Annotated in this window: 46 protein-coding genes (1 of these 46 only partly in view); 15 read left to right on the forward strand and 31 right to left on the reverse strand. The window is 33.4% G+C overall.

All coding sequences use genetic code 11. The features are described from left to right. A protein-coding gene (gene hemB / locus H6589_01360; protein ID MCB9173235.1) for a porphobilinogen synthase crosses the window boundary here: on the reverse strand, window positions 1-876 show its 5' portion. Its footprint begins 114 nt before the window's first position; the window shows 876 of its 990 coding nt (coding positions 1-876); the start codon lies at window positions 874-876; the stop codon falls past the left edge of the window. Window positions 877-976: 100 nt separating this feature from the next. Here hemB and H6589_01365 point away from each other — a divergent pair, with 100 nt between their 5' ends. After that, window positions 977-1,375: a DUF393 domain-containing protein gene (locus tag H6589_01365; protein ID MCB9173236.1), complete on the forward strand. Its 399-nt coding sequence runs from the start codon at window positions 977-979 to the stop codon at window positions 1,373-1,375. A 19-nt stretch (window positions 1,376-1,394) separates the two neighbouring features. Then, window positions 1,395-1,946, forward strand: coding sequence for a 3'-5' exonuclease (locus H6589_01370; protein ID MCB9173237.1), 552 nt, complete (start codon window positions 1,395-1,397; stop codon window positions 1,944-1,946). Window positions 1,947-1,995: 49 nt separating this feature from the next. Here H6589_01370 and H6589_01375 read toward each other — a convergent pair whose 3' ends face one another. The 4 genes from H6589_01375 to H6589_01390 all read right to left on the reverse strand — a co-directional run bounded on the left by H6589_01375 (window position 1,996) and on the right by H6589_01390 (window position 8,639). Further along, complete coding sequence (locus H6589_01375; protein ID MCB9173238.1) at window positions 1,996-3,474, reverse strand: T9SS type A sorting domain-containing protein; 1,479 nt, start codon at window positions 3,472-3,474, stop codon at window positions 1,996-1,998. A gap of 120 nt (window positions 3,475-3,594) precedes the next feature. Then, entirely contained in the window at window positions 3,595-4,863 is a 1,269-nt protein-coding gene (locus H6589_01380) for a dihydroorotase (protein MCB9173239.1), read from the reverse strand. A 166-nt stretch (window positions 4,864-5,029) separates the two neighbouring features. Beyond that, entirely contained in the window at window positions 5,030-7,060 is a 2,031-nt protein-coding gene (locus H6589_01385; GenBank protein MCB9173240.1) for a BatA domain-containing protein, read from the reverse strand. Window positions 7,061-7,142: 82 nt separating this feature from the next. Continuing rightward, a complete protein-coding gene (locus tag H6589_01390) occupies window positions 7,143-8,639 on the reverse strand; it encodes a hypothetical protein (protein ID MCB9173241.1) in 1,497 nt (498 codons plus the stop codon). A gap of 96 nt (window positions 8,640-8,735) precedes the next feature. Between H6589_01390 and accC the strand changes: the two genes are divergently transcribed. The 5 genes from accC (at window position 8,736) to H6589_01415 (ending at window position 13,547) form a co-directional block, all read left to right on the forward strand. Continuing rightward, entirely contained in the window at window positions 8,736-10,214 is a 1,479-nt protein-coding gene (gene accC, locus H6589_01395) for an acetyl-CoA carboxylase biotin carboxylase subunit (GenBank protein MCB9173242.1), read from the forward strand. A gap of 83 nt (window positions 10,215-10,297) precedes the next feature. After that, window positions 10,298-11,074, forward strand: a complete 777-nt coding sequence (locus H6589_01400) for a 2-(1,2-epoxy-1,2-dihydrophenyl)acetyl-CoA isomerase (protein MCB9173243.1) — start codon at window positions 10,298-10,300, stop codon at window positions 11,072-11,074. Between the two features lie 286 nt (window positions 11,075-11,360). Beyond that, complete coding sequence (locus H6589_01405; GenBank protein MCB9173244.1) at window positions 11,361-12,575, forward strand: NAD(P)-binding domain-containing protein; 1,215 nt, start codon at window positions 11,361-11,363, stop codon at window positions 12,573-12,575. Continuing rightward, window positions 12,575-12,973 (forward strand): hydroxyphenylacetyl-CoA thioesterase PaaI, encoded by a 399-nt coding sequence (gene paaI, locus H6589_01410; GenBank protein MCB9173245.1) that lies wholly within the window; start codon window positions 12,575-12,577, stop codon window positions 12,971-12,973. The genes H6589_01405 and paaI overlap by 1 nt, the downstream gene beginning before the upstream one ends. A gap of 19 nt (window positions 12,974-12,992) precedes the next feature. Next, the gene (locus H6589_01415; GenBank protein MCB9173246.1) at window positions 12,993-13,547 is read left to right on the forward strand and encodes a hypothetical protein; all 555 of its coding nucleotides are present in this window, start codon (window positions 12,993-12,995) and stop codon (window positions 13,545-13,547) included. 400 nt (window positions 13,548-13,947) lie between these two features. On the opposite strand, the gene lysA is transcribed toward H6589_01415, so the two are convergent. Together lysA and H6589_01425 are read right to left on the reverse strand one after the other, a co-directional pair. Then, on the reverse strand, window positions 13,948-15,096 hold the full coding sequence (gene lysA / locus H6589_01420; protein MCB9173247.1) for a diaminopimelate decarboxylase: 1,149 nt from the start codon (window positions 15,094-15,096) through the stop codon (window positions 13,948-13,950). A gap of 123 nt (window positions 15,097-15,219) precedes the next feature. After that, window positions 15,220-16,536: an aspartate kinase gene (locus tag H6589_01425; GenBank protein MCB9173248.1), complete on the reverse strand. Its 1,317-nt coding sequence runs from the start codon at window positions 16,534-16,536 to the stop codon at window positions 15,220-15,222. A gap of 247 nt (window positions 16,537-16,783) precedes the next feature. On the opposite strand from H6589_01425, the gene gldF reads away from it, so the two are divergent. From gldF to H6589_01445, 4 genes are all read left to right on the forward strand, one after another. Next, window positions 16,784-17,515 carry a gliding motility-associated ABC transporter permease subunit GldF gene (gene gldF, locus H6589_01430; protein MCB9173249.1) on the forward strand — a complete coding sequence of 244 codons (732 nt, stop codon included), beginning with the start codon at window positions 16,784-16,786 and terminating at the stop codon, window positions 17,513-17,515. Then, window positions 17,509-19,248 (forward strand): gliding motility-associated ABC transporter substrate-binding protein GldG, encoded by a 1,740-nt coding sequence (gldG, locus tag H6589_01435; protein MCB9173250.1) that lies wholly within the window; start codon window positions 17,509-17,511, stop codon window positions 19,246-19,248. Before gldF ends, gldG begins: the two co-directional genes overlap by 7 nt. A gap of 5 nt (window positions 19,249-19,253) precedes the next feature. Next, window positions 19,254-20,267 carry a DUF4340 domain-containing protein gene (locus H6589_01440; GenBank protein MCB9173251.1) on the forward strand — a complete coding sequence of 338 codons (1,014 nt, stop codon included), beginning with the start codon at window positions 19,254-19,256 and terminating at the stop codon, window positions 20,265-20,267. Between the two features lie 151 nt (window positions 20,268-20,418). Beyond that, entirely contained in the window at window positions 20,419-25,527 is a 5,109-nt protein-coding gene (locus H6589_01445; GenBank protein ID MCB9173252.1) for a PKD domain-containing protein, read from the forward strand. A 72-nt stretch (window positions 25,528-25,599) separates the two neighbouring features. Here the strand turns inward: H6589_01445 and H6589_01450 are convergent, their stop codons facing one another. From H6589_01450 to H6589_01465, 4 genes are all read right to left on the reverse strand, one after another. Next, window positions 25,600-26,241, reverse strand: a complete 642-nt coding sequence (locus tag H6589_01450; protein ID MCB9173253.1) for an outer membrane lipoprotein carrier protein LolA — start codon at window positions 26,239-26,241, stop codon at window positions 25,600-25,602. Between the two features lie 18 nt (window positions 26,242-26,259). Beyond that, a complete protein-coding gene (locus H6589_01455; GenBank protein ID MCB9173254.1) occupies window positions 26,260-28,746 on the reverse strand; it encodes a DNA translocase FtsK in 2,487 nt (828 codons plus the stop codon). Between the two features lie 117 nt (window positions 28,747-28,863). Next, window positions 28,864-29,556 (reverse strand): hypothetical protein, encoded by a 693-nt coding sequence (locus H6589_01460; protein ID MCB9173255.1) that lies wholly within the window; start codon window positions 29,554-29,556, stop codon window positions 28,864-28,866. Between the two features lie 97 nt (window positions 29,557-29,653). After that, the gene (locus H6589_01465) at window positions 29,654-31,054 is read right to left on the reverse strand and encodes an arginine decarboxylase (protein MCB9173256.1); all 1,401 of its coding nucleotides are present in this window, start codon (window positions 31,052-31,054) and stop codon (window positions 29,654-29,656) included. A gap of 81 nt (window positions 31,055-31,135) precedes the next feature. On the opposite strand from H6589_01465, the gene H6589_01470 reads away from it, so the two are divergent. The 3 genes from H6589_01470 to H6589_01480 all read left to right on the forward strand — a co-directional run bounded on the left by H6589_01470 (window position 31,136) and on the right by H6589_01480 (window position 34,403). Continuing rightward, window positions 31,136-32,098 carry an arginase gene (locus H6589_01470; protein ID MCB9173257.1) on the forward strand — a complete coding sequence of 321 codons (963 nt, stop codon included), beginning with the start codon at window positions 31,136-31,138 and terminating at the stop codon, window positions 32,096-32,098. A gap of 44 nt (window positions 32,099-32,142) precedes the next feature. Next, window positions 32,143-32,517, forward strand: coding sequence for a GxxExxY protein (locus H6589_01475; GenBank protein ID MCB9173258.1), 375 nt, complete (start codon window positions 32,143-32,145; stop codon window positions 32,515-32,517). Between the two features lie 110 nt (window positions 32,518-32,627). Continuing rightward, a complete protein-coding gene (locus H6589_01480; GenBank protein ID MCB9173259.1) occupies window positions 32,628-34,403 on the forward strand; it encodes an arginine--tRNA ligase in 1,776 nt (591 codons plus the stop codon). 7 nt (window positions 34,404-34,410) lie between these two features. Here the strand turns inward: H6589_01480 and H6589_01485 are convergent, their stop codons facing one another. The 5 genes from H6589_01485 to H6589_01505 form a co-directional block, all read right to left on the reverse strand. Beyond that, the gene (locus H6589_01485; protein MCB9173260.1) at window positions 34,411-35,070 is read right to left on the reverse strand and encodes a hypothetical protein; all 660 of its coding nucleotides are present in this window, start codon (window positions 35,068-35,070) and stop codon (window positions 34,411-34,413) included. A gap of 37 nt (window positions 35,071-35,107) precedes the next feature. Then, window positions 35,108-36,952, reverse strand: coding sequence for a PLP-dependent transferase (locus H6589_01490; GenBank protein ID MCB9173261.1), 1,845 nt, complete (start codon window positions 36,950-36,952; stop codon window positions 35,108-35,110). A gap of 82 nt (window positions 36,953-37,034) precedes the next feature. Further along, window positions 37,035-37,463, reverse strand: coding sequence for a hypothetical protein (locus tag H6589_01495; protein ID MCB9173262.1), 429 nt, complete (start codon window positions 37,461-37,463; stop codon window positions 37,035-37,037). A gap of 79 nt (window positions 37,464-37,542) precedes the next feature. Beyond that, on the reverse strand, window positions 37,543-39,813 hold the full coding sequence (locus H6589_01500) for an FAD-dependent oxidoreductase (GenBank protein ID MCB9173263.1): 2,271 nt from the start codon (window positions 39,811-39,813) through the stop codon (window positions 37,543-37,545). Window positions 39,814-40,048: 235 nt separating this feature from the next. Continuing rightward, entirely contained in the window at window positions 40,049-40,990 is a 942-nt protein-coding gene (locus H6589_01505; protein MCB9173264.1) for a dehydrogenase, read from the reverse strand. A gap of 223 nt (window positions 40,991-41,213) precedes the next feature. Here H6589_01505 and H6589_01510 point away from each other — a divergent pair, with 223 nt between their 5' ends. After that, window positions 41,214-42,050, forward strand: a complete 837-nt coding sequence (locus H6589_01510) for a prolyl oligopeptidase family serine peptidase (GenBank protein MCB9173265.1) — start codon at window positions 41,214-41,216, stop codon at window positions 42,048-42,050. A 2-nt stretch (window positions 42,051-42,052) separates the two neighbouring features. Here the strand turns inward: H6589_01510 and H6589_01515 are convergent, their stop codons facing one another. The 15 genes from H6589_01515 to H6589_01585 form a co-directional block, all read right to left on the reverse strand. Further along, on the reverse strand, window positions 42,053-42,490 hold the full coding sequence (locus tag H6589_01515) for a c-type cytochrome (protein MCB9173266.1): 438 nt from the start codon (window positions 42,488-42,490) through the stop codon (window positions 42,053-42,055). A 1-nt stretch (window position 42,491) separates the two neighbouring features. Beyond that, the gene (locus tag H6589_01520) at window positions 42,492-43,460 is read right to left on the reverse strand and encodes an HmuY family protein (protein MCB9173267.1); all 969 of its coding nucleotides are present in this window, start codon (window positions 43,458-43,460) and stop codon (window positions 42,492-42,494) included. Continuing rightward, a complete protein-coding gene (locus H6589_01525) occupies window positions 43,460-45,682 on the reverse strand; it encodes a TonB-dependent receptor (protein ID MCB9173268.1) in 2,223 nt (740 codons plus the stop codon). Before H6589_01525 ends, H6589_01520 begins: the two co-directional genes overlap by 1 nt. 7 nt (window positions 45,683-45,689) lie before the next feature. Then, a complete protein-coding gene (locus H6589_01530; protein MCB9173269.1) occupies window positions 45,690-46,955 on the reverse strand; it encodes a T9SS type A sorting domain-containing protein in 1,266 nt (421 codons plus the stop codon). Between the two features lie 150 nt (window positions 46,956-47,105). Continuing rightward, window positions 47,106-48,758: a c-type cytochrome gene (locus tag H6589_01535; protein MCB9173270.1), complete on the reverse strand. Its 1,653-nt coding sequence runs from the start codon at window positions 48,756-48,758 to the stop codon at window positions 47,106-47,108. Between the two features lie 159 nt (window positions 48,759-48,917). After that, a complete protein-coding gene (locus tag H6589_01540; protein MCB9173271.1) occupies window positions 48,918-49,163 on the reverse strand; it encodes a hypothetical protein in 246 nt (81 codons plus the stop codon). A 1-nt stretch (window position 49,164) separates the two neighbouring features. Then, a complete protein-coding gene (locus tag H6589_01545) occupies window positions 49,165-49,749 on the reverse strand; it encodes a cytochrome c oxidase subunit 3 (GenBank protein ID MCB9173272.1) in 585 nt (194 codons plus the stop codon). Between the two features lie 4 nt (window positions 49,750-49,753). Next, the gene (locus H6589_01550) at window positions 49,754-51,517 is read right to left on the reverse strand and encodes a VWA domain-containing protein (protein MCB9173273.1); all 1,764 of its coding nucleotides are present in this window, start codon (window positions 51,515-51,517) and stop codon (window positions 49,754-49,756) included. A gap of 2 nt (window positions 51,518-51,519) precedes the next feature. Further along, entirely contained in the window at window positions 51,520-52,167 is a 648-nt protein-coding gene (gene can / locus H6589_01555) for a carbonate dehydratase (GenBank protein MCB9173274.1), read from the reverse strand. Window positions 52,168-52,178: 11 nt separating this feature from the next. After that, window positions 52,179-53,744, reverse strand: coding sequence for a SulP family inorganic anion transporter (locus H6589_01560; protein MCB9173275.1), 1,566 nt, complete (start codon window positions 53,742-53,744; stop codon window positions 52,179-52,181). A gap of 74 nt (window positions 53,745-53,818) precedes the next feature. Continuing rightward, entirely contained in the window at window positions 53,819-54,127 is a 309-nt protein-coding gene (locus tag H6589_01565; protein ID MCB9173276.1) for a hypothetical protein, read from the reverse strand. 56 nt (window positions 54,128-54,183) lie between these two features. Continuing rightward, a complete protein-coding gene (locus H6589_01570) occupies window positions 54,184-54,957 on the reverse strand; it encodes a CbbQ/NirQ/NorQ/GpvN family protein (GenBank protein ID MCB9173277.1) in 774 nt (257 codons plus the stop codon). A 60-nt stretch (window positions 54,958-55,017) separates the two neighbouring features. Beyond that, window positions 55,018-56,355 (reverse strand): cbb3-type cytochrome c oxidase subunit I, encoded by a 1,338-nt coding sequence (locus H6589_01575; GenBank protein ID MCB9173278.1) that lies wholly within the window; start codon window positions 56,353-56,355, stop codon window positions 55,018-55,020. Window positions 56,356-56,381: 26 nt separating this feature from the next. Continuing rightward, window positions 56,382-56,825: a cytochrome c gene (locus tag H6589_01580; GenBank protein MCB9173279.1), complete on the reverse strand. Its 444-nt coding sequence runs from the start codon at window positions 56,823-56,825 to the stop codon at window positions 56,382-56,384. A gap of 151 nt (window positions 56,826-56,976) precedes the next feature. Beyond that, on the reverse strand, window positions 56,977-57,573 hold the full coding sequence (locus tag H6589_01585; protein MCB9173280.1) for a Crp/Fnr family transcriptional regulator: 597 nt from the start codon (window positions 57,571-57,573) through the stop codon (window positions 56,977-56,979). Window positions 57,574-57,671 lie beyond the last annotated feature (98 nt).

Raw genomic sequence — 57,671 nt, forward strand, 5'->3', positions numbered from 1 at the left:
CATTACTCGTTGTTCATCTATCCAACCGTTTTTACCAGCGGCTTTTATCATGGCGTATTCGCCGCTAACATTGTATGCTGCAATCGGTAAATCAAAATTGTTTTTTAAATCTCTAATAATATCTAAATAAGATAAAGCAGGTTTAACCATTAAAATAGCAGCTCCCTCATCTACATCTGCTTGAGCTTCTTTAATGGCTTCGTTACGGTTAGCTGAATCCATTTGGTAGGTTCTTCTATCACCAAAACTTGGTGTTGAGTCGGCAGCATCTCTAAATGGTCCATAATACGCCGAAGCATATTTTACGGAATAGCCCATGATTGGAATGTGTTGAAATCCGTTTTTATCTAATTCGTCTCTAATCTCGCGTACTGCAAAATCCATCATGCCGGATGGAGCAACCATGTCAACTCCAGCTTTAGCTTGAGCCAATACTTGTTTTCTTAAATTGACAAGCGTTAAATCGTTATCCACATCATGGTTGCACAAAACTCCACAGTGCCCATGACTCGTGTATTCGCAAAAGCAAACGTCGGCTATAACTTGTAATGTTGGATAGTTTTTTTTGATGTAAGCAATTGCTTTTTGAATAATTCCCTCAGGGTTCCAGCTTTCAGAACCTTCTTCATCTTTGTGTAAAGGAATGCCAAACAGTATAACAGATTTAATTCCTAAATCAACGGCTTCTTGTAGCTCTGCATCAATTTGGTCAAGCGAATACCTGAAAATTCCTGGCATCGAGGTAATTTCTTTTTTTATGTTATTGCCTTCTTCGATAAAAAGCGGGTAAATAAAATCGGTAACCTTTAGTTGCGTTTCTCGAACTGCAGCTCTTATTTCTTTGGTTTTTCTACTATCTCTTAAACGTACGCTCATTACAAAAATTTGAGTGCAAATATAAGTTTGTTCAATGAGGTAAAATAGGAAATATATCAGTTTTTAAGACTAATGTTTTTAACATCCTTACTTTTGTGAAGTGGAAACCGCTAATCATATTATTCTTTTTGATGGAACTTGCAATTTTTGTAATTTCTGGGTTGGTTTTGTGATAAAAAGAGATGCAAAAAATGTATTTCGGTTTGCAAGTTTGCAGTCAGTAATAGGTCAGGAATTACGAATGAAATACCAAGTAAGTAGTGGGTTAGATTCGGTTGTGCTCATCAAAAACAATAAAGTTTACATTAAATCGAATGCAGCGTTAGAAATTATTAAACAGTTGAATGGTTTGTGGTTTTTATTTTATGGATTTAAAATAATTCCAATTTTTATTCGCGATTGGTTTTATGATGTGGTTGCCAAACACCGATACAAATGGTTTGGTCAACAAGTGTGCGAAATTGCTCCTAAAACAGAATTTATGCATAAGTTTTTATAAATCATTACCTTTGCAATAAGTGTACGCCATTATAGATATAGAAACTTCAGGAGGGAACCATAAAAATGGAAAAATTACCGAAATAGCCATCTACAAACATGATGGTAAAAAAATTGTGGACGAATTTGTAACCCTTGTCAACCCTGAAATTAAGATAGATTGGTACGTTAAAAAACTTACAGGAATAACTGATGAAATGGTTGCTGAAGCACCAAAATTTTTTGAGGTTGCAAAACGTATTGTAAACATTACTCGCGGTTGTATTTTTATTGCTCATAATGTAGATTTTGATTACGACTTTGTTCGTGCTGAATTTCGTTCGTTGGGATTTGAATACAAACGTTCAAAACTTTGTACGGTTCAGTTGAGTAGAAAACTAATTCCTGGAAAAAAATCGTATAGTTTGGGTAAGTTGTGTAAAGATTTGGGGCTGCCTTTGGAAGACCGACACCGTGCTTCTGGTGATGCTTTGGCAACAGTTAAATTGTTTGAAATGTTATTGGAGGCTGATAATAATCAGAAACTAATACCACGACCTGTGGTAGATTTGAATCAGACGAAGTTGTTTTGATGGCTCGCAGATTTCACGGATGAACGCTGAAAAAAATTGCAATAACAGTTTATTCGCTAATAATCAATTTTTGAATCGCTTGTTTATTGTTCTCAAAAATCAACTTTACCAAGTACATCCCTTTAGGTAAATTTGTTTTTAAGTTGGTTTTATATTGATTAATTTTTTGGTTAAATAACACCTTTCCTTCAATACTAACAATGATTAGGTTTAATGGTTTTTCACTTTCAACTGTAAAATTTCCAGATTTACTTGGGTTTGGATAAATCTTAATATCGCTAATATTCTCAATGTCGTTAATTCCTGTAACTAAAGTTGACCAAGCAACTCCTTCTTGAATACCGTTGATGGTGGAGCCGATGATGTCCCATGAGGTAGTTTGGTCAAAGCTGAGCATGTAACTTGAGTAGAATCCATATTTTGTATTGTAATTTTCATTCCAACCGTAGTCAGGTATAGCAGATGGTTCGCAATTATTAAATGTTGTACTTAAATACTTGAATTCATTCATTCTTGTCTTATAAACTATCCCATTTTTAATTGTGTAAGGTGAAACCTCGTCTAAGTAAATTGTTGAAGATGTATTATTGATATAGTCAGGTGAAATAGTAGAAGTATTATAACCTAAATAAGACATAGATTTAGTCTTATAAGCTGTGCTTGAATAAGAACTGGACGTAAGGTTAGTTGTTAGCCTATTAATTATGTATGATACAGTATCGGGCAAATTAAATACATTGGTAATAGAGTCTTTATAATAATTTGTATAACTAGAGGGATTTCCAGGCCAAGGAGGAGCGCGAAATTCTTCTTTCCAAATAAGTACATCGCCAATGTTTAAATGAAAATAATCATGAAAAGTTGGTGGGCTAAAACCTTCTTGAATCAAATTTGAATTCAAACCTAATAAAGGATAATTATTAAAAATTTTAAACCCATAATTTTTTGATAATATATATTTATTTTGATTAATGATATCAGAAACAGGCGTGCCATTATTCATTGCCTGAACAGAAAAGAGTTTTAATGAATCAGAAATTGATCCAATTATATTGTCATAATAGATACTGTCACAAGTAATTTTTAGTTGATTAAAACCACTTCCTGAAAATGGAAAAACCCAAGAACTATCTTTTTGAGCATAAGATTTTAAAATAAAAATATCTTGTGGTTGAAAAAAGGCATCATAAAAGTAAAAAGTATATTCATTGTTAGAAACAGTTATTGAGTCAGGTCTTTCATTATCATGGATAGAGTAATAAAAATTTGAAGGAAAGTTGTTACTAATAATAGTACTATAACAATTGCCAATTCCTGGAGTTTTAAAGTGAAAATAGTGGGTTTGTGAACTCCCATAATCTCTAATGCTGTCCACACAAAATTCATTTAAGAGAGTGTCTGGACTATAGTAGTTTGTTACATTGTTGTGCATAAAATAACTCTTCTGTCCCAAAGGAAATGGTTGCCAATTTTGGGCAAAAGAAAAAAAGGACGATAAGATGAAGCAAAGAAGTAGAAATTTTTTCATAGCCGTTATTTTACAAATACCTTATAAAGGTAAAAAGTAAATCCATACCAAAATATGATTGGTAGCAGTTATTTGTTGAACGGTATGTTTTTGGGTGTTTTTGTGTAAATTTTTTACAAATTAGTGCATCTCCAACTTGTTTTGATTTACAATTCCGTAAACTTTTCCTGTTAATGTTTTCCCAATAAACGGACTGTTTTTCGATTTCGAAACCAAAATTTCAGTTTTTATAACTTGGATTTCATGCGGACTAAAAAGGGTAAGGTTGGCTTGTTCCCCAACTTCTAGTTTCGGAACATCTAAGTTTAAAGTTTGTCGAGGATTTGTTGTAATTAAATCGATGATTTGATCAAGTGCTAATTTTCCTTTTAATGCTGTGTTCATTGCAGCAAAAGAAGTTTGTAGGTTGATGATGCCAAATGCTGCGTGGTCAAACTCGCATTGTTTGTGTTCAATGTCTTGTGGTGTATGGTCGGAACAAATAATATCAATCACGCCTTCTTTTAACCCTTTTATCAAGGCTTTTATATCGTCTTTGGTTCTTAAAGGAGGCATTACTTTTAAGTTGCTGTCGAACGTTTCCAATTCGGTTTCATCTAACAACAAATGGTAAGAGTTAACATCGGCAGTAATTTTCAAACCTTTTGCTTTTGCTTCTTTTATCAGTTGTACCGATTTTTTGGTGCTGATGTTTGATAAATGAATGGCAGCGTTGCAATATTCAGCTAAAAATATATCTCTATTAACCATTATTTCTTCAGCTATGGCAGGAATTCCTTTTAAACCTAACCGTGTACTGGTAATACCTTCGTTAATTTGTCCGTTGTTAAACAAGTGGCGGTTGTTAGGGTAATTAATTACCAAACCTCCAAAACTTTGGTTGTACAACAATGCTCTTGTAAGTAAATTTGGATTGGCAATTGATTTTTTATTGTCGGTAAAAGCAACCGCTCCAGCTAAATGCATATCATACATTTCTGCAATATCGTTTCCTTCGCTTTGATGTGTTAAAGCTCCAGCAGGATAAACATTTACGATATTGTTTTTTGCTTTGTTAATGATGTATTCAATGCCTGATTTATTATCGATAACTGGGTTGGTGCTTGGCATTACCATAACTCCTGTAAAACCACCTTTTGCAGCGGCTTTTAACCCAGAGTTTAAATCTTCTTTGTATTCAAATCCTGGGTCACAGAAATTTGCTCTAAAATCAAACCAACCAATAGAAACGTGTAAATCTTTTTGTTTGATTTCCTGAAAATTATCAGTGTTTTTAATTGTTGCAGTAATCTTTTTAATGATTCCTTTTTCAATAAGTATATCAACAGTTTTACCATTAAATGGCGATTTGCTGTTTACTACTGTAGCTGATTTTATTAGAGCATTCATGATTCTTTTATTTTTATTTTACCACATAGTTACATAGGTTTGTTGTTATATTAAAGACGAAGATAGAGGCTTTGCTTTTTACATAGAATACTATGTTAAAAAATTTATTTTCTATCTTTTACTTCTGTATTTATTCGTTTCTATGTTGCTATGTGGTTAATATTTTTTACTTAAAGAGTTTAATAAGAGCAATTTCAACGGCCAAAAATAGCAACGCTAAAATAACACATAATTTCCAATATGTTGTACCGTTTTTAATTTCATTGAAGGCTGCACTCATCGTTTTTGAGCCAGCATTTATTATTGATGTGTTAAGCGAGTAATTTATTGCTAAATCGTTCAATTCATCCATACTATAGGTGGTTAAATCAGATTCTAGTCTGTTGTAATTGTATGCCAACCCTAAATTTAACTTTTTAGATTCGAGTAAATAATTTCCAGCTAAACTAATGCCTTCGGTTGTAAATACTACGGTATTTTCAGCGTCCGATTTTACCCGAGGGATTAATTCAAAATCAGTTTGTTTAATTTTTAACGAACCTTCGTTTTCAACACGAGGAATGGTTAAAGATTCATTTTCTCCAATGGTATAAAATAGAGGGTAGTTGAACTGACTTTGTAAAGCCATGTTGTAAAGTGTAGGAACAAAAATGGCATGTTTTGAAAAATTTCCAGCGTCTTCGTCTAAACATCCACTTATCAAATAAATAGTTCCTTTTTTGTTTTTGTAAGCCGTTAAAAAAGGGTCGTTATTTTTTAATTTAAGCAATACATTTTTATAAGCTACCGCTTGATTTGACTGTTTGAAATGTTTTTTTATGGATGGTAAGTTAATGTTGTCGGCAGGCTTACCCTCAAAAACTGAAGCATAAAGAGGGTGTTGATAGCTCACTTCGCTAATTTTTATGGTTGAGGTGTCTAAATCAGTAAATGCATTGATTTGTAAAAGCGTTGCAAATGATTGGTAGCTTGTCAAGTCTATATCGTTAGTAGGTATAATGGCTAACGAGCCACCATTTTCTACAAAATTTTTAAGGCTAGCAGCTAAACCCGATGAAACTTCTTTTAACCCATTTAGCACAATTAAACTGCTTTGTTTTATTTTGGAATAATCGAGTTGGTTAACTGATGAACTGGTAAAGTGAAATAGGCTGTCGGATGAAAAAATAGCTTTTATATTGGGTTGAACATTCTCTCCAAAAATCTCCAAAGTTTCAATGTTTTCTGCAATCAAATAAGAAAAGTAAAAGTCGTCGTCTAAAGTTACGGGCGAATCTTGCAGTTCAATTTTCCCTGCTTGTATGCCCGATGTATGATTTTTATAATTCAATTCAACAATTGCTTCATCGTTGGCTTTTGCAGAAAAACTAGCTGGGGTAATTAGTTTTTCGTTGATGTACAGTTTTACAGGAATATTTTCTAAATCTTGGTCGGAATTATTTTTGATTCGAACAAATAGTTTTTCTTGTTGTGATAATAAATGGGTTGGATTTTCGAACCAGCACGTATCAATGTATAAGTTTGTTTTTTTAGTAGATAAAATAGGAACAAAAACCGAATGGATGAGTGTGTCATTTTTTAGTTGTTCAATGTCGGCAGTTGTTTTTTGGAAATCAGAAAAAACCACCATTGATTTGTTGGTGTTTTCGTTGCTGTTACTGTTTAATGCTTCCTTAAGTCGTATAAAAACATTCGACAACAACCTGCTTTCAGCACTAATTTGAATTTCTTCAATTTTTGTTAAAGCCTCTTCGTTACTCAAAATTCGCTGACTACCAGCGCTAAACTTATTATCACAAACTATAAAACGGTCGGTACGTTGGTAAGCATTTACCAATTCAATGGCTTTGGTTTTGGCTTCATCAAGCAAAGCTCCATTTTCACCAACACTTTCCATGCTAAAAGAGTTGTCGATATAAATACCAATAATGTTGTTGATGTTTTGGGTTGAATTAGCCGATGGAATAAAAGGTTGTACAAATGCTAGCACCAAAAAAGTAATGGCTAAAATTCGTGAAGCCAAAATAAGTAAGTGTTTCAGTTTTGATTTTGATTGACTTTCTTTTTTTACTTCACGTAAAAAACTCACGTTCGAGAAATAAATTTTCTTAAACTTTCTGAAATTAAATAAATGAATAATGATTGGTATCGCTACGGCGAATAATGCAAATAAGAATTCTGGATATGCAAATTTCATTAAAGCACAAATGTAATTTAATAATTTGACAAATTCTAAAAATAGAAAACACTCGTTGGATTAGTTCAATTTATCAATGCAATCAGTTTACTATTTTATAAATATGAAATCGTTCAAACTTGTTATTGTTAGGGTTCATTTTATGCAATACTAAATCTAAAAATCCAGCTTCAATGGTAGTTAAATGTTGTAAATTTGGATAGGTTTTCATAATTCGTGCTTTTCTTTCTTCAAGCATTTCGTCTTCAACAAATACGACATAGTTGGCTGGAACATAATCCGTATTTTGTAAAATAAGTTCTACTTCACTATTTTTTACAATAATAAAATGTTTGTCCCAACGCTCGGCGTAAAACCTTGGAGGAAGTAAATAATCGTCTTTATGAGCACAATCCCAAATGTAGTTGGTCATGTCTTTTTGGTCGGCTAAAAAAGTCATGGTTTCAACCCTGCTTTTTCTTGTGTAAGCGGTTGATATAAACAATAATAGAATACTATTCACTACCCAGAAAAACACCCATATTCCGCGATGGAATTTGTTGTATTTAGTCCAAAAATTTGATTTATTTTTAAACTCCATCCAACCCATATAGCCCAAAATAATTACAAATGGAATCATTGGAGCTATAAATCGTTCTTGTTTGTTAGGGAAGTAACTATGAAACAAAAAGAATAAGACTGACGGTATAAAAATAAAAGCATGTTTTTTCCAATTTTTAAAATATCCAAACAATAAAAACAAACCTATTGGACCAAACATACCAGCTAGAGTTAATAAATACAGGTAAAATGGTTGGTCAAAATAAGAAGTTGAGTTGGCTAAATTGTATGAGATATATTCTCCAAGTTCAGCAAATGGTCTGCCCCAAATAAAAATATCGGAAACTTGGGTGAGAGAAAAAGAAATAAAAGAAACTAGGGTAAAAACAACCAATGACAAGTATTGTCTTTTTAGTAAAAATGTTAATCCAAAACCAAATAAAAAGAAAATGGTTTGATAACGAATTCCTACAGCTAAACCAGCAACAAAAGCACCAAGAACTACAATTTTAAGGGGTGGTTTAGAATCGTGTTTAATAAACAACCAAGTGGCATAAATAAGCGGTGGAACACAAAAATATTCGACCATATTATGCACGCTTAACCAAGGTAAAAACCATAAAACAGACAGTAACAATCCAACATGTTTTGCAATGTTAATGTCGGCTATTTTTTTAGCTATCTTAAACCCAAGTACAACAATTGACATCGAATATGCTCCATGAATAAGTCGAACCAAAAACATTTTAAATTGAGCATCAGTAAGATGAATCCAATCCAAGAAGCTAAAAAATAAGTAATGCAATCCTACATAAAAAAAACTATGTCCAGAGGGTATCGAATTTTCGTCATTGTTTAACCAGTTGTTTTGGTCGAAGTTATGAACCCATCCTTCTGCCGGTTCAATAACCAAGAAATGGTCGTCTTGCATGCCGTAACCTTTCGAAAATATTGCAGCAATCAATCGAATTAATGACCCAATTATTATAATAATGATAAAGGGATTGTTGTTCCAATAATACTTGATTTTTTCTATCATGGATTTTTATTATTTAAACAAAAGTAAAGAGAAAAAATGAGCTTTAATTTATCAATCACATTTACTATCTTTAACCCCTATAATAAAGATACAAGAATGAATAAAATATTAGTTGCAAACAGAGGAGAAATTGCGCTTCGTATTATGCGAACGTGCAGAGAAATGGGAATAAAAACAGTGGCTATTTTTTCGGAAGCTGATAGAACGGCTCCTTTTGTAAGATATGCTGATGAAGCAGTTTGTGTAGGACCTCCACCGTCAAATCAATCGTATTTGCAGGTGGATAAAATCATACAAATATGTAAAGATTTAAAGGTAGATGGATTACATCCAGGCTATGGGTTTTTATCAGAAAATGCTGAAGCAACTCGAAAAATAACCGAAGCTGGAATCACTTTTATTGGTCCATCGCCCGAAGCCATGGAATTGATGGGAAGCAAATTGGCTGCAAAAGCCGCAGTTAAAAAATACAACATTCCAATGGTGCCTGGAACTGATGAGGCTATTGATGATATTGCCGCAGCTAAAGAAATTGCGGTAAAAATTGGTTTTCCTATATTAATTAAAGCTTCTGCTGGTGGTGGTGGTAAAGGTATGCGTGTGGTTGAAAAAGCGGAAGAGTTTGAAGAACAAATGAACAGAGCAGTAAGTGAAGCTGTTTCTTCGTTTGGTGATGGAGCAGTTTTTATTGAAAAATATGTAGGTTCGCCTCGACATATCGAAATTCAAATAATGGCAGACAAACATGGGAATATTGTTTATTTGTTTGAACGTGAGTGTTCTATTCAACGTCGTCACCAAAAGGTAATTGAAGAAGCTCCATCGTCGGTGTTAACTCCTGAGATTAGAAAAGCCATGGGCGAATGTGCAGTAGATGTAGCTCGTGCGTGTGATTATGTGGGTGCTGGCACTGTAGAGTTTTTGTTGGAAAACAACAAAGACTTTTACTTTTTGGAAATGAATACACGTTTGCAAGTGGAACATCCAGTTACTGAAATGATTTCAGGTAAGGATTTAGTGAAGGAACAGATAAATGTGGCAAGAGGTGAAAAATTAAGCTTTACACAAGATGAATTGAAAATTCTTGGTCATTCGTTTGAGGTGCGTGTTTATGCTGAAGACCCAAGCAATAATTTTTTACCAGATATAGGTCGGCTAAATACCTACCAACGACCAGAAGGAATGGGTATTAGAGTTGATGATGGTTTTGAAGAAGGTATGGATATTCCAATTTATTACGACCCGATGATTTCGAAATTAATTACGCACGGAAAAGATAGGGAAGAAGCACGAAACAGAATGTTGAGAGCGATTAACGATTATAAAATTAGTGGAGTAGAAACCACTTTGCCATTTTGTAAATTTGCTCTAGAACATGAAGCGTTTATTAGCGGAAACTTTGACACGCACTTTGTAGGTAAATATTTTACTCCCGAAGTATTGATTGAAGATGATGCTGAATTACAAGAGGTTGCAGCCTTGTTTGCAGCTAAAACATTTTTAGAAAGTAATAAGTCTGTCGATGTAGTTGAAACTTCTACTACAAAATCGAAATGGAAAATGAATAGATTGTAAGCCCATCCCCAACCCTTCCCGAAGGGAAGGGAGATTCTCCCCTTGAGGGGAGATTAAAGAGGGGTGAAAAACATAAAAAATGTATGAGTAACATCAATTTTAAAATAGAAAATGGGGTAGGAGTAATTACCTTGAACCGACCAGATAAATTCAACAGTTTTATTCGTCAAATGGCATTTGATTTACAAGCTAGATTGGATGAGTGTGAGAAAAATGCTGAAGTAAGAACGATTTACATTACTGGCGAAGGTAAAGCGTTTTGTGCTGGACAAGATTTGGCAGAAGCCATCGACCCCAATCAAACTGAATTGACTAAAATAGTTGAAGAACATTACAATCCAATTATTGAACGATTAAGAAACATTGAAAAACCAATCGTGTGTGGAGTAAATGGCGTAGCTGCTGGCGCAGGAGCGAACATTGCTTTGGCTTGCGACATTACTTTGGCAGCAAAATCATCCAGTTTTATACAAGCCTTTAGTAAAATAGGTTTGATACCCGATAGTGGTGGGACGTATTATTTGCCTCGATTAATTGGTATGCAAAAATCTGCTGCTTTAATGTTTTTAGGCGATAAGGTTATGGCGGAAGATGCAGAAAAAATGGGCATGATTTACAGAGCAGTTGCTGATGAAAATTTACAAGAAGAGACAATGAAAATTGCTCTTCAGTTAGCAAAAATGCCAACAAAAGGTATTGGTTTAACAAAACGATTGTTAAATCAATCTTACAACAATACATTAACAGAACAGTTGGCTTTAGAAAACGAATTACAAAATATTGCAGGTTCAACTTACGATTATAGCGAAGGTGTGAGTGCATTTTTAGAAAAACGACCTGCTAATTTTAAAGGAGATTAATTTTGTTAGGTTTTCCTCTTCATATATGTTTTTTTATAATATATAATATCCTATTAGTTTGGATTTTTGCAATAAAATTAAAATATTATAGGATTTATAAAGGAAGAGAAATAATTGGAATTCCTGAGATTTTATTATCTTTTGTTTTTTTGTATTTCCCAATTTTAGGTAAGGATAATAATGATGAATTGGATGTGTTAAAAAGAAAGATAAATAGTAGGCTCATGTTGTTTTATGGAGTGGTCTTACTTCATATTGTTTTAGTAGTAATATTAAACTATATTAGATGAAAATAGAAAATAAAGGTGATTCTAACTCCCTCCCTTCGGGAGGGTCGGGGTGGGCTTCTAAAGTCGGCGTACTAGGAGCTGGTTCAATGGGCTCTGGAATTGTACAAATTGCTGCAACACAAAAACACCAAGTTGTTCTGGTCGATTTGAACGAAGAAGCGTTGAAAAAAGCAGCGACCAACCTTAAAAATATTTTGGCTCGTTTGGTGGAGAAAGAAAAAATTGACCAAGCTACTGCCGATAATATTATGGGTAGAATTCAGTTTTCGAAAAATATTAGCGATTTTAAAAGTTGCGACATTATTATTGAAGCAATTGTTGAGAATATTGACGTAAAACGTAAAGTATTTGCTCAACTAGAAGAAATTGTTTCGGCTGAATGTATTTTAGCGAGTAACACTTCTTCACTTTCAATAGCATCAATTGCTTCGGCTTGTAAAAAAGCTGAGCGAGTAATTGGAATACACTTTTTTAATCCCGCGCCATTAATGCCGTTGGTAGAAATTATTCCTGCGGTGCAAACTTCTGAAGCAACCAAAAATACTTCAAGAGCATTAATTGACAGTTGGAAAAAAGTAACTGTTTTAGCTAAAGATACACCAGGTTTTATTGTAAACCGTGTGGCTCGTCCGTTTTATGGAGAGGCATTAAAAATATACGAAGAAGGTGTTGCCGATTTTGCAACCATTGATTGGGCAATGACTGAAATAGGTGGTTTTAAAATGGGTCCGTTTACGTTGATGGATTACATTGGTAACGACATCAATTATACGGTAACAGAAACTGTGTTTGCTGCATTTTATTACGACCCACGTTATAAGCCTTCGTTTACCCAAAAACGACACTCTGAAGCAGGTTGGTTTGGGCGAAAAACAGGGCGAGGTTATTACAACTATGCCGAAGGTGTTGAATTGCCAGCACCAACCAAAGATGAAAAATTAGGCAAAGAAATTTGCGACAGAATATTGGTGATGTTAATGAATGAAGCCATTGATGCCTTGTTTTTAAACATTGCAAGTAAAGAAGATATTGATTTAGCCATGACCAAAGGCGTAAATTACCCTAAAGGTTTGTTGGCTTGGGCTGACGAAATGGGTTTGCCAAATGTGTTGGCTAAACTTGAACATCTTTTTGTTGAATATGGTGAAGATCGTTACCGACCAAGCGTGTTGTTGAGAAGAATGGTTCGCGAAAATAAAACCTTTTTTTAATGGCGGATATTGTAAATAAAATGATGGAAACTGACGCTTTTAGTCAGTGGTTGGGAATAAAAATTTTGGCTTCGGCTAAGGGTTATTGCAAATTGCAAATGCAAGTTCGACCAGAAATGTGTAACGGCTTTGGTATTATACACGGAGGCGTTACTTTTTCGTTAGCTGATAGTGCTTTGGCTTTTGCATCAAATGCGCATGGCAGGTTAAGTGTGGCGTTGGAATGTTCAATTTCTTACCCCAATGCTGTAAATGTTGGCGATGTGTTAACTGCCGAAGCAACCGAAGTGAGTTTAACCAATAAAATAGGCATTTACAACATACCCATTACCAACCAAAAAGGAGAAATTGTTGGAGTTTTTAAAGGTTCGGTGTATCGGACCTCGAAGGAGTGGTAAAATAATATTAAAATTAATAATGAAACGACGTTCAGGGTATCTTTTCAATATGGCACTTCCTCTATTTTTTATTGAATGGTGGTTTGTATGGATTGCACTCATTTTTATAATAATTATAGAAACTTATATAGTTCATTTATTTTTAAAGAAAGAAATAGTTAGAACATTTAAAATACTCTTTTTAGCAAATTTATTAACTACTATCATTGGTTACTTAACTCAAGGAATAATAAGAGTTTTTTTGGCAACTGCATTTTTCTTCTTATCACTTAGATTTAAGATGTTAGATGATGTAATTATGCATCCTGTTATTCAAGGTGTATTTGCAGGGGTAGTTCCCGTAAAGGGAGGTGGTAAATCTGAATTTACTCCTGATGTCATAATAGCAATTTTAACAAGTATATTCCTTACGTTTTTAATATCTTTAATCGTGGAGAGAAAAATTCTTATTTCTAAATTGGGAATGGAATTTGAAAAGAAGTTAATTTCAAAAGCAATTATTATTGCGAATATAATTTCTTATATTTTGCTTTCAATATGGATATTTTATGGGTATTCAACCTTGAGTTTTTAGTAATAAAAACAAAACCCCACAATTGTGGGGCTTTGAATTGAAACCTGTTTAGTTAGTGCGTAAGTTTCATTTTTATGTGGAGTACTAAATTAAGCAAGTAATCAAAAACGGTGTTGGTTTTTTTATTAAAAACTTGGAATCCCAAATTTATTAAAGATGGCGGATCAAGTCCGCCATGACGTTGTCGTTTGCTTTTTCCTTTACTTAATGCTTATTGTTTTCGTCATTGCGGGCTTGACCCGCAATCTAAAAATTTAACTAAATAAGATTAGGGGTCAAGCCCGTAATGACGACATGTAACAAATACAGTGAAGAAAAGTAAGTTCAGCGAAGTTAATCTTCTTTGATTGGAACTAAAAATTAGAAGATACCTCCACTTCGGTCGGTATGACAAAGGATATTAAAACACAAAACTCTCAATAGTTGCTCGTAAATTGTAGTTGCTTGCCATTACTTCGCCGTAAGCTCCTGCTGTTCTTATTGCAATTAAATCGCCTCGTTGGGTTGCTGGAAATAACAGCGCTTTTGCAAAACAATCCGACGATTCACAAATTGGTCCAACTACGTCGTAGCGTTCCTGCTCGGTTGAGGTAGTGGTTAAATTTTCAATTTTGTGCGATGCCTGATACAATGCTGGTCGTAATAAATCCGTCATACCAGCATCAACTATAGCAAAATTGGTGTTCACTCCTTTTTTTACGTACAACACTTTGGTAATTAAGTTTCCGCATTGAGCAACCAACGAACGACCCAATTCAAAATGCAACTGTTGCTGAGGTCGTAGGTTTAAAAATTTGCTAAATTGTTCAAAATAAGCCTTAAAATTTGGAATCAAATTTTTATCAGGATGTTCGTAATCAACACCCAAACCTCCGCCAACATTAATGTGCTCAACAATAATGTGGTGTTGGTAAAACCATTCTTGTATTTCGTTAACCCTTAAACACAAACTTTGAAATATTTGTAAGTCGGTAATTTGCGAGCCAATATGAAAATGCAAACCAATCAATTTGATGTTTTTCATGGTTAAAATGGCTTTCAGCACTTCGTCCATTTCCCACATGTTAATGCCAAACTTGTTTTCTTCTAAACCAGTAGTAATGTAGTGGTGCGTTTTTGCATTAATGTTAGGGTTAATGCGTAAAGCAATGTGGGCTATTTTGTTTTTTCGTTCAGCAATTTCGTTAATCACCTCTATTTCTGGCAACGATTCGCAGTTAAAACAAAAGATATCGTTATCTAATGCAAATTGAATTTCTTCGTCGGTTTTTCCAACTCCTGCAAATACCACTTCATGGTTTTTAAAGCCAGTTTCTATTGCTTTTTTAACTTCGTTTCCACTCACGCAATCAGCACCTAAACCATATTTATTGATAAGGTTTAACACTTCATTATTTACATTCGCTTTTAAAGCGTAATGCACATGGTAGTTGTGTGGTTTTGCTGCTTGGGTTAATTGAACAAGCGTTTGTTCCAACACTTCCAAATTGTAGTGGTAAAATGGAGTTTTTAGCGTTTTGTATTTTTCTATATGTTGAGTTGTAATCATTAATTCAAATTAATTTGGAACGCAGATGACGCAGGTTGTTAAGATTAAATAAGATTTTATCATATCCATGAAATAGTTAAGATGTTTATCATAAAAATCATATTAATCAGTGTCATCAGCGTTCTATTTTTTAAATAGTTTTTCGTTTAGCGAAATTAATGCCTCTTTTTTATCAGAAGTATTCACTAATAAAGATACGTTATGTAGGCTACCACCGTAAGAAATCATTCGGACAGGAATGTTTTGTAAAGCATCAAATATTTTAAGTGCATAACCTTTGCTTTCGGCAATAAAATCGCCAACTACACAAATAATGGTTAAATCAGTATCCACATCAACCGAGCCGTATTTTTTCAATTCTTCAACAATTTCATTCAAGTATTTGGTTTCGTCAATAGTAACAGAAACAGCAACTTCCGAAGTAGTAATCATGTCGATTGGGGTTTTGTAAGCCTCAAAAATTTCAAACACTTTTCGCATAAAACCATAAGCAAGCAACATTCTACCCGATTTTATTTTTATCGCTGTAATGTTATCTTTCGCTGCAATAGCCTTTATCCCTTTTCCACTCGATTCGGAATTAATTAACGTGCCTTTTGCTGTTGGTTGCATGGTGTTTTTTAACCGAACAGGAATGTTGTTCAATTTGGCTGGTAAAACACTCGATGGATGCAAAATTTTAGCCCCAAAGTATGCTAGCTCAGCTGCTTCATCAAACGATAATTGTGAAATAGGGTGGGTATTATCCACAATTCTTGGGTCGTTGTTGTGCATGCCGTCAATATCTGTCCAAATTTGAATTTCTTGTGCATTAATAGCAGCACCTATTAACGATGCAGAGTAGTCGCTGCCACCTCTTTTTAAATTGTCGATTTCGCCATAGGAGTTTCTACAAATAAAACCTTGAGTAATGTATAAATTACAACTAGGCGTTTTTTTAAGTTCTAATGCTAAATTGTCTTTTATCGCTATAGTATCAGGTTCTTCGTCTTCGTTAATTCGCATAAAATTTAATGCAGGCAACAATACCGACTCCACGCCAATTTCTTGCAAATAATAGTGAAAAATAGCTGTTGACAAAAGCTCACCTTGAGCCAATAAGGCTTTTTCTTCAAATAAGGTAAACGAATCTAAAGTAAATGCTCTGATATAATTAAAGTGAGATGAAATTAATTCAGTTGCTTTTGATTTTATTGAATCGGATGAAAACAATTCATCGATGGTTTTTTTATACTTGTTTTCAAGGTTTAAAATTTCTAACAAAGCACTTTCCTTGTTTTTGTTGTACAAGTATTTGCCAATTTCAACTAAGGTGTTGGTTGTACCCGACATAGCAGATAAAACCACAATTTTAGGAGTATCGTTTACAACCAAATTTACTAACGACTTAAATCGTTCAGCAGAGCCAACCGATGTGCCACCAAATTTTACTACAATCATTTTTTTAGAATCAATTAAATTTTTGCAAATATAATAAAGTGAGTTTAAATATTTAAAATAATGTTAAAAATATAACAATTATATTTTAAGAATAAGCAATAGTAAGGTTTTAATAAATACATTTTAATAAAATGAGGTGTAAATAAAATATGAAAAGTTAAAAAATGTTAGAAACCTCAAACTTTAAATAGTAAACATTGAACTCCAACCTAAAAAATGTTATTTTTGGGTTCTATTAAATTTTTGGATGTTATCACTAATAAATAAGGAAATACGTAGCTTTTTGGGGTCGTTAATCGGCTATATTGTAATAGCGGTTTTCTTAACTACTATTGGGTTGTTTTTATGGGTATTTCCTGGTGATACCAATGTCCTAGAATCAGGTTATTCAAGTATAGGTGCTTTGTTCTATATTGCTCCATGGGTTTTTATGTTTTTAATACCTGCAATTACCATGCGTTTGTTTTCGGAAGAGAGCAGAACAGGAACCATTGAATTATTATTGACAAAACCGTTAACTGATTTTCAAATTGTTTTCGCAAAATACATTGCTGGATTTTCGTTGGTGTTGTTTTCTTTACTACCAACATTGGTTTATTTCTATTCCGTTTATCAATTGGGTTCTCCAGTAGGTAATATCGATATGGGTGGTACTATTGGTTCTTATTTTGGATTGTTATTTTTAGGTAGTGTGTTTGTTTCCATTGGTTTGTTTTCGAGTGCAATAACCAACAATCAAATCATATCTTTTATTGTTGGCGTATTCCTGTGTTTCTTCTCTTACGTAGGTTTTGAATCCATCAGTTCTTTAAATTTATTCGGACCAATAGATGATATCATCATCAATTTTGGAATCAATACTCATTATTTATCAATGAGTAGAGGGGTTATTGATACTCGAGATGTGATTTACTTTTTAGGAGTTATTTTTCTTTTTTTATTATTTACTAAAACGGTTGTGGGGAGTAGGAAATGGTAGAGAAAAATGTAAATAAAAAAAGAGACATTACTACTCTAATTGCTGGAGTTGGAGTGATATTGTTGTTGAACTATATTGGCTCATTTGCTTTTGAACGATTTGATTTAACTTCAGAAAAACGATACACAATTTCGGAAAACAGCAAGGAATTATCAGCTAATTTAGAAGATATTGTATTTGTTAAGGTTTATTTAGAAGGCGAATTTCCAGCAGGTTTTAAACGTTTGCGCGACGAAACACGTGAAATGTTGAACGAGTTCAGGGCTTACTCAAAAGGAAATATCGAATACGAATTTATCAACCCATCAGAAAGTCCTGACGAAAAAGAACGTGAAGAGATTTACAAGCAGTTATATAAAGAAGGGTTGCGTCCAACCGATTTAAATGTAAAAGATGAAGATGGGCAAACCAATAAAATTATTTGGCCAGGAGCAATTTTTACTTACAGAGGAAAAGATGTTCCTGTACAACTGCTGAAAAGCCAAATGGGAACTTCGCCAGAAATGATGTTGAATGGTTCGATAGAGGCATTGGAATATGAAGTTGCTAACGCGATAAGAAATTTGATAATTCCCGTAAAACCAAAAATTGCATTAATAGAAGGACATGGTGAGTTAGATAAAGTCGAAACTGCTTCATTGGCAACTATGCTTGCAGAGTTTTATACTGTTGATAGAATTTCAATTGATGAGCAACTTGCTAGTCTTACCGAAAGGGTAATGATTGACAGCTTAAAGGCTTTTAGGGTAAAAACTAAATATGATGTTATTATTATTGCAAAACCAACACAGCCTTTTTCTGAAAAAGACAAATTTGTAATCGACCAATTTGTAATGTACGGAGGAAAAGTGGTTTGGTTAATCGACCCCGTTTTTGCAAGTATGGATAGCTTACAGAATGCTGATATTACTATGGCTATTCCTCAAAATGTAAATTTGGACGATCAGCTTTTTACTTATGGAGTTCGTTTAAATACCAATTTAATTTTAGATATTCAGTCAGCTCCAATACCAGTAGTTACGGGTAGAGTAGGTAATCAGCCAAAAACGCAATTGTTTCCTTGGTTCTTTTTTCCTTTACTTACTCAAGCAAATACACATCCAATCGTTAATAACTTGAATGCAGTAAAAGGTGAGTTTGTAAGTACAATAGATACCATTGCCAGACCAAACATTCATAAAACGGGATTATTAAAATCTTCTATCTATACCAAAGTTAGTAATACCCCTACGCGTATAAGTTTAGGTATGTTAAGAGTTGAGCCAGACCAATCTCAATTTACAGATGGAAACCAAGTAGCGGCAGTTTTGTTGGAGGGTAAATTTCAATCGGTATTTAAAAACAGAATTAGCCCTCAAATAGCAACAAGTAATGAAATTAATTTTAAAGAAGAAAGTGATTTTAATAAAATGGTGGTAGTGGCAGATGGCGATATCGCAAAAAATTATGTGAATGTAAAAACCAGTCAGTATTATCAATTGGGCTACGATAGGTTTACTAATCAGCAATTTGGTAACGATGATTTTATGCTTAATGTGGTAAATTATTTATGCGACGATACGGGCATAATGGGAGTTCGTTCAAAAAAACTGACGATTCGATTAATGGATAAAACGCTTTTGAAAAAAGAAAAATTTAAATGGCAATTGATAAATACGGTGTTGCCAATAGGGCTGATTCTAATTTTTGGGATTGCTCATTATTTTGATCGTAAAAAGAAATACACTAAATAAACAAGATGAAAAACAACAAATTTTTATTAGCTACACTTTTAATTTTAGTTGCAATTGCAGTTTATTTTTTTGTGTCTAAAAGTAGTGGAACATTAAATATTGAGCATTCAGATTTTGCTATAAAAGATACAGCCAGTATTGATAAAATATTTATTTCAGACCATACTGGAGATAAAGTAACCTTAACTAGGGGAGATAAATATTGGTTGGTTGAAGGTGTTCATAAGGCTAGACCAGATGGGGTAGATTTGTTGTTGAATGCGTTTTATAGAATAGCAGTAAAAACTCCAGTGGCAAAAGCAGCTTTAAATAATGTGATAAAAAGTATTGCTACAAAAAATACAAAGGTTGAAATTTACCAAGGAGGAGATAAGCCAACAAAAGTGTATTATATTGGTGGTGCTACTCAGGGAAATGAAGGAACTTATATGTTGTTGGAGAACAATGGAGAGAAATCAACTGTTCCATTTATAGCACATATACCTGGGTTTTATGGATATTTAACTCCTCGTTTTTATGCTAATCCATTGCAATGGAGGGCTGCAGATGTGTTTAGTTATCAACCAGAAGAAATTAAATCTTTGGAGGTGATGTATACCGAGAAACCTGAAGAATCATTTAGAATAGAGAGAAATATTAATGAAGTAACACTGTTTGATGGCCTAAACAATCAACCGATGAAGAATATTGATACCAATAAGGTTCAACAATATCTAAATATGTATGAAGACATAAATTACGAAATGATTGTGTTGGATGAATTAAGAGCTGAAAAACAAGATTCTGTAAGGAAAACTTCGCCATTTTTTACAATAAAACTAACTGATATTTATGGAAAGTCGACTATAATTAAAGCTATTCATATGCCTAACTACAAAAATGTGTTGGACAACAATGGTGAGCCGTATAAATATGATGTTGATAGAATGTATGCTGTTTTAAATGATGAGTTGTTGATATATATTCAATTCCATACATTTGATAAAATTACCCTTCCAAAACAAGTTTTCTTGAAATAATTTTAGTTAAAGCTTGTTATAAATTTAACAAATACATCTAAAATCATTTTTTTATCAACACAAGGCTTCCATTTTCAGGAAGTTGCGTCTTTAATATTGTTAAGCATTTAAAAAATGATTAGCTTTATTGATAAATAATAATTGATTTACTATGAGAAGATTATCGCAAAAAGTATTCGTTCTTGTTTTGTTAGTTAGCACTATAAGTGTGCTAGCACAGAGTGAATCTGTATTTGAACAAAAGTCTTTAACAATTAGCGAGATTAATAGCAATAAAGACTATATGATTGAGCTTCAAGAAGCATTCTTTGGACTCAATTATAATAATATTTTAATTGTTGAAAATCAAAAAAATAGTTTTAGGAGTTACTATCGTAATAATGCCAAAAAGTATAGCGAACCTTTAATTGAATATTTCACAAATAGGAAGACTTTTAATGGAGAGGAGATAAAAAATAAATTGAAAGAAGTGTCCAATCAATTGGTTGATGATTTTTTGAAATCCGAATTAAGCAAGCCTTTTGACCCAAATGGGTTTATTTTTCACAATTCGAGTAATTTCAAGTTAGGCTCAAACATACCTCATAATCATGATGTAACATTAGGAGCAGGTCAGCCTTGTAATAATCCTGATATGGAAACTTGTGATTTTACTAACTGGGATCGATCATATGGTGATGTTGATGCAAATCCATATGGTTATGTAAATGTTACTGCATTAGGACCAACATCTGCTTCTGATCAACATTTTATTGTAACGGGAGGAAATGACCCTGTAGTCCCTTTAATACCAAGAGTTAATCCTAATGGAGGAGGTTGTACAGCTCAATTAGGAGATGGGACAGGTACAGGAGGTAGAGCTGCTAGTATGTCTCAGACTTTTTTGGTAGATATAAATAGTGCTAATTTCACTTATAGTTATGCCGCTATTATGGAAGATCCATCAGGACACACATTAGGAGAAAAACCTTATTTTAAAGCTAGAGTTTATGATCAAAATGGAGCTGAAATAGTTTGTGGAAGATATAGTACTACTGCAGGAGATGGCGATACAACTTGGGTAAATAATGGCACTGTGCAGTATAAGAATTGGACTACTGTTTTTGTCCCACTTCAATCGTATATTGGTACTAATGTTACAGTTGAGTTTACTGTTGGTGATTGTTCTCAGGGTGGTCATTATGGCTATGCTTATGTTGAAGCTAGCTGTTCTCCTGGCGAAATTTTGGGGCCAGATACTATTAGTTGTAATGGTTATCCAACAATGACAGCACCTCCTGGAGCTGCAAGTTATTTGTGGAATACTGGAGCGACTACACAATCGACAGTTGCTACAACTCCTGGTCAATACTCTGTTCAAGTTATTCCTGTTACTGGTCCTGGTTGTGCTATTACGCTAACTAAAGATATTTACGAGTTTGTTGATACAGTTACTGCGGTTTTTAGTGCCAATCCAACAACTATTTGTGCTGGTCAGTCAGTATCTTTTTCTGAATCTTCATTTATTACTGGATTAGGCAGTATTACTGGTTGGAATTGGGATTTTGATGGTGATGGAAATGTAGATGTTACTTCTCAAAACCCACCAGCACAAGTGTATAATACTCCAGGTACATATAATGCAACTTTAAGTGTAACAACAACAGGTTGTACAGATGATACAACAATACAAATTATTGTTCAACCAATTGCTACTGCAAACTTTACAACTCCTATAGTATGTGCGGGTTTAGCAACAAATTTTACAGATGTTTCATCGGCAGGAGTTGATACATGGGATTGGGATTTTGATAACAATGGTACATATGATGATAGTACTCCAAACCCTACTCATACATTCCCTTCACCAGGAACATATCCAGTTAAATTACAAGTGTCTATTGGTGGTTCATGTGGTCATGATACCACTATTAATGTTGTTGTTGCACCAATTCCGGTAGCCGATTTTACTGCTACCAATCAATGTTTAAATACAGCAACCACTTTTGTAAATAACTCTAATATTTCATCAGGAACTATAACTGGATGGAGTTGGGATTTTGAAAGCAATGGTTCGGTTGATAATACAACTCAAACACCTACAAATACTTATGGTACAGCTGGAACATATAATGTAACATTAATAGCCACATCTAACAATACGTGCCGTGATACAGCTAATTTTACTGTTGAGGTTTATGATAATCCTGTAGCAAATTTTACAACAAATACAGCATGTGAGAATTTTGCTACTGCTTTTACCAATACTTCTGTTCAAGGAGATACAACAATTACTGGTTGGCAGTGGGATTTCGATAACAATACAACAATTGACAATACAACTCAAAGTCCATCAAATACTTACACTAATGATGGTACTTATCCAGTAACATTAATTGTTACTGATGGGCATGGTTGTAAGGATACTGTTACAAACAATGTTACAGTAGCACCTCAACCAACCGCAGCATTTACATTTACGAATGTATGTTTTGGAACAACAACTGGTTTTACGGATTTATCAAATGGTAATGGAGGAACAATAAATCAGTGGTCGTGGGATTTCACGAATAATGGAGTAGTAGATAATACCACTCAAAACCCCACAAATGGTTATACTGCAGCTGGTAGTTACACAGTAGAATTATTGGTAACTACAACTACTGGCTGTAAAGATTCGGTAACTATGGTTGTGCCAGTAGATCCAATACCAGTTGCAAATTTTTCTGGAACAAACGAATGTTTAGGAAATAATACCACTTTTATAGATAGTTCAAATGTGTCAACAGGTTCAATAGCATCGTGGGCATGGAATTTTGGCGATGGTATAGGAACAAGTGTTGCGCCTAGCCCAACATATACATATGCTTCTGCAGGAACATACAATGTTACGTTAACAGTAACTTCTGATAGTGGTTGTATCAGTAATTATAATAGAAATATTCAGGTTTATGCTAACCCAGTAGCCAATTTTTCAACAGATACTGCATGTAATACTTCTGCAACATCATTTACAGATTTAACAGCAATAGGTAGTACAGCAATACAAACATGGGGTTGGGATTTTGATAATAATGGAAGTGCTGATGATAATGAGCAAAACCCAAGCTTTGTATTTTCAGGAGCAGGCACCTATCCTGTAAACCTTGCAGTAGTAGATACTTTTGGATGTGTACATGATACAACAATAAATGTAACAGTTTCTGAAAACCCAATAGCTAATTACACTTATAGTAATGAGTGTTATGGAGCAGGAACTGTCTTTACTGATTTGTCAAATAATAATGGAGGTACAACACCAATAGATACTTGGGAGTGGGATTATGATGGAAATGGTACTATAGATAATACTACGCAAAGCCCAACATATACCTTCCCAGCAGCAGGAACTTATCAAACTGAGTTGTTTGTAACAAGTGCATTAGGTTGTAAAGATTCTGTTACAATAGCTGTTGTTGTGAATCCAATACCAGTGGCTAATTTTTCAGCTGCAAATGCATGTTTAAATTTTGTTACTACGTTTATAGATAGTTCAACAATAAGTACAGGTGCAATCAGTTCGTGGGCTTGGGATTTTGGAAATGGAGTAGGAACAAGTGTAATTCAAAATCCAACCTATATTTATCCTGCTTCAGGAACCTTTAATGTAAGTTTAACAGTAACGTCAGATAGTGGTTGTACACATAATGTGGTAATACCAGTTACAGTAAACCCAAAACCTACAGCTGATTTTAATGTGAACAATGTTTGTTTAAATTTAGCAGCGCCATTTACAGATGCTTCATTAGGAAATGGAGGAACAATAAATCAGTGGGCATGGGATTTTACAAATAATGGAAGTGTAGATAACACAACTCAAAATCCAACTAATTTTTATGCTACTGCAGGAACTTTTAATGTACAATTAGTTGCAACCACAACCAATGGTTGTAAAGATACTATAGTTAAACCTGTAACGATACATCCGATGCCAGATGCTGATTTTACTTTTGTGAATCAATGTGTAAGCGCTAATGTCCCTTTTACAGATAATTCTGTAGTATCAACAGGGACAATTACAGTGTGGGATTGGAAATTTGGAGATGGTCAATCATCAATGATACAAAGTCCTACTCATTTATATGCTTCACAAGGTATTTATAATGTTCAATTAATTGTAACGACTAATAATAACTGTAGTGATACAATTGCTAAGAACAATATTGAGGTTTGGCCTTTGCCTAATGTAAATTTTGGACCAACATCTGTTTGTTTGAATAACTTGACACAATTTGTAGATTCATCAACAGTATCGAATTCATTTACAACAAATACCAATACTCAATGGAGTTGGAATTTTGGAGATGGAATAGGTGTAAGTGCTTTACAAAATCCAATGTATATGTATGGATCTGATGGTGTGTTTAATGCAACATTAATAGTTACCACAAATCATAATTGTGTAGATTCTATTACAAAACCTGTAACAGTACATCCTTTGCCAGTTGTTGACTTTACACCAAATATTGTTTCAGGATGTACACCAGTATGTGTAACATTTACTGATAATACAGTGATAGGTGCAGGTAGCACAATAACTCAATGGAATTGGGATTTTACATCTGATGGGATAAAAGATGCTTCTAGTCAAAATCCTATGTATTGTTTTACAAATCCATCACATAGTAGTGTTAGAGATTATAGTATACGGTTGATTGCTACATCAAACTTCGGATGTAAGGATACTTTAACCAAGGTGAATTACATTCATTCAAATCCAATACCGTTAGCAAGTTTTTCTTATTGGCCAAATGATGAGGCTTCAATCGTGGATAATGACATTACATTTACAGATCAATCGATAATTGCAAGTACTTGGGATTGGGAATTAGGCGATGGCGCAACCTCTAATGTTCAGCATCCTGTTCATGAATATACAGATACTGGATTTTATTTAGTGGTGCTTAGAATTGAAAATGAATACGGATGTCGAGATACAACACAGAAAATAGTAAATATTAAACCAATATATGCAATATGGATACCAAATGCATTTACTCCAAATGGTGATTTTAGTAATGATTTCTTCTATGTAGATGGATATGGAATTAAAGAGTTGCAAGTGAAGATATTTGATAGATGGGGATTGAAAATATATGATGAAATTGGTGTGGATCAATCATGGGACGGAACTTATAATGGTAATATTGTACAAACAGATGTTTATGTTTACAAGGTGCGAGCTAAAGACATCTTTGATGAATGGCATGATTATATTGGTAAAGTGACAGTTATTAAATAAAACTGTTGTTTAAATAAAAGAAAAGAGCTGTTTCAAACGAAACAGCTCTTTTCTTTTTATATAGGTTTTTAATTAATCTCTTAAATCAATAACCTCTATTTTAGGATGTTTTGTTTTATCAAAAGTAAAATTACTATCAGCTAAAGCTGAATTAGCTATAAAGCTTTTTATTTTGTAAGTCATTTCACTACCATCTTTTCCATAAACTCTTACTTCTTTTATTTCATCTTTTAGTTTGTCAATATACAATGCAATTCGATGGAAAGATTTAGAGCTAGCATCTTTTGGGTATAAATTAATGGTATAAACATTGTTTTTTTCTTCAACAAATTTGTATTTGAAACCAGTTTCGTAAATGGTAAATAGTTTGTTGGGACTTATTGTTCCATCATTCTCATCTTCCGATAAATTGTTGATATGAACTTCTTCCGATTCTTTGATATACGTCCAAATGGTTTTTCCATCAGAAATAACATCTTGTCCCTTTATTGAAAGATTATACTTGTTACCTTTAATTTGAATAGCACCATCTTGAGTTTCGTTAATACCATCTTTTTTATTGATAATGGTATACTGGAATGTTGCTTTTATAGATGAATAAGCTTTTGTTTTTTTACTTAATTTATCCAGAATGCTTTTTGCTTGAGCATCGTCTTGAGCATTAATGTTTAATGCTAATATTGTAGTAACAACTACTGCGATTAATTTTTTCATTATAAATATGATTTTTATTTAATTGTTTGAGTTATTCATATCAGACAAAAACTGTTCCAAAGTTGCAGAATCAGTAATTAAAACCTGACGAGCTTTACTTCCTTCAAAAGGACCAATTATTCCTGCAGCTTCCATTTGATCAACAATTCGACCGGCTCTATTGTATCCAATTTTTAGTTTTCGTTGAAGTAATGAGGCAGAACCTTGTTGGCTAGATACAATAATCCTAGCCGCATCATCAAATAAGGCATCTTTTTCGTCGTCATCAAAAGTACCAGTACCGCCTGATGATGATTCACCAACAAATTCAGGTAAAGTAAATACCTCTGGGTATCCTCGTTGATTTCCAATAAAATCACAAATACGTTCAACTTCAGGAGTATCTACAAAAGCACATTGTACACGAATTAAATCGTTTCCTTGTGAAATAAGCATATCTCCCTTACCGATTAATTGATCAGCACCGCTGGTATCTAATATTGTTCGTGAGTTGATACCTGAAGTTACTCTAAAGGCAATTCTACCTGGGAAGTTAGCTTTAATAATTCCAGTAATAATATTGGCGTCTGGTCGTTGTGTGGCAATAATTAAGTGTATTCCAATGGCACGTGCTAATTGAGCTAATCGAGCAATAGGGGTTTCTACTTCCTTCCCTGCAGTCATTATTAAGTCGGCAAACTCATCAATAACCAACACAATGTAAGGTAAAAATTTGTGACCGTCGTTGGGGTTTAATTTTCGCTCTATAAACTTAGTGTTGTATTCCACAATGTTACGAACCATGGCGTCTTTTAATAAGCCGTAACGCTCGTCCATTTCAATACATAAAGAGTTCAACGTGTTTATTACTTTTTGGTTATCGGTAATAATAGCGTCTTCTGTATCAGGGAGTTTTGCAAGGAAATGTCGTTCAATTTTATTGTAAAGTGTTAACTCTACTTTTTTAGGGTCAACCAGTACAAACTTTAATTGTGAAGGGTGTTTTTTGTAAAGTAATGATGTTAAAACAGCATTTAACCCAACCGATTTACCTTGTCCAGTAGCTCCAGCCATTAACAAGTGAGGCATTTTTGCTAAGTCAAATACAAAGGTTTCGTTGGTAATGGTTTTACCCATTACAATAGGCAATTCCATTTTAGAATTTTGAAATCTATCGGAAGCAATACAAGTACGCATGGATACAATTTCAGGGCTTAAATTTGGCACCTCAATTCCAATGGTTCCTTTTCCGGGCATGGGAGCAATAATACGTATGCCAAGTGCTGCCAAACTAAGCGCAATATCATCTTCTAAGTTTTTAATTTTTGAAATTCTTACACCAGCCTCAGGAACTATTTCGTAAAGTGTTACAGTTGGACCAATGGTAGCTTTTATCGAAGCAATTTTAATGTTGTAGTTTTGAAGGGTGTCTAAAATTCTGTTTTTATTAGCCTCAAGCTCCTCTTGCGATACTTTTCTTTGGGTATTTCCAAAATCTTTTAAAAGATCGAGAGGAGGTAATTGATACGAAGATAAATCAAGTGTTGGGTCATATTCCCCAAATTCTGCTACTTTACTATTTATTTCAGATTCTGTTAAGATTTCTTCAGTTTCTTCGGTTTCTTCAACCACAAAAGAAACGCCTTTCTCATCAATGGTTTCTGTTTTTACTGGAGGAGTATTGGTTGATAAAACAATTTCTGATTCATTGGTTTCATCTTCTATTTCATCCTCAATTATTGTGTGGGGAGTTTCTTCAACTGTTTCAGTAGGTTGTGTTTGGGGTTCCTTAAATTTATTTTGTCCTGTTAAAGGTTTTTCTTCCTGTGGTTCAATAATTTCATCATCATCTTTAAGTTCTTTCTCTAGCTTAGAAAACGTTTTGGTTAAAGCAAAGTTGAAATTAAAATTGATAATGAGATAAATCAATAACGATAACAATAAAATAAAACCAACTCCAATTTTGCCAACTATGCTAATTAACCACAAGTTGGTTTGGTAGCCGAATGTACCTCCAAGAATGGGTTGTTTGGCAAAAAGAAAACCTAAAGCAATTGATAACCAAACAATACTAAAAATAGAATAGTTGAATGTTTTCTTTAATGAAAGCAATTCAACTTTAAACAATATTCTAAACCCCAAAATAAAAAATAGTAGTGTAAAGATGAACGAAGACACCCCAAACCCAGAATAAATAAACTGATGAGCTAGTAAACCGCCAAATTTACCCATCCAATTTTCTAAAAGAATTTCATTGTTGAATAGAATGTTGTTCCAACTTTCGCTTAATTTATCTTGGTCAATTTTCCAAGTAAATAAGTAGGAAGCTAATGACAGTAGAGTGAATAGCGAGAAAATTAACAAACTAACCCCCGTAATTTTAACCAATTTTTCGTTGGTAAAAACCTGAATTACTTTATTGAAAAACCCAAATGAATTTTTTTTAGAATCGGCTTCGGTCTCTTTTGAAACTTTTTTTGTTTCAGTCTCTTTGTTTACTTCAGTTTTAAATTGATTTCTAGCCATTTAGTGTAAGTTCAATATTTATCAAAGATAGATAAATCAATACATCTATAAATGAAAAACGACGTTATTAAATAACAATGAAGTGTGAATAAATATTGTGCAGAAATAAGCGCTTAATTACTTAAAGCTATCAAATATTTCCTGCATTTCTTTGTCCATTTCTGGTTCAGAAATTTGTTTGTAATCGGTAGGCAATAAAAACTCTTCGTCATCAACCTTTTTATAGGTAATTTTTGTAGCGGTAAAACGCATACAAACGCCATATTTCTCGTATTGATATTCCAACATTACGCCAGGAATATCTTTAAACTCGTTGCACCAGTTAGGTGTTTCAATCTTTATTTTATCGGTATAATAAACGATAAAAGCATCATGTGAATCATTGTTTACCGTTACTATTGCTTTGTTGCAGTTGTAACCAATTATTTTCTTTACATCATTGGTAAATTCTACCGAGTATGTTGGTTTCGTACTCATTGATTTAACAATTTCATCTCCATTTAACCGTAGAGAATATTTCTTGTTAATCAACTTAACCATCTGTAAAAATTCTTGGTCGTTTTTATTGCAAACAAAACTCGATTTAAACATTCCCATTCCAGCCGATAGGCTGTTTGAGTAGGTATTGTCTTTAAAACTAAGCTTCATTTTTTGAGGCATAAAGTCACGCATAAAGTTATCTTTCTCCATTTTTGGGTAAGTAACCTTATAATCAATAACTCCTTCGCTTTGATTTGATACGCCATCTCCACATCTAGTTAAGATGAGGGCTACAAAAGTTAAGAATACTATTTTTAATAGTTTATTCAAGACCAATAATTTAGGCGTAATGCACAAATATATAAATCTTTTTATGAACTATTGGTTAATATAAAATAATTGCAGTTAAACTTATAGTGTTTAACAATTAATAACCCAAAATCTTTAACATTGATTTAGAACTTTGCTCTTTGCTAAATAGTTTGGTGAAGTATTCTCCGTTTTCATCCCTGTCAACTATAACATGTTTTGGCGATGGAATTAGGCAGTGTTTGATGCCTCCATATCCTCCCAGTGATTCTTGATAAGCACCTGTGTTGAAAAATGCTATATAGAGCGGTTCTTCATTTGAATTGTCAACTTTTGGTAAGAATATTTGATTTACATGAGCTTCAGAATTGTAATAATCTAAACTATCACAGGTCATCCCTCCTAAATTGGCTCGCTGAAATTCTTTGTTCCAATGATTTATTGCAAGTAAAATGTAGCGTTGATTAATTGCCCACGAATCAGGTAGGGTAGTAATAAACGAATTGTCAATCATGTACCACATTTCAGTGTCGTTTTGCTCTTTAACATCAATAATAGAGTAAATGTTAACACCACTTTCAGCTACGGTAAATGAGCCAAATTCTGTAAAAATGTTAGGTTCTTTAACACCTCGACTATTGCAATAATCTTTTATTTGGGCTACAATTTCCTCAATCATGTATTCGTACTCAAACTCAAAACCCAACGAGTTTTTAAATGGTAAGCCACCACCAATGTTTAATCCTTCTAATTCAGGACAAATGGTTTTTAAGTCGCAGTATATGCTCAATGCTTTTAAAAGCTCAGTCCAATAGTATGTGGTGTCTTTTATGCCAGTATTGATAAAGAAGTGAAGCATTTTAAGCTTAATGTTCTTGTTGGGCTTAATCTTGTTTTTGTAAAACTCTTTGATGTCTTTGTGTCTGATACCAAGCCTAGAAGTGTAGAATTCAAAAGAAGGTTCTTCTTCCGATGCAATTCTAATACCAATATTTATTTCTTTAGTGTCTTTTATTTCGTTGATGTAGTAGTCTAATTCTCTTTTGTTGTCAAGTATTGGAACAATGTTAAACCCACTTTTCATTAAATCGGTAATACCTTGAAGGTAGGGCTCTCTTTTAAATCCATTACTAATGATGTAGTTGTTTTTTGAGATTTTTTTCTCTTCAAACATCTGTTTAAGAATCTCAATATCATAGGCAGAAGAAGTTTCAATGTGAGCATCGTTTCTTAAAACCTCTTCTAAAACAAATGAAAAATGGGAACTTTTTGTGCAATAACAATAAGTATAATTACCTTCGTAGTTCACTTTTGCCATAGCCACCTTAAACATGGTTTTGGCTTTATTGATTTGTGCAGATATCTTGGGTAGGTACGACAGTTTTAAAGGTGTTCCATATTGTTTAATAATATCCATTAATGGAATTTTATTAAAGTGTAGTTCATTTTCAATAACTTCGTAGCCATCTTGCGGAAAGAAAAATGTTTGCTCTATTAAATCTTGATAAGTGTTTTTCATTTTGTTAACTTAAGTGAGTTAGATTGGTGTAAAATTACAAAAGTAAATGACTTGGATGAGGGTTTTTATAATTAATTAGCGATGAAAGAAATAAAAATAATTAAAAATCGGTCGGACATAGGTGCTGGAACTCGAGGCTCAGACTTGGGTGTAGATGCTATAGAAATAGCTGCAATTAATGCGGGTAGCGATTTTTTTAATAACCATAGTTATGTTGATGTACCTACATCAAACGAGGCTGTTTATGGTAAACAAAATACGCCTTATGGATTAAGAATTGATAAAGTTAGAGCTGTTTGTGAGCGTTTATCGGAATATGTTAAAGACACTTTAATCGAAAATAAATTCCCATTGGTGCTGTCTGGCGATCATTCTTCGGCTTTAGGTACAATAAGTGGAATTAAATGTGCTTACCCTAATAAACGATTGGGAGTAGTATGGATTGATGCGCATGCCGATATTCATTCTCCTTATACAACGCCGTCTGGCAATATACATGGAATGCCATTGGCTGCTGCTTTGGCTGATGACAACATGGATAAAAAAAGAAACGATGTTTCTGAAACTACCCGAGAAAATTGGGAAGCCATGAAAAACATTGGTAACATCACACCTAAAATTTTACACTCAGACTTGATTTATTTTGGTGTTAGAGATACCGAATCTCCAGAAGATTATACCATAGCAAAAAACAACATAAAGAACTACAAAGTTGAAGAAGTCAGGTATAGAGGAATGGGGCTGTGTTTAACAGAAGCACTTCAAAAACTTAATCACTGTGATTTAATTTACATTTCGTTTGATGTAGATAGTATGGATTGCGATTTAATTTCTAAAGGAACAGGAACTCCTGTTTCGAAAGGTTTTGACCAAAACGAAATTAAACAGATTATAAATGGAATGATAGAGTCGGGTAAAGTAGCTTGTTTAGAAGTAGTTGAAGTAAATCCGTGTTTAGATAATAAAGGTAATGTAATGGCAGAAACTGCATTTGATGTGTTGCTAGATGTTACCGATAAAATAGAAAAAGTGAATATCAAATAAAGTTTCGCGCAGATTTTGCAGATTTACGCGGAGAATAAATTATAATGAAAGAGGAAGATAATATTTCATACGACATTAGAGGCGCTGCATTCAAAGTGTATAATGAGCTTGGTCCTGGCTTGTTTGAGTCTGTTTATGAGGCTGCCATTGCTTATGAATTAACAAAAATGGAAAGGGGAGTAAAAACACAACTGCCTATACCTGTTGTGTATGAAGATGTTAAATTGGAATTAGGTTTTAGACTTGATTTATTAGTGGATGATTTGGTTATTATAGAAGTTAAATCAATAGAAACGCTTTTACCTGTCCATCACAAACAACTTTTAACTTATTTGAAATTAACAAATAAGAAACTTGGTTTATTGATAAATTTTAATGAAGATCCAATCAAAATAGTAAGAATAGTAAATAATTTATAATCCAAGATAAATATAATATCTAATCAGCGGAAATCTGTGGAATTTGCGAGAAAAAAAGTTGTGAAAATATCAGCGTTTATTAGCGACATCTGCGAGAAATAGAAAAAAATATGGAAAATACAATAATGCAAAAAGTGGTTGAAGCAATTCAGTCGCTTTACAATGAAAATATAGACAGTAAATTAGCTCAACCACAAAAAACAAAAAAAGAATTTGTAGGAGACTTAACGGTGGTGGTTTTTCCTTTTTTAAAGGCTTCAAAAAAATCGCCAGAGCAAACAGCTCATGATTTGGGTGAATATTTAAAACAACACATTGACCAAATCGAAGATTTTAATGTGGTTAAAGGTTTTTTAAACTTGTCTATTTCTGCAAATTATTGGGTGGAGCTTTTTGGAAAAATTAATGCCAATAAAACCTTTGGTTTTGCTTCAACTTCTGGTAAAACGTACATGGTGGAGTATTCTTCACCAAATACCAATAAACCGCTGCATTTAGGGCATTTAAGAAATAACTTTTTAGGCTATTCGGTTGCAGAAATTTTAAAAGCAAACGGACACGAAGTGTTTAAAACTCAAATTATTAACGACCGTGGCATACACATTTGTAAAAGTATGTTGGCTTGGCAAATGTTTGGTAATGGAGAAACTCCTCAAACAAGTGGGTTAAAAGGCGACCATTTGGTGGGTAAGTATTATGTGGAGTTTGACAAAGCATACAAAAAAGAAATTCAAACTTTAGTGGATGCTGGAACTGAAAAAGAAGTAGCTGAACGAGAAGCTCCAATTTTTAAAGCTGCTCAAGCCATGTTGTTGAAATGGGAGGAAGGCGATGCTGCTGTGGTTGACTTGTGGAAAACCATGAACGGCTGGGTGTATGAGGGTTTTGATGTAACCTACAAAACCATGGGAGTTGATTTTGATGAGTTGTATTACGAATCGGACACCTATATTTTAGGTAAAGATGTGGTAGAAAAAGGATTGGCAGAAAAAGTGTTTTATCAAAAACCTGATGGCTCCATTTGGTGCGATTTAAGTGCCGAAAAAATGGACGACAAATTGTTGTTGCGTGCTGATGGAACTTCGGTGTACATGACACAAGATATTGGAACGGCTATTGAACGTTACAAAAAACATCAAAACCTAAGTGGGTTGATTTATACGGTTGGTAACGAACAAAACCATCATTTTAAGGTGTTGTTTACCATACTTAAAAAATTAGGCTACAGTTGGGCGGATGGTTGTTACCATTTATCGTATGGTATGATTGAATTGCCCGAAGGTAAAATGAAATCGCGTGAAGGAACGGTGGTGGATGCCGACGATTTAATGGAAAGCATTGTGCAAGATGCCAAAGCAAGTACACAAGAGCGTGGACACATCGAAAACATGAACGAAACGGATAGAGAACAGTTGTATGCTACCATTGGCTTGGGTGGATTAAAATACTTTTTGTTAAAAGTTGACCCTAAAAAAGGAATGGTTTTCGACCCGAAAGAGTCGATTGACTTGAACGGAAATACAGCACCATTTATACAATATGCTTATGCACGAATTCAATCGTTATTGGCAAAAGCACAAGAAAAAGGATTTAGCAAAACTTTTACAAGTGTTGATACTAACGAAAAGGAAATAGGTTTGATTAAACTCTTGAACGATTACCCTACCGTTATTGCCGATGCAGGTAACACATATAGCCCAGCGGTGTTGTGTAACTATGTTTTTGATTTGGTTAAAGAGTTTAACAACTTTTACCAAACTGTTGATATTTTACGAGAAGAGGACGCTAACAAATTGGCATTTCGTTTACAATTAGCAGAAAATGTGGGCAAAGTAATAAAATCTGGGATGGATTTATTGGGTATTAATGTTCCTGATAAGATGTAAATCGTACTTATTTTATTGAAACTCTTAGATAGATTTCTTTTTCTAAGCAATTCATTGATTTCATTTTAAAAAATATATTATTATCATCTTGCTTAGATTCGTCTGTAAACCAACTATCAATAATAAGGACAAGTTGTTTTTTTGTTGCAACGTCAAAGATTGTTATTTCTTCCTCCCCATAATTTTGGGAATAAGAATATATTAGTTTACAATTTGAAGTAATGGGTTTCCCTAATGTGCTAAAAGTCATTCCATCTAAAAGACTAACAGAAAGGTGTCCCCAAGATTCATACCCACTTATATAGATTAATAAATTATTGCAATATATTCCTTTGAATTCATACTGCAAGTTCTCTTTAAAATCAATAGAAGTATCTATTGCACATGCTTTTAATTCTTCTCCTTCTATAGATTTGAAATAGTAACAGAGCCCTTTTTTTATGAATATGTTAGGATATTCTTTTTGGAAATATTCTTCTGGTTTCTGTATGACAAGAACCAAATTTTGTTCAACGAAAACATTTTCATATGTTTTAGCATCTATTGTGTCTATTTTATAAGTGAGTTGATGAATTAATTCACGAGTGGTTAGTTCACAATTCTGTGCCAAAAACTTAAAGTGAAGTAGGATAAAAGAGATTAAAAAAAGTATAGTTTTTGTATTCATGTGTAATTCAATCTGATTTTATAATTTTTTTCCAATCTCAAATCGTTCCAACAAAATCTAAAAACACTTTCTTGTGCAGTTCCAAATCCATGTTGGCAGAAAGAGCTACTCGGGCAATGTAATCTTTGTCGCCTTCTTTGGTTGTGCCTTGAGTTGATGTTGCAGGTATCGTCCAATAACAACCTTTTAACTGTCCGTAACTCACGCAATACTTACTTTCGTTAGGTATTTTTGTAATCATTAAGTTGATTAGTTTATGGTTTAATTCCCTTTTGTATGCTTCTTTTTCTTCAGCAGTATTTCCTTTTGTTGGTAGGTCTAACGAAAATACGGATGGTGTAAACCCTTGTTTTGCCAACTCTTCTGAAACAAAATTGATTTTTGCTGTTGGCAGGGTTTTGCTAATAAAGTTTACAAATTCACGCGTGTTTTTGTAAGCGTCACTAATTCGTTGATTCATCGAAGGCATTTGTTGAGCCAAAATTTCATATTGTAGGGCTGTAGCCTCGTTATCGCAAAGTAATAAGTGCTTTTCTACTTTCTCCATCAAAGCAGCGGTTTTGTTGTTTCCTACACAGTATCCAGCAGTACAAAGTCCGCCACTCGGGAATTTAGAACCACTAGCAAACGAAATGGTTTTAACCGATGCAAGGATGTCGTTATCGCCTAAAAAGTGCACATTAGGGCAAAATGTTTGGTCTAAAATAAACACTGGCGGTATTGCGATACCGCCATTTGCAGTTTTACGCGTTGCACTTAATACATTTTTTAATTGAATCAAATCAGGCACTTCAACTCGTGGGTTGGTAGGTATTTCAGCAATAATGTAAGGAACAGCATCTTCGTTGGCAATTTTAGCTAAAACCGTATCAATACTTTTATTCATGTCGTTACCGCCATCAACGGGTAAATCAACCACGTCAACATGATTAAGGCAAGCAGCAATACGTCTGGCTTGGTCGTTGGTACCACCATAACAATTTGGTGGAACAATAATTTTTATCGCTTTTCCTTTATGGTTTTCCACCGCATCATGGATTAAACCCATTAAAATGGCATATTGAATAGATAGTCCACTAGAAGCAACAAGTGCTTTTGTGGTTGTACCAGTAATTTCGTTGATTAAATTTAATACCGCTGTTTTGTTTGCCTTAACATTGTTTTTTGGAGTTTCAATTGCTGACTTATCGATGAGCAACTTTAAAGCTGAAAGACAATTGGCTGGTGTCATTGCAATGGTTTCTCTTCGTCTTACATGCTGAATTTCTGAGATATAATCTTCATTTTGCTCGCCATTTACCAATAAAATACTTCCGAGACTACCGTTAACATTGATGTAAAAATCAACGTTTGAAGTAAGATTAATCGCAGCAATTTCATCTTGTTGTGAAATAAAAATAGTACTGCCGTTAAAAGCAGGAATATCCGAAGCTTTATCCACTTGCTTTAATTCAAATTGATAACCATAAATGTTTCGCAATATTTCAGCATCAAAAAAAGCGGGTAATTTACCCTTATAAACAAGTTGAGTGTTTTTATTGGCTAATAAATTTTTTCGTAAAATCGCCAACACAGGCATTGTTTGTGATGAAAAACCAATGACACTTTCAGGTTTTAGATTATTTGATTTAGCTATTGCCCATTCCAGCACACAAGATAATGGATGGCCTAAACGAATGTAATCGTAAGCAGTTGGTAATTCGTTCAGTGCCGTTGATGTAGCATTGTTGGTATTAAACAAGTTTTCGAACTGTTCTAAAAATTGAGTTTTAGCCAATTTTTCTTCGTAAATATCTAGTCGATGAGTGGTTATACTCAACCAACCAGCTGGCATATTTACCAATACATCTTTAATATAATTTAGCATTTTACTTGCTTCCATAATTTAAACCTTTAGAGAAGCCAAAAATATACATTAATTCGATTTGTTTTAGGGGAGTTTGGGGAGTTTTGTTGTGCTATTATTATTCTTTTGTTTTCAAAAACAACTTTATTAGACCATGTGAATTGCAGCTCATATAGTTAACAAGGTATTCATTGTCTTCTAAATCTGTCATATTTATTGTTAATGGTTGCCCATCAATAATTACTTTACTATCACGTCTTTTTGTAACATAATCAAGTTCTTTAGAATCATTTTTGTATTCTAGATAATCTTTTAATAAGTAAAGCGATACATCTGTTTGAGAACCCCCCAACGGGAATAAAATAATAACTTTAGATTTATTGTTTAGTCTTTCAATCAATAAGGTCTTACAAGATAAATCATTACAATTTGTATCGTTAATTAATTCTTTATCAATTGTAATAACAACAGAATTATTTGATATATTTTGTCCAAAAACTAAACTAGAAATAAAACTAAAAAAAATTATTAAAATATATCGTATCATACTATCTAATGTTTAAGAAATACTGAACAATTGTTCAAATACAATTATTTATCTAACCAAATTTAATATTAATTATTTATCAATAATCAAAAACGTGTTCTACCTCAATATTAGTTGTTTTGCAGTGTTTTATAAATGCCAATAATTGATGGGTTGGTATTAGGTGAACCAATCGTTTTACTTGGTTGTTGGTTACTACGTTCGATTCGTAAAGCAATTCAGCACCCTTAAAATTAAAGGTTTGTGTATTGTTTTTAAGCACAGAAACAGCAATTTCATCGTTTCCACCAATTTCAAGAATAGTAAGGTCTTGTTCGCAAAGTGTTAAAATGGTTTCGGTAAAAGCTCCCCAACGGGTAATTCCAATAATTTGCTTGTTACCAATGGTGCTCATTATTTTTACGTTTTCCGATGCTTGTAAGGGCTCGTTGCTTGAAATTAATAAGTAAATATCGGTAACGGGTTCTTCGTAACTTGCCTTTGCAGCCCATTCAATCAATTGCGCATAACCAGCTTTAAACGTAAATTCGAAGGTAAAGAAAAGTGTTCGTTCCATTTTTCGTAACCAATTGCTTTCGGCAGTGTTAGAGGTCGACCACACCTTTTTTATCCAAGGCATAAATTGAAACTCGTACCAAGCGGTATGGTAAATAAAATCGCTGTAAGCACGTTGTGCTGCAACAATGGTTTTTTCTTCATCCGAAATTTGGCTGTTGGCAAACCAACCAAAAAATCTGCCAATGGTGTTTTCGTACAAAATTTTAACGGCATATTCTAAGGTAACACTCACACCAATAACTTGAAGCATGGTGGTGTATTCTTCGTTTTCTGGATATGCTTCCGAAACCAGTTTCATCGATTTGTCATACAAACTCCAATATTCATCAATAGAAGCATAAAAAGGAAAATCGGAAGGGTTGTTGCCTTCGGTTAAATAATCGGCATATTCTTTTGGGTTAAACACCAAATACCATTCAGGTACCGTTAAAATGGTTTGCTCCTCTTCTCGGTAATATCCTTTAATTTCATCTCGTTGTTTTTCAATGTTTTGAGTAATGTATGGATTGTATTTGTCCAACAATTTATTGGTAAAACGATGATTAGAATCCACACGGTTTTTAATTTCGAAATATTTGCTAGAATTTCGAAATCCTTGTTGAAATTGAGCAACAGTTGCGTGTGGCTGATAAGGTAAATACCAAGCGCCGTTTTCACTCAAAATGGCATCGGTCATTTCAATGGTCCATTGTTTAACAATGTCTTTGGCTTCTTGGTCGGTACCTTGTTTGTAATACACCACAAATGCAAAAACTTCTTCTCTTGCCCACGATAAATACGATTCTTTATCAGGGTAAGCATGGCGTAACGAAATGTTGATGATGTTGGCATCGTATTTATCGTAAATAGCCTTCATTTTTGGTATAAATGATTGGATGTTGTTTACGGGAATAAAATATTCTTGCAACACATAAGTTTGCTCTTCGCGAGAGCTTGGCTCTAATTCGCGAACATCATAACTCGCCTCTTTGTTTCTCCAAACCACTTTTTCTTCATTATAAACAATGGGGTCAATAATTGTTTTACGTATCCATTTTCCAAAACTTCCCCAAGAAACTACTTCAACAATTTTGGGTTCAATCCAATAATTTTCAGCTTTAGAAGTCACTCTGGTGGTGTCGGTTAATTCTTTGTCAGATTTTACCCAAGATACATTATTTATTACATCGTAGTTGGGTGGATATAAATCGCCATTCTGAAAAACAACCTTTTTGTTGTTACCAATGTTGTTGTTAAAAAAATCGTTGTAATATTTTACATCAACCAATTGGGTTTGACGTTCTACTTTTACATTGTCTTCCAATTGTAAAGTAGCTTCAACAATAACACCAATGCCTCCATAACCCCCAACCGCAGCATTAAAAATTTCTTGATTTTCGGTTCTGTTAGCAGTAATAATTTCACCCGATGCAGTAACAATTTTTAGTTGCTCTATTGACGAAACAATTGGTCCGTGACCAATATACCTACCATGACAGTTAACTGAAATGGAACCTCCAACAGTAAAGTTGGCGTAGGTTTGCATAATTTTTATGGAAAGATTATAAGGGTCAATGGCATTTTGTAGTGTCCGCCATGTAATTCCAGGTTGAATAGTTACTTGTTTCTTTTCGGCGTCAATGTTCAATACTTTGTTAAACTGACGCATATCAATGTGCAAACTATTTTCGTAGCCTATTTGCCCACCCATACTAAACCTTCCACCACCTATAGAAATTGGATCTGTGGTAGATTGTATGGCTGTTATAATTTCTTGTGTAGTAACGGGTGTTATTTCTTTACCAACTTGAATGGGATTAATGGCGGTAACATCATTTATTCGCTTGTTAGGCAATGTTTTATTGAAATTAGAATCACCAGCAGTTTGTATTAAGATGATTACAAAAAGGATATATCCTACTAGGAAGTAAAAAGGAATAGCACGACGCTTTTTTTTATGAATAAATGCTTTACATTTTTTAAAAAAAGTAAAAAGGAATTGTAGTATCAGGTAAAGTTTTGAGATTAATTTGTTCATTGAAAGAGAATTAAATTTTTGTAAACATCATTAATGCATTTTTGGTTGGGTCGCCTTCTTGAAACAGTGTTCGTTTATCGAATTTAAATCCAACTTTTTCTACAAAATCACAAATAAAATCGAGCGTATAAAAGTTTCTAATTTCACGGCTGTTATACTCCCAAGTTTCTTTAGTGCCCATATTAAAAACATCGTGAGCCAAAGCTACCAAAGTAGTTTGGTCATCATCAATACAGTCGTGGTCACGCAAAATTAATTTACCCCCAACTCGCATTGTATCTCTGATTGACGAGATATAAGGAATATGTAAATCAAGTGGACAATGGTGAAAACCAATGTAAACCGTTACTAAATCTAAACTGTTGTTAGTAATTAATGCAGCAAAATTGGTGTTATAATCTGCCATTGGAATGTAGTTGGCACCAATACTAATTTGACCTCTATCAATCATTTCGGTAATAGAATAACCAGGGGTTTTAAAGTCTGCATAAAATCGTTCGCCAGTAATATTTACTTTTTCTTCTAAATAATCCAAGTATCTTCCAGAAGATCCTATTTCTAAATAACCATTGTAAGTAGTTCCTTTTTCAAGTAAGGTAACTGCTTGTTTTGCCATTTCTTCCTTTTGTTTGAATAAGGCAGGTAATTGATAGTTTAATGCTGAAAACGTTGGAGTAATTTCATCTAATTTACTTTGTGCTTCTATATAAATATCTTTATCGGTTACTTTATTAGCAGTAGCTTTTGCAATAAGCTTGTGCATATCATTTTCTGGATAAAGATTAAACACATTTTTTAAAAATTTATAAAATTCAGACCTTAACTTGCTGTTGGAATAAATTCGTCGGAAGTTGCTTTTGGTTTCTGTAACCATAGCAATTATACTATTTGGGAAAGCTATTAATGGAGCACCAACCAGTAAAATGGTTTTTAAAAAGTCAGATCTTTTCATAATTCATCAGGTGTGATTAACACATATTAATCAAATGTAAACATTCATTACAACTTTGATTTATATAAAAACAAAAGAGATCTATACGATTTAGATCCACCCCTTTTGTTATGCTGTACTTTTCTCGAAATAATTTTATCTATAGTTTGATGTATTCACCCATAATGAAGTAAGACGTTATTTGTTAAATATAAATTGAAAGTATATTTTGTAAATTTATTCCATGAATATCTCAAGAAATAATATAATACAAAGCAAACACAATAATCCCATTTTATTGGATTATGGCTATAAAACAACTCAACAACAAAAACCAGTGGTTGTTTTTGCACATGGATTTAAAGGGTTTAAAGATTGGGGGCATTTCAATAAAATGATGGAGTTTTTTATTGCAAACAATTTTGTGTTTGTAAAATTTAATTTTTCGCACAATGGTGGTACAATTGAACAACCGATAGATTTTCCTGATTTGGAAGCTTTTGGCAATAACAATTACACCAAAGAATTGGATGATTTAGAAATGGTAGTTAGCTGGGTTGAACAAAATAAACTTATACCCAAAGAAGAAATTAATGGTAATGAAATTTATTTGATAGGGCATAGTAGAGGAGGAGGGGTTAGTATAATTCATGCTTTTGAAGACAAGCGGATAAAAAAGTTGGTGACTTGGGCAGCGGTATCAGATTTTTTGTTGCGTTTACCCCAAGATTTAACAAAGTGGAAAACCGACGGAGTATTGTATGTAGAAAATGGTCGTACTCACCAACAAATGCCCATGTATTACCAATTTGTTGAAGATAATTTAAAAAACAAGGAGCGACTTAATATTTGTAAAGCTGCCGAGAAATTAACTGTGCCACATTTAATTGTACACGGAACAAACGATGAAGCGGTTCATGTTTCTGAAGCAAAAAATTTAAAATTATGGAATGCAACCTCCGAATTGTTTTTAGTGGAAGGAGGTAATCATACCTTTGGAGCAAAACATCCTTTTGAAGACGACCATTTTCCTGTTGATGTTCAGTTAGTTTTAGAAAAAACTGTTGCGTTTTTAAAATGAAACTATTTTGCATTAAACTCGTGTAACCAAATCTGATACATTCGTAAGTATTCCAGTATAGCTAAGGCCTCTTCTTTATCTTCAATGGTTAAATTACAAGAGGTTTGATGTTGCAGCTGTGTTTTAATTGCAAACGAATCTTTAATAAGCATTTCGTCTTTGTTTAACATAAAATTTAATACCCATTCGGGTTTTCTAGTCCATAAAATATCACTAATATCAGGGCCAGTATTTTTATACTCCATAGTGTGACATTTACTACATTTTAGGTCGAAAATAGCTTTGCCATGTTTCATTAAAGAATCATTAATTGGATTTAGCTCTAATTTTTCAATTGGTCCTATACCGTTGGGGTGAAATGAAGCAATTGGCGTAGTGGGCGAGTTACAAGAAAATCCGACAAAAAGAATAATAAAAGTAACAATAGAGATAGATTTCATTTTATAAGCGTTGAATTTCAAAAGTAGGATAGCCTTTTTGTCCTAAATTGTTATAAAAATCGATAAAACGTAATTTGTAAAATAATCCTTGGGTGGTTTTAACTATAAAGCTTTTGTTTACGTCAATCGTAAATGAATTGTCGGAGCTGTTTCTAATTTTCCAGTCATAACCAATTTCATCCCAATAGTTAGTAAAAGTGTAGTTCGAGGTATCTTTTAGTGTAATGTTGAAAAAGTTATTGTTGTTATCTTCGGCAACCATAACGCCGTTATATTTATTGGTAAGCGTTTGCGTTAAAACAAATGGTAAAGTGAGGTTGTCAAATTTATGATGATGATTGGTAAACAATAAGTCCCACGAATTTTTTTCGGGTTCAAAACTCAAGGTTTGTCCGCCGTTATCAAAACTATAATGAATAAAGTTGATTGCTGAATTTTTGTAAAGAGTAACAGTTTGTTCATTTGAACCATCCAAATTGGCAAATTTAAAGGTGTAGGTAAGGGTGTTTACATCAATAAATTGAAGCTTTCGGTAACCTCTATGATTTCCGACATCATCATACTGCCTATCTACCAAATAAACATTGTTGGTGTTTACCCAGTTGCCAAAAGCTGTAGAATCTAAATTACCGTTTGGATTGTCCCACAACCAAGTTACACCACTTGCTGAGGTTACTGATGAAAAAGGAACATTGCCAAAGTTAGCGGCTAACATTCCAGTAGCATTATTTAATAAAATGTGTGAACCACTTGGAGTGCATTCAAAGGAAATATCCCAATCGTACTTGGTGTTGGTTTTTACTACTTTATTGGTTTCACAATCGTAATAGACTTGATTAAGGTATGGAAAACCTATTTCAATAATCACTGTTTCCATATTACCAGGTTCAGGTATAGGCACAGGTGTTTCTTCCTTTAAGCAAGAGCTTAAAAATAAAGGTAGAAATAGTATAACTAAATAATTTTTCATTAAAAGTTAAAGTTTAAAGATACGAAATATGATCTTCCCCAAAGTACGTTTAATCGGGAGGCATCGCTCTGGTTAGAAACGCCAAAAACATCTCCTACCATAATTACATCGGTAACATTAAAAATGTTTTTTACTCCTGCAGTTAAGCCTAATTTTTTGTTTAAAAAGTATTTAGTAGAGCTTGCATCAAAGGTGCTGTAATCGCCAATGTAGCTTTCTTTTACTTCGTCGGTATCTGTTAAGTAAAAGTTCCTGATAAGCCCTGTGTATTTGTAATTTAAGTTAATGGATAAAGCCAAACTATCGAAGTTTAAACCAATACTCGAGTTTACATCGTTGCTGTAAAAGAATTTGTTGTTAAAATTATTGTTGTCAAACAAAGAGTTGTAGTTGCCATAATAATTGTATCCAACAGAAAAGTTCATTTTTTTATAATCGTATGTTAAATTTAATGAAGAACCTTGAGTGGTTAAAAAATCGATGTTGGTGTATGTCCAATCTACATCAGTAGTTTGAGCTAAGCTGATTAAATTGTTGATTTTTGAGTAATATATTTTTGGCGTTAGTTGAAAATGATGGTCATCAATTTTTTTAGTGTAGTTTACTGAAAAATTAAAATGGTCAGAATTTTCAGCAATTAAATCGGTGTTTCCCCATAAGTTTATGGTAGAGTTGTAATGAAATTCTAAATAAAGCTCTTTTAAATCGGGCGACCGAAAACCTTTGGCATAAGATGTTTTAAATTGTAAATTATCAGTTGCATTATAAAGCAAATTTAGTGAAGGAATTATAGGTGCTTGATAGCGAGTGTTATAGGCAAATCGTACAGCAGGTTTAACTACTATTTTTTTTATAGGTTTATAATCTAATGTTGCAAAAATGGCATAGTCACCTATTTGTTGATTGGTATTGGTTACACGCTGAGCGGAAATAAAATCTTGTTTTAGTTCTGTACCTACCGAATAATTAAATTTTGTTGAATCATTTAAATGAGAGAATACTGTCCTAAATAAATAATTGTTGAAAATAGTGGTGTCTTGGTCAGTTTTGCTATCGGTTATGAGTTGTTTTAAAGTGGTTAAATCTTTAAAATAAATGTTTCTTGTTCGTTTGTAGTAAGATTGTGAAGCAGTTAAATCAATATAATTAAAAGGAGATACTCTGCCAGTTAATAACACTTTGTTGGTGAGTCGATGTGTTTTGTAATAAGTATCAAAAGCAGTAATATAATAAGGAGCTCTTGGCTCTCCTCGGCTAGTCATCAATTCTGTAAAACCATCAAATATGTAGGTGAGTTTTAAGTGCTTAATTCGTCGATTAAACATAAAAGAACCAAAATATTGCTCTCTTGGTTTCCATGTTTTAAAGCGTGAAGTATCTGGGTTTGCAAAGCCTTCGAAGAAATTTCTACCACCACTAAATTTAAAATTATTGTCTTTTATTTTGAAGCCAACGTTTCCACTAAAATTAAACTGCCCTATGGTTTCGTAGTAGCTTTTTAAATGAACACTTACATTTTTTACCTGATTTTTTTTGGTGATAACATTTATCGTTCCACCTAACGCATTTGTGCCATAAGCAACCGAAGTTGGACCATCAATAATTTCAATTTTTTCTACTTCGTTTAAGTTGATTTGAGAAATATCAATGTTACCGTTAATTCTGCCTTCCACCGGAACTCCGTCAATCATAAATTTTACATGATTGCCCGATAAACCATTCAGGTTTATGGCAGTTTCGTTAACGTGGCCGTTGTTGGTTTTAAAATTTAATTCGCTGGTTAGTGCTTCTCGTAGGTTTGATGCACCTTTCGTAATAATTTTTTCTTCACTAATGGTTTTAACATCATAAACTGATTCTTTTAATACAACAGGAATAAAATTAGCTGTAACTACCATTTGGTTTAACCCAAAACTTGTTTGTTGGAGTTTAATGGTAGCTTGTTGGTTCGCTGAAAGGGAAAAGATAGTTTTTTCGTAGCCGATGTATGAAACTTCTACCAATGTACTGTCATTGTAGGGACTAATTGCTTCTCCGTTTTCGTCAGTTATGGTCCACTTAAAATTGTTTGTGGTTAAGTTGGTAAACTTAACGTGAGCCAGATAAATAGGCTCGTTGGTTTTAAAATCAATAAGTTTGATTGTTGAGTTTTGCCCAAAAACCAAACTTATTGAAAATAAAATAATAAATCCAAAACTCAATATATGGTAGTTGAGTTTCATCGTTTTTTTACTGTTTTATAAACTTTTGTGATAAATTGTAGCTTTCTGATTTAATATTAACCACATAAAAACCATTACTTAAATCACTTGTATTGATATTGAGTTGTTGTGTTCCGCTAGAAGCGTTTAATCGTTGTTGAGCAACCAACACACCATTAATGCTGTAAATATCAATGTCTAACAATTCTGACTTATTGCTATTCAGTAATAAAGTTAAGTTGTTTTTAACTGGGTTTGGATACAATGCAAAAGTTGCTTGAACATTTTCATCAGCAATACCAACATTGTTTAATAGTTCTTTGTAAAAGAATGTTTTTCCGTTGCCCATTCCACCAAAAGCGGTGAATTGAATTCTGTAAAAATTAGTACTATCGTTGTCGTAAACAAAGTAAGCTACCGAGTCGTAAACATTCCAAAAAGCTTGTGCTGAAATGTATCTTTTCCATTCTCTACCTATGTTAGAAATGTTTTGAGTAAAAGCTGTTTGAGGAGTTGTTGAAACTGCTGCGGTTGCAGAGTCAACTTCGTGAGCTTTGGCACTCCAAACATTTTTATTGCTAAACACACTGGTTACTGAAACGTAAGTTCCTGGAGGATTAACATAGTCGGTATGCTTTACAAAGGTTAAATCCCACGATGAATTTACAGGTTCTCTATCAATAGTTTGGTTATTAAGAATAGAGTGATAGATAAAATTTTTGTTAGGATAAGTTGATTTAGTTATTGTAATAATTTGTTCATTACTTCCATCAATGTTTGCATATTTAAACGCCCAAACACCAGATTTTAAGCTTAAAATCCACAATTTTCTGAAGGAATTATCGCTCAGTTTAATTAGATAAAGTGAATCTCCAAATGTCCAAAAGTTGTTGGTTGGATTTAATATTCCCCAGCCCATGTCAAAAGTTCCATTAGCCCCTCTGTAAAGGTTAAATGCACCATTTGTCCAAGTAGTATCGGTATTTAATAATCTTTGCCAACTGGCATAATTGGTAGTGTCAAAAGTGCTCCAAGCCGATGTGTCTCCTGGATATGCCCATAATGTAGATGTTGCTTCATTTAATAAAATAGCACTACCTGCGGCACCAGCTCCACTTGCTGAAAAAGCGATGTCCCAATTGTTGTTATCTATATTAGCTACTTCACCATTGTCTAAACTGTAAAATACTTGGTTGGGGTATAAAGCACCCATTGATGTTGAATCATAAACAGCTTGGGCTTTAATGCTGGAAGTAATGATTAAAGCTGCTAGAATTGTGTAAATTGTTTTCATGATTTAGTTTAATTATTTATGGTGCTAAGTTCGTTATATCATTTAAAACATATCGTGAGTTTTGTAAGGTATTTATATGATTTTTATCATAAAAAAGTGGAGGGAAATTTCCCTCCACTTACCTAAAATTAACTCACAACCAATAACCTATTAATAAATATCGTGAGTCGTGTTGTAAACATTGAATTTACCTGTTGGGTTTTGTACCCAATCACCTTTAATGATTTGTTTTAATTCTAATGTTTTGTCGTTGTAAATTAAGATACCACTTGTTTTACCCATGAAAACAGATATCCAGATTTCATCACCATTTTTGTTGTATTCCATGTGAACCATTCTACCATCAACACCTTCTGGCATAGTAATGGTTTTTTTGTGTTCTAATGTTTGAGTATCAAACACATCAACAGCTGAATGTAATGCAACATCAGGGTTTAATGTTCTATCAACCCATAAGTGTTTAGATTTAGGGTGAGATTTCACAAATAATGCACCACCACCGTTACCAGGAGCTTGTATTTCTTTCACTACTGTCCATTGACCTTCGCCAGCGTTAGTTTTGATGAATGATAACTTATTTTCTCCAAGGTGACTAGTTACCCAAAGGTTACCTAAATTGTTTTTGATGTTTGTTCCTCTACCAGGGTGAGGTTTAATACCAGTTTCAATAATTTTTACTAGCTTTTTGTTAGGAACATCAATTACAACAATTTTGTTACTTGCATTTGCAGCTACTAAGAAATACTTTCCTGAAGCATCCCATCCACCATCGTGTAAGAATCTAGCTGAAGGAATTTCAGTAATTTTTGGATTTTTAGGGTCAGTATAGTCTACAATATCAACCATACCTCTTTCTTTAATGTTACAAATCCAAACTGGGTCGGTATGAGACGCTACGATAGATGCAACACGTGCTTCGTCAATGTGTTCCATGTCACCATCACAAGCTTTACCAGCAGTACTAGTTACACTAATTGGCTCTAATGTTTGAGCATCGAAAATTGCAATGTGAGCAGGGCTGTAACCACCAAATACTAAATATTTGTCTTCGTATCCTTTGTATTTAGAAACCTCAACTGAACGAGCATCAAAAGCTCCTCTTACTTCTGCAACAATAGTTGGAGTTTCAGTATAAGTATCAATCATGGTAATTCTACCGTCTCTACCAACTGAATAAATGTAACGACCAGAAGCAGATGTTCTCAAAATGTGTACAGCAAAACCTGTTTTTAGTACAGCTAATTCTTCTTTAGTATCTCCATCAATAACCGCTACTTTACCAGCATCTCTCATGATAACACCAAAGTAGTTGTCGATGTTTCTTTTGTGCATTGGTTTTGTCGGTCTGTCAGCAACAGGAACAATAACTTTCCAAGTTTCTTTGATTTCTTTCATTCCAAAATCAGGAATTTTTGGTGGTTCAACTTGTAAGAAACGAGTCATTAACTCAATTTCTGCATCAGTCATAATTCCTTTCCATTCTGGCATACCACCTGGTGTACCATTTTCTATAAATGCTCTTAAACCAGCTGCACCTAAAACTGTTGTTCCTGGCGCTGGATTGCCTTCTGGTGCAATAGGTAATAAGTGTGGACCTGTTGCTCCTAGACGTGATGAGCCGTGACAACCAGCACATCTGTCAAAATAAATATCTGAAGCTTGTTGCATTTCAGCTTCTGTTAGTTGGATACCCTCCGTTTTTGTTTCAGCTGTAGCGTCATCTTTAGGTTTTTCGCCTCCACCACAACTATACATTACCATTGAACTTGCAATTGATAAGTAGATTAGATGTTTCTTTTTCATGTTAAATTTTTTTATAATTAATTGATTATTGATTGCTATATAAACACTGTTTAAATTTTATATAAAGATATGAGTGTCTTTTATTCGTAGAAATGATTCTACTCAATACAAAAAGTGGTTTTTGGAAGATAGTTATATGATATAAATCATATTACAAAACTAATAAATAATTAGACATCCAATGATATAGCTTAATACAAATAAAATAGAAACCAATTTCCAAACAATATGAGCATGCTTAACTTCAACAAATTGGAAGGCAACAGTGAAAAATTTTATTGTTGTTAAAGAAATTATAATAAAAAATACATTGCTGATGGTTGATTCTGCTAAAAAAAAACTTGCAAGAATTAACGTAACCATTAATACCCAACTTATGGTGTTCAGTTTTATTTCGTTGTTCATGTTATAAAAGATAAAGTAGTGGAAAAATTAATATCCAGATTAAATCGCACATGTGCCAATAAGTTGCAATACTCTCTACATCAAACATATTTTCAGCATTGTATTTTTGTTTTTTTAAGGCTAGCGTAAGATAGCTTAGTAAACCAACACCAAATAAGACATGTACAAAATGAAACCCCGTCATTAACCAATAAAAAGTAAAAAAGGTGTTGTATTCAAAGCCTATTCCCATATTTATTTTCTGGTAATATTCCATTCCTTTTAAAAGTAGAAAAAGTACGCCCAACACTAAACTTATTGTTGTAGCTAATGAAGTTTTTTTAAAATCGTTTATACGTAAATAGTGTACAGCATTGGCTATAAAATAACCGCTCGTAATTAATATAATGGTGTTTATTGTTCCAACTGTTTGGCTTAAAAATTCCTGACCAATTTTAAATTCTTCTAAAGCATCACTTTTATAGGAAAGGAATACCATAGATGCACCTAAAAATGTAAAAATTTCGAGAATAATTAAAAACCAAATAAGGATACCTCCAGGAGGGTAGTAGATTGATTTTTTTGATGATTCTAGCGTGTTTTCCAAAATATTAATGTGTTAAAATTTTCTTATAGAATTTTCCAAAAGCAAATGGTAAATCCTCAGGTTTTGCAAGGATGTTATAATTATTATGACCAAACATTTGCGGTAAATAATATTTGGCATGTGCCTCAATAGCTAACGAAAAAGAATGAATGTGCTTGTTTTCTAATTCGTTTAAAGCTTTTTTTACATCTTCAATACCGTACCTTCCTTCGTAAGTGTCATAATCGTTTGGCTTTCCGTCCGATAAAAGTATAATCCATTTTCTTGAGGTGTTTTCTTTTTCTAGTTGACTTCCTGCATGACGAAGTGCTGTGCCAATTCGGGTAAAATCTTCGGCTTCAATGGCACCAATTCTGTTGCGGGTTTTAAGCCAACTTTCGTTAAAGGTTTTAATACTTTTGTACGAGCAGTTGTTTCTTGTACGCGATGAAAAAGTGTCTATTTGAAAGTTGATGTTAAACTCATTCAACACCTCCCCAAAAAGTAAAACGGCTGTTTTTTCTACATCTAAAACTTTTTGGTTGTTGGTGTATCCATCTGCAGAAAGGCTGGTGTCCATTAAAATTAAAACCGATAAATCCTTTTTTCGTCTTCGTTTGGTGGCGTACACTTTTTCAGTTGGTGTTTTGTTCGACATAATATCGGTAAACGCATCCACAATCGCATCTAAATCTACATTTTCACCATCTACAACTCGGTCAACTTTTTCGGTTTCGTTATGTATTTGTGAAAATAATTTAAGTAGTTCTCGTTTCGTTTTTTCGTTTTCTTTTATTGTTTTTACTGCATAATTTGAAAATCGTTCATCTACTTTTTTGGGATAAACCTTGCAGAAGTTTGGTTTATAAACTCGGTTTTTATAGTCCCATTCGTTGTAATGTAAAAAGTAACCTTTGTCTAACTTGTTTTCTACTAATATATTCGATTTACTGTTTACAAACTCAGCTTTATATACCGAATGATTGGCTTCATCTGTTCTTACCGTATGTTTTAAGTTTAATTCTCTTATGGCTTCTTCATCATCGCTCAAGGTGTCATCACCGTCCATTTCTTTAAAAGTTCCGTTAAATTCAGATGCAGTATCTACTTTCTCAAAATTGTTGGTGGCCACATTGTCTTCCATTTGCTTTTTGTCAATAGCAATGGTTTCAACCTCGTCGCTTGGGTTAGCATTTAGTTCGGTTGTTATTTCTGGTTTTTCGATTTTGTCGTTTGTGTTGGGTGATGTGGTGTTGGCACTGAATATATGCTGATTAATTTTCATCCATCTGCCAAAAAGCCAAGTGTAGTCTGTTTCTTTTTGCTGTTGTGCGTAAAATTGCTCTAAATTCTTTTTTTGAGTTTCAAAAATAGATTTGGTGTTAGGGTACTCTATAAAAAGTTGTTCTAAAACTTTTTCAGAACAATCAAGTGCTTTTTGTTGCGATACCGAAGGTTTGTTTTCTTCGTTGTCTGCCCAGTTTAATTGTAGTTTTTGCTGTACGGATAAATACAAGACCCTAAACAAGTAAAAATTTACATTGTCTTCTAATTTTTCGTTAAAATTGATATTTGAGGGCAAGTAAAAACTTAATCCCGACCAACCACCTTCGCGTTCTGAAGTATACACTTCATTTTGAAAGCCACTTAAAGCTCGGGCTAAAATGGTTAGTCGGGGTTTTAAGGGTTCTAAATAGACAGTTCGTTGTTCAACTTCTTCATCAACCTTTACCGTAATTTTTTTGTAAAAATTATAAATGCGTTTAAATATGACCTGATCTATTTCCAATTTTACTTTTTTTCAATTATTAATTTATATACATCATCAAGGTTATCTTCATTGCTAAAATTAACACCTAAATCAATAACATGTCCTTCGCGAATGTTGTAAACCCAACCATGAATATGTACAACTTGTCCTTTTCGCCAAACTCGTTGTAATATCGAAGTTTTTGCTAAATCATAAACTTGCTCAACCACATTTAGTTCTACAAAACGGTCAAACCTTTTGTTCTCGTCTTCAATACTGTTTAGCTCTAGATGATGTAGTCTATATACATCTTTAATATGTCTTATCCAGTTATCAATAATACCAAAATATTGATTGCCCATTGCAGCTTTAATACCTCCACAACCATAATGACCGCAAACTATTACATGCTTTACTTTTAAAACATTAACAGCATAATCTAACACACTCAGCATGTTCATGTCGGTATGTATAACCATGTTGGCAATGTTACGGTGTACAAAAACCTCACCTGGTTTAGCTCCAATCAGTTCATTTGCTGGTACTCGGCTGTCGGCACAACCTATCCAAAGTACAGGTGGTTGCTGTCCTTCGGCTAAATCTAAAAAATAATTTTTATCTATAGCTAATTTTTCTTCAACCCATTTACGGTTGTTTTCAATGAGTTGTTTATAAAATGTATGTTCCATTTTTTTAAATTTTATTTATGAGAATCTTTAGCTTTAACTGTTTTAATACCTTTGGTAATAACTTTTATATTTTTTGTTTTTGAAGTAAAATCTCTAAATTCTTTAATGTTTTCAATAACATCATAAGCAATAAAGTATGATTTTTCACCATCAATAATTATTGTACTGTCTTTTGGTAATTCATCTAATGTACGTGAAATATTTGCTTTATTTATAAAAGTAGTTTCTTCTGATAAAGTTAGGGTATAAACAGTCTTCCCGTCAATTATCTCAGATTTTAAATTTGCTGGGTTAAGGTAGTTTCTTCTTAAAATATAAAAGAATGCGACAACCATACCAATACCAATTCCTTTTAAAAGGTCGGTAGTTATAATCGCAATAATGGTGACTAAAAAAGCAATAAACTGTAAGTTGCCCAATTTATACATTTGTATAAAAATTTGTGGTTTTGCCAATTTATAACCAACCATTAATAGTATGGCAGCCAATGAAGCTAATGGTATTAAATTTAAAAAATTAGGGATGATTAAAACAGAAAGTAATAAAATTACACCATGAAAAATTGCACCCATTTTTGTTTTACCTCCAGCACCAATGTTTGCTGAGCTTCTAACAATCACCTGAGTAATAGGTAGTCCACCAATTAAACCTGAAATTATATTGCCTATGCCCTGTGCTTTTAATTCTTGATTAGTAGAAGTTAACCTACGGTAAGGGTCTAATTTGTCGGTAGCTTCAACGCAAAGTAATGTTTCTAAACTGGCTACAATAGCTAAAGTAGCAGCAATAACATATACTTGAGGGTTGGCAAAGGTTGTAAAATCAGGAAATTTAAAAAAGCTCATAAATTCTTTAGGTGAATTTGCTATAGGCAATTCAACTAGGTGTTTTCCTGTCATTTCTAACCCTGTAGAGAAATGTAGGAACAAATAATTCATTAATATACCAGTTAAAACAACAAATAAGGCTCCTGGTACAAATTTGAAAAGTTCAAATTTTTTCATGAATTTCATGTCAAATAAAATTAATAGTAGAATTGAAATGCTACTTATAATAATTGCGCCAATACTGTTGTATTTAAAGGCATAGTAAAGCTCCGAAAATGTATTGTGTCCATCTTTTTGATTTAAATCGATATCTCCCATAAAATCGGCATCATAACCAAGAGCATGAGGTATTTCTTTTAATATTAATATTATCCCTATTGCGGTAAGCATTCCTTTTATTACTGAAGATGGGAAGTAATATCCAATAATACCAGCTTTTAAATATCCAGCTACTAATTGTAAAACTCCAGCCAATACTACGGCAAGCAAAAATGCTTCAAAACTACCTAGTGTTTTTATTGCAGATAGTACAATAACAACAAGACCTGCTGCAGGACCAGATACTCCCAACGCAGAACCACTAAACGAACCAACTACAATACCACCAATAACCCCAGCAATAATTCCAGAAAACATTAAATCCGATCTCCCTGTTGAAGCTAATGCTATTCCTAAACAAAGTGGAAGTGCCACCAAAAAGACCACCAAACCAGCAGGTAAGTCATTCTTTAGGTATGAAAACATACCCATTTTTTCTTTTTTAAACATAAGTCTAAATTAAATTGATAAATAAATTTTTTTAATACTCGAACGAGCAAAATTATTTACCCAAGTGGTGGAGGGGTTACAATGTCAATGAAAACTGAATTGAAATATGAGTTTAGATAGAAGGGTTTTAATGTACTTATTTCTATGAATTCAGGAAATTGTCGATAAATTTCATTACCATGCTGCTCCTCTTCTTCAGTTAAATTTAGCGTATTTGAATTGGATCTGTTTTTTGTTCTCGTTTCTTCTTCTTCAGCTAGTTCGGTTGAAACAATAAATTTTTTAACATTACAAATAGAAGTAAGTATAATACTTGATAATAAAATCGATGCTAATATGAGAGATATTACGACAATATTTTTCATTGCGCTAATTTAATGTTTTATGTCGTTTTTTTGTTTCAACTCTACTTTTTAAAAAGTTATATACTTAAACTTATTAAATCTTTTAAAGCGGTTAAAGTGTCTTCATCATCAGTTAATGGTTCAGCAATGGCTACATCGCACGATAAGCGCTGTGGTAAACCACTTTTAATTAATAGTGCAGCATCAACCAGTAGTCTAGTAGAAACGGTTTCGGCTAAACCAAGTTCTGTTAGGTTTCTTATTTTGCTACCTAATTTCACTAATTTTTTTGCTGTATCATCATCAATACCTGTTTCTTCTAAAAGAATTTCGGATTCTAATTTGTTGTCGGGATAATTAAAAGATAGTGATACAAATCGTTGGCGAGTTGAAGGTTTTAATTCTTTAAATCCCTTTTGATAACCAGGATTGTATGTTGCAATGAGCATGAAATTTTCATCGGCAGCTACTGTTTCGCCTGTTTTGTCAATAAATAGTGTTCTTCGGTGGTCGGTTAATGAGTGGAGTGCCACAATAATATCAGGCCTAGCTTCAGCAATTTCATCTAAATATAAAAATGCACCTTCTTTAACTGCTCTAGTCATCGGTCCATCAATCCAAACGGTTTCATTACCTTTTATGATGTATCTGCCAATTAAATCAGTCGATGAAGTTTCTTCGTGACAAGCTACAGTGTAGAGTTTTTTACCAAGTTTTTCAGCCATGTACTCAACAAATCTCGATTTACCTGTTCCTGTTGGTCCTTTAAGTAATAAGGGTAATTTGTTTTTGTATGAGTGCTCAAAAATTTCTTGCTCTTTGCCTATAACTTTATAAAATGTATTCTTCATTTGGTTTTATTTAAGCAGGAGAAACAATTGTTTCTCCTGCTTATTAGATTACTAACTTGTTTATTGCTCTGAAACTAATGCTTCATCAGTTGGTGTACCATGTTGGAAAAAGTTAATGATGTATAATGTAATTCCAGCGGTAAAACCAGTAGCACATAAAATCAATACCAAAAAGTGAGGTTCAATTTCTTTTTGAGTTTCCATAAAATCAACACCCATAATTCTTTCCATATAAACTTGAGCTACACCAGCTACACCAAAAGCTACAGTCATACCAATCATACCAATATTACTTAACCAGAAAGCGTATCTTGTCATGTTATTGTCGTATAATTTTCTACCAGTTATGTTGGGCATTGCGTAAGCAATAATTGCTAAAACTATCATGGCGTAAGCACCCCAAAAAGCCATGTGCCCGTGCATTGCAGTTACCAATGTTCCATGTGTGTACATGTTTACATTTGGTAATGTATGAGCAGCTCCAAGTAAACCAGCACCAACAAACGAAGTTATTGCAGCGCCTAATGTCCAGTTTAAAGCAGTTTTGTTTGGATGTTTTTTCTCGCCTTTACGGTACATATTGATTGCGAATAAAGCCATTGCTAAGAAAGCAAGTGGTTCTAAAGCTGAGAATATTCCTCCAATCCATAACCAGTATGATGGAGCACCAATGTAATAGTAGTGGTGACCTGTACCTAAAATACCTGATAAGAAAGTTAAACCAACAATTACATACAACCATTTTTCGATAACCTCTCTGTCAACACCTGTGATTTTAATTAATAGGAACGCTAAAATACCACCCATGATAAGCTCCCAAACTCCTTCAACCCAAAGGTGAACAACGTACCATCTGTAAAATGAATCTAATGTTTGACTATCAAACCATATCATACCAGGAAGGTATAGTAAAGCTGCAAACAATAATCCCATAGCTAAAACCAATGCGGTAGTTGTTTGTTTTTTACCTTTAAATAAAGTCATTAAAATGTTAAACAAAAAGGCTAAAACATTGACAACCACGAGGTAGTCTAAAGGTCTTGGTATTTCTAAGAACTTACGACCTTCCCACCAGTTTAAATGGTAAGCAATTACAGCTGTAACACCTACTGCTAAAAAGCTAATTAGTTGTATAATGGCTAATTTTGGTGAATACAATTCGTTTTGCGATTCTTCAGGAATAATGTAGTATGCAGAACCCATAAAACCTAACAATAACCAACAAACCAATAAATTGGTGTGAACTGCTCTTGCAGTATTAAAAGGAATAATATCATGTAAACCATCCATGCCCATGTGAGCAAAGCCCATGATAAATCCATAAATTATTTGTAGTGCTAATAATCCTAGTGCTGATAAGAAAAACCAATAGGCTATTTTTTGTGTCTTGAATTTCATAATAATATATTTTTATTGGTTATTAATTATTTATTTGCTTCAATTTTATATTTTGGTTTGGCTGGGAAACCATTTAAATCAACATTTCCTATCCATTTAAAGTACTCAACCAAGTTATTTGCCTCTTCATCAGAAAAACCGTAAGCAACCATTTTTCTGCCAGAAGTATGTTCTCCCCATGGGGTTGGCGACATTAATAATCCTTTAATGTATCCTTCACCTCTTCTTTCTACTACCTTGGTAAGTTCTGGTGCATAATAAGCACCTTCACCAAAAATAGTATGGCAACCCATACAATTGTTTTCTTCCCACAAATGTTTTCCTGCAACTACTGCTGGAGTAATGTTTTCTTCGTGGGTTTGTTCTCCAACTCGGTTCATGTGAGTATCGAGCGAAAGCCCAAGAAACAACACCGAGAAAATTACTGTTCCTGCTAGGAAGAACAATTTTGCTTGACTTTTTGTTAACATAATGTTTTAGTTTTTAGTTAGTAAATTAATAATAGACACTAATGTCTTTTATTCTGTAAAAATACAACAGAATTCGTTTTTATAGTTTTGATAATAATCAATATTAAATCTGTTTTTTAGAATACAAAAGTATGATTAATATCATACTTTATTAAATAGATATAATTTCTTCTAGTTTCTTTTGGTTGATGATTTTAACCTTTTTGTTGTCTGTTTCAATGATTTTATCTTCCTTAAATTCTGCCAATACTTTGGTTACTTGATTCGAATTTAATCCAACCAATTCTGCAATATCTTGTCTGCTTAATTCTTCCAAATTGTTTATTTCCGATTGAGAATTTAAGCCTAGTTTTTCAATCAATATTAAAATGGCTTTGGCAACCTTCTCTCTAACATTGAAAACAGCCATATCACGTAACCTTGCTTCTTCGTAGTTGAGTTCGTTGGCAAGAAACAGCATTAAGTTGATGGTAAGTTTTGGCGTGTCTTCAAGGATTTTGTAAAAAAACTTTTTACCAACAAAACAAATGTAAGACTCAGTAATGGCTTCGGCTGAAACGGGGTAGGTATTAGTAGAAGAAAAACCACGATGACCTAAAAAATCGCCCTCACTACTTATACGTACAATTTGGTTTTTGTTAAAAGCACCGTTTTTAAAAACTTTAATTTTACCAGATTGTATAAAATAAATACCATCTGTAGTATTGCCTTCGTGAAAAATCAATTGTTTTTTGGAATATCTATTCACTATTTTTTGCGTGTCCATTTCATTCATTAACGAAATAGAGCAATACTTTTTAATGAAACAATTTTCATTTTTACAATCGAAACAGGAGATTTTATTTT

This window comes from Flavobacteriales bacterium (genome assembly GCA_020635795.1).
Lineage (GTDB): Bacteria > Bacteroidota > Bacteroidia > Flavobacteriales_E > Vicingaceae > Vicingus.

Bases quoted from the DNA above. Each gene is read 5' to 3' on its own strand.
- H6589_01530 (MCB9173269.1), bottom strand. From the start codon at position 46,955: ATGAAAACAATTTACACAATTCTAGCAGCTTTAATCATTACTTCCAGC.
- H6589_01450 (MCB9173253.1), bottom strand. From the start codon at position 26,241: ATGAAAAAATTAATCGCAGTAGTTGTTACTACAATATTAGCATTAAAC.
- H6589_01535 (MCB9173270.1), bottom strand. From the start codon at position 48,758: ATGAAAAAGAAACATCTAATCTACTTATCAATTGCAAGTTCAATGGTA.
- H6589_01425 (MCB9173248.1), bottom strand. From the start codon at position 16,536: ATGATTGTAGTAAAATTTGGTGGCACATCGGTTGGCTCTGCTGAACGA.
- H6589_01465 (MCB9173256.1), bottom strand. From the start codon at position 31,054: ATGAAAAACACTTATCAAGATTTAATAGAGCAAACATTTTTCTTTCCG.
- H6589_01580 (MCB9173279.1), bottom strand. From the start codon at position 56,825: ATGTTAACAAAAAGTCAAGCAAAATTGTTCTTCCTAGCAGGAACAGTA.
- H6589_01575 (MCB9173278.1), bottom strand. From the start codon at position 56,355: ATGAAATTCAAGACACAAAAAATAGCCTATTGGTTTTTCTTATCAGCA.
- paaI (MCB9173245.1), top strand. From the start codon at position 12,575: ATGGCGGATATTGTAAATAAAATGATGGAAACTGACGCTTTTAGTCAG.
- H6589_01440 (MCB9173251.1), top strand. From the start codon at position 19,254: ATGAAAAACAACAAATTTTTATTAGCTACACTTTTAATTTTAGTTGCA.
- accC (MCB9173242.1), top strand. From the start codon at position 8,736: ATGAATAAAATATTAGTTGCAAACAGAGGAGAAATTGCGCTTCGTATT.
- H6589_01445 (MCB9173252.1), top strand. From the start codon at position 20,419: ATGAGAAGATTATCGCAAAAAGTATTCGTTCTTGTTTTGTTAGTTAGC.
- H6589_01520 (MCB9173267.1), bottom strand. From the start codon at position 43,460: ATGAAAAATTATTTAGTTATACTATTTCTACCTTTATTTTTAAGCTCT.
- H6589_01475 (MCB9173258.1), top strand. From the start codon at position 32,143: ATGAAAGAGGAAGATAATATTTCATACGACATTAGAGGCGCTGCATTC.
- H6589_01485 (MCB9173260.1), bottom strand. From the start codon at position 35,070: ATGAATACAAAAACTATACTTTTTTTAATCTCTTTTATCCTACTTCAC.
- H6589_01505 (MCB9173264.1), bottom strand. From the start codon at position 40,990: ATGAAAAGATCTGACTTTTTAAAAACCATTTTACTGGTTGGTGCTCCA.
- H6589_01560 (MCB9173275.1), bottom strand. From the start codon at position 53,744: ATGGGTATGTTTTCATACCTAAAGAATGACTTACCTGCTGGTTTGGTG.
- H6589_01385 (MCB9173240.1), bottom strand. From the start codon at position 7,060: ATGAAATTTGCATATCCAGAATTCTTATTTGCATTATTCGCCGTAGCG.
- H6589_01380 (MCB9173239.1), bottom strand. From the start codon at position 4,863: ATGAATGCTCTAATAAAATCAGCTACAGTAGTAAACAGCAAATCGCCA.
- H6589_01390 (MCB9173241.1), bottom strand. From the start codon at position 8,639: ATGATAGAAAAAATCAAGTATTATTGGAACAACAATCCCTTTATCATT.
- lysA (MCB9173247.1), bottom strand. From the start codon at position 15,096: ATGATTACAACTCAACATATAGAAAAATACAAAACGCTAAAAACTCCA.
- H6589_01490 (MCB9173261.1), bottom strand. From the start codon at position 36,952: ATGGAAGCAAGTAAAATGCTAAATTATATTAAAGATGTATTGGTAAAT.
- H6589_01565 (MCB9173276.1), bottom strand. From the start codon at position 54,127: ATGAAAAATATTGTCGTAATATCTCTCATATTAGCATCGATTTTATTA.
- H6589_01525 (MCB9173268.1), bottom strand. From the start codon at position 45,682: ATGAAACTCAACTACCATATATTGAGTTTTGGATTTATTATTTTATTT.
- H6589_01375 (MCB9173238.1), bottom strand. From the start codon at position 3,474: ATGAAAAAATTTCTACTTCTTTGCTTCATCTTATCGTCCTTTTTTTCT.
- H6589_01405 (MCB9173244.1), top strand. From the start codon at position 11,361: ATGAAAATAGAAAATAAAGGTGATTCTAACTCCCTCCCTTCGGGAGGG.
- H6589_01515 (MCB9173266.1), bottom strand. From the start codon at position 42,490: ATGAAATCTATCTCTATTGTTACTTTTATTATTCTTTTTGTCGGATTT.
- H6589_01480 (MCB9173259.1), top strand. From the start codon at position 32,628: ATGGAAAATACAATAATGCAAAAAGTGGTTGAAGCAATTCAGTCGCTT.
- H6589_01455 (MCB9173254.1), bottom strand. From the start codon at position 28,746: ATGGCTAGAAATCAATTTAAAACTGAAGTAAACAAAGAGACTGAAACA.
- gldF (MCB9173249.1), top strand. From the start codon at position 16,784: ATGTTATCACTAATAAATAAGGAAATACGTAGCTTTTTGGGGTCGTTA.
- H6589_01415 (MCB9173246.1), top strand. From the start codon at position 12,993: ATGAAACGACGTTCAGGGTATCTTTTCAATATGGCACTTCCTCTATTT.
- can (MCB9173274.1), bottom strand. From the start codon at position 52,167: ATGGAACATACATTTTATAAACAACTCATTGAAAACAACCGTAAATGG.
- H6589_01470 (MCB9173257.1), top strand. From the start codon at position 31,136: ATGAAAGAAATAAAAATAATTAAAAATCGGTCGGACATAGGTGCTGGA.
- H6589_01510 (MCB9173265.1), top strand. From the start codon at position 41,214: ATGAATATCTCAAGAAATAATATAATACAAAGCAAACACAATAATCCC.
- H6589_01495 (MCB9173262.1), bottom strand. From the start codon at position 37,463: ATGATACGATATATTTTAATAATTTTTTTTAGTTTTATTTCTAGTTTA.
- H6589_01540 (MCB9173271.1), bottom strand. From the start codon at position 49,163: ATGAACAACGAAATAAAACTGAACACCATAAGTTGGGTATTAATGGTT.
- H6589_01400 (MCB9173243.1), top strand. From the start codon at position 10,298: ATGAGTAACATCAATTTTAAAATAGAAAATGGGGTAGGAGTAATTACC.
- gldG (MCB9173250.1), top strand. From the start codon at position 17,509: ATGGTAGAGAAAAATGTAAATAAAAAAAGAGACATTACTACTCTAATT.
- H6589_01570 (MCB9173277.1), bottom strand. From the start codon at position 54,957: ATGAAGAATACATTTTATAAAGTTATAGGCAAAGAGCAAGAAATTTTT.